Origin of the sequence: Leptospira weilii serovar Ranarum str. ICFT, assembly GCF_000332415.1 — a bacterium.
Lineage (GTDB): Bacteria > Spirochaetota > Leptospiria > Leptospirales > Leptospiraceae > Leptospira > Leptospira weilii_A.
Map to the genome: position 1 here is coordinate 275,001 of NZ_AOHC02000012.1, position 54,162 is coordinate 329,162.

The 54,162-nt window shown below is 42.6% G+C and carries 48 protein-coding genes and 1 pseudogene (1 of these 49 cut by a window edge); 21 read left to right on the forward strand and 28 right to left on the reverse strand.

The genetic code is table 11. The annotated features are described in order from the left end of the window. Both LEP1GSC060_RS02410 and LEP1GSC060_RS02415 read left to right on the forward strand, forming a co-directional pair. Positions 1-236: the final stretch of an LIC10486 family protein gene (locus LEP1GSC060_RS02410; RefSeq protein WP_002995229.1), read on the forward strand. It extends 835 nt beyond the left edge of the window; 236 of the gene's 1,071 nt are visible here — the last part of the coding sequence; its start codon lies off the left edge, out of view; the stop codon is at positions 234-236. A 238-nt stretch (positions 237-474) separates the two neighbouring features. Beyond that, positions 475-1,263, forward strand: coding sequence for a bile acid:sodium symporter family protein (locus tag LEP1GSC060_RS02415; RefSeq protein WP_230458292.1), 789 nt, complete (start codon positions 475-477; stop codon positions 1,261-1,263). Between the two features lie 274 nt (positions 1,264-1,537). Here LEP1GSC060_RS02415 and LEP1GSC060_RS02420 read toward each other — a convergent pair whose 3' ends face one another. The 9 genes from LEP1GSC060_RS02420 to LEP1GSC060_RS02460 form a co-directional block, all read right to left on the reverse strand. Next, the gene (locus LEP1GSC060_RS02420) at positions 1,538-1,891 is read right to left on the reverse strand and encodes a single-stranded DNA-binding protein (protein WP_002995292.1); all 354 of its coding nucleotides are present in this window, start codon (positions 1,889-1,891) and stop codon (positions 1,538-1,540) included. A gap of 217 nt (positions 1,892-2,108) precedes the next feature. Further along, on the reverse strand, positions 2,109-2,819 hold the full coding sequence (locus LEP1GSC060_RS02425; protein ID WP_036095158.1) for an SCO family protein: 711 nt from the start codon (positions 2,817-2,819) through the stop codon (positions 2,109-2,111). A 183-nt stretch (positions 2,820-3,002) separates the two neighbouring features. Continuing rightward, on the reverse strand, positions 3,003-3,557 hold the full coding sequence (locus LEP1GSC060_RS02430; RefSeq protein WP_036095223.1) for a toxin-antitoxin system YwqK family antitoxin: 555 nt from the start codon (positions 3,555-3,557) through the stop codon (positions 3,003-3,005). Then, positions 3,544-4,437: a YHYH protein gene (locus LEP1GSC060_RS02435; protein WP_002995147.1), complete on the reverse strand. Its 894-nt coding sequence runs from the start codon at positions 4,435-4,437 to the stop codon at positions 3,544-3,546. Before LEP1GSC060_RS02435 ends, LEP1GSC060_RS02430 begins: the two co-directional genes overlap by 14 nt. 229 nt (positions 4,438-4,666) lie before the next feature. Further along, the gene (locus LEP1GSC060_RS02440; protein WP_002995405.1) at positions 4,667-4,927 is read right to left on the reverse strand and encodes a hypothetical protein; all 261 of its coding nucleotides are present in this window, start codon (positions 4,925-4,927) and stop codon (positions 4,667-4,669) included. Further along, positions 4,917-5,462: an RNA polymerase sigma factor gene (locus LEP1GSC060_RS02445; protein WP_002995507.1), complete on the reverse strand. Its 546-nt coding sequence runs from the start codon at positions 5,460-5,462 to the stop codon at positions 4,917-4,919. The genes LEP1GSC060_RS02440 and LEP1GSC060_RS02445 overlap by 11 nt, the downstream gene beginning before the upstream one ends. Further along, positions 5,452-5,889 (reverse strand): Spy/CpxP family protein refolding chaperone, encoded by a 438-nt coding sequence (locus LEP1GSC060_RS02450; protein ID WP_002995038.1) that lies wholly within the window; start codon positions 5,887-5,889, stop codon positions 5,452-5,454. The genes LEP1GSC060_RS02445 and LEP1GSC060_RS02450 overlap by 11 nt, the downstream gene beginning before the upstream one ends. Before the next feature lie 59 nt (positions 5,890-5,948). After that, positions 5,949-6,632 carry a response regulator gene (locus LEP1GSC060_RS02455; protein ID WP_036095224.1) on the reverse strand — a complete coding sequence of 228 codons (684 nt, stop codon included), beginning with the start codon at positions 6,630-6,632 and terminating at the stop codon, positions 5,949-5,951. 402 nt (positions 6,633-7,034) lie between these two features. Then, positions 7,035-8,360: a phosphoinositide-specific phospholipase C-related protein gene (locus LEP1GSC060_RS02460; protein ID WP_002995367.1), complete on the reverse strand. Its 1,326-nt coding sequence runs from the start codon at positions 8,358-8,360 to the stop codon at positions 7,035-7,037. A gap of 445 nt (positions 8,361-8,805) precedes the next feature. Here LEP1GSC060_RS02460 and LEP1GSC060_RS02470 point away from each other — a divergent pair, with 445 nt between their 5' ends. After that, positions 8,806-9,894 carry a PAS domain-containing sensor histidine kinase gene (locus LEP1GSC060_RS02470; protein WP_002995258.1) on the forward strand — a complete coding sequence of 363 codons (1,089 nt, stop codon included), beginning with the start codon at positions 8,806-8,808 and terminating at the stop codon, positions 9,892-9,894. A 62-nt stretch (positions 9,895-9,956) separates the two neighbouring features. On the opposite strand, the gene LEP1GSC060_RS02475 is transcribed toward LEP1GSC060_RS02470, so the two are convergent. Then, positions 9,957-10,520 (reverse strand): tetratricopeptide repeat protein, encoded by a 564-nt coding sequence (locus LEP1GSC060_RS02475; protein WP_036095225.1) that lies wholly within the window; start codon positions 10,518-10,520, stop codon positions 9,957-9,959. A gap of 551 nt (positions 10,521-11,071) precedes the next feature. On the opposite strand from LEP1GSC060_RS02475, the gene LEP1GSC060_RS02480 reads away from it, so the two are divergent. Further along, positions 11,072-12,166 (forward strand): SH3 domain-containing protein, encoded by a 1,095-nt coding sequence (locus LEP1GSC060_RS02480; protein ID WP_002994823.1) that lies wholly within the window; start codon positions 11,072-11,074, stop codon positions 12,164-12,166. A gap of 500 nt (positions 12,167-12,666) precedes the next feature. On the opposite strand, the gene LEP1GSC060_RS02485 is transcribed toward LEP1GSC060_RS02480, so the two are convergent. From LEP1GSC060_RS02485 to LEP1GSC060_RS02505, 5 genes are all read right to left on the reverse strand, one after another. Then, complete coding sequence (locus tag LEP1GSC060_RS02485; protein ID WP_002995526.1) at positions 12,667-13,743, reverse strand: NAD-dependent epimerase/dehydratase family protein; 1,077 nt, start codon at positions 13,741-13,743, stop codon at positions 12,667-12,669. Between the two features lie 34 nt (positions 13,744-13,777). Next, positions 13,778-14,707, reverse strand: a complete 930-nt coding sequence (locus LEP1GSC060_RS02490) for an MBL fold metallo-hydrolase (RefSeq protein ID WP_002994869.1) — start codon at positions 14,705-14,707, stop codon at positions 13,778-13,780. A 129-nt stretch (positions 14,708-14,836) separates the two neighbouring features. After that, complete coding sequence (locus LEP1GSC060_RS02495) at positions 14,837-17,164, reverse strand: FAD-binding oxidoreductase (protein WP_002995022.1); 2,328 nt, start codon at positions 17,162-17,164, stop codon at positions 14,837-14,839. After that, positions 17,161-18,135, reverse strand: coding sequence for a class I SAM-dependent methyltransferase (locus LEP1GSC060_RS02500; protein WP_002994874.1), 975 nt, complete (start codon positions 18,133-18,135; stop codon positions 17,161-17,163). The genes LEP1GSC060_RS02495 and LEP1GSC060_RS02500 overlap by 4 nt, the downstream gene beginning before the upstream one ends. Before the next feature lie 229 nt (positions 18,136-18,364). Next, positions 18,365-19,237, reverse strand: coding sequence for a hypothetical protein (locus LEP1GSC060_RS02505; RefSeq protein ID WP_036095162.1), 873 nt, complete (start codon positions 19,235-19,237; stop codon positions 18,365-18,367). 212 nt (positions 19,238-19,449) lie between these two features. Here LEP1GSC060_RS02505 and LEP1GSC060_RS02515 point away from each other — a divergent pair, with 212 nt between their 5' ends. The 3 genes from LEP1GSC060_RS02515 (at position 19,450) to LEP1GSC060_RS02525 (ending at position 23,044) form a co-directional block, all read left to right on the forward strand. Continuing rightward, positions 19,450-19,920, forward strand: a complete 471-nt coding sequence (locus LEP1GSC060_RS02515) for a nuclear transport factor 2 family protein (RefSeq protein ID WP_002994920.1) — start codon at positions 19,450-19,452, stop codon at positions 19,918-19,920. A 236-nt stretch (positions 19,921-20,156) separates the two neighbouring features. Continuing rightward, positions 20,157-20,945 carry an alpha/beta fold hydrolase gene (locus tag LEP1GSC060_RS02520; RefSeq protein WP_002995491.1) on the forward strand — a complete coding sequence of 263 codons (789 nt, stop codon included), beginning with the start codon at positions 20,157-20,159 and terminating at the stop codon, positions 20,943-20,945. Positions 20,946-20,959: 14 nt separating this feature from the next. Beyond that, entirely contained in the window at positions 20,960-23,044 is a 2,085-nt protein-coding gene (locus tag LEP1GSC060_RS02525; protein WP_002995395.1) for an ATP-binding protein, read from the forward strand. Positions 23,045-23,052: 8 nt separating this feature from the next. Here LEP1GSC060_RS02525 and LEP1GSC060_RS02530 read toward each other — a convergent pair whose 3' ends face one another. After that, on the reverse strand, positions 23,053-24,162 hold the full coding sequence (locus tag LEP1GSC060_RS02530) for a catalase family protein (protein WP_002995163.1): 1,110 nt from the start codon (positions 24,160-24,162) through the stop codon (positions 23,053-23,055). 472 nt (positions 24,163-24,634) lie between these two features. On the opposite strand from LEP1GSC060_RS02530, the gene LEP1GSC060_RS02535 reads away from it, so the two are divergent. After that, positions 24,635-24,973, forward strand: a complete 339-nt coding sequence (locus LEP1GSC060_RS02535) for an STAS domain-containing protein (protein WP_002994866.1) — start codon at positions 24,635-24,637, stop codon at positions 24,971-24,973. 6 nt (positions 24,974-24,979) lie between these two features. Further along, positions 24,980-25,570 (forward strand): RdgB/HAM1 family non-canonical purine NTP pyrophosphatase, encoded by a 591-nt coding sequence (gene rdgB / locus LEP1GSC060_RS02540; RefSeq protein WP_002995307.1) that lies wholly within the window; start codon positions 24,980-24,982, stop codon positions 25,568-25,570. Positions 25,571-25,739: 169 nt separating this feature from the next. On the opposite strand, the gene LEP1GSC060_RS02545 is transcribed toward rdgB, so the two are convergent. Next, the gene (locus LEP1GSC060_RS02545; protein WP_002994858.1) at positions 25,740-26,129 is read right to left on the reverse strand and encodes an LA_3696 family protein; all 390 of its coding nucleotides are present in this window, start codon (positions 26,127-26,129) and stop codon (positions 25,740-25,742) included. A 451-nt stretch (positions 26,130-26,580) separates the two neighbouring features. Then, a complete protein-coding gene (locus LEP1GSC060_RS02550; protein WP_002995206.1) occupies positions 26,581-28,215 on the reverse strand; it encodes an ABC-F family ATPase in 1,635 nt (544 codons plus the stop codon). A 111-nt stretch (positions 28,216-28,326) separates the two neighbouring features. Here LEP1GSC060_RS02550 and LEP1GSC060_RS02555 point away from each other — a divergent pair, with 111 nt between their 5' ends. Continuing rightward, positions 28,327-30,348, forward strand: coding sequence for an OmpA family protein (locus LEP1GSC060_RS02555; protein ID WP_002995055.1), 2,022 nt, complete (start codon positions 28,327-28,329; stop codon positions 30,346-30,348). A gap of 38 nt (positions 30,349-30,386) precedes the next feature. Here LEP1GSC060_RS02555 and LEP1GSC060_RS20460 read toward each other — a convergent pair whose 3' ends face one another. From LEP1GSC060_RS20460 to LEP1GSC060_RS02565, 3 genes are all read right to left on the reverse strand, one after another. Then, a complete protein-coding gene (locus tag LEP1GSC060_RS20460; RefSeq protein WP_230458293.1) occupies positions 30,387-30,683 on the reverse strand; it encodes a hypothetical protein in 297 nt (98 codons plus the stop codon). 179 nt (positions 30,684-30,862) lie between these two features. After that, positions 30,863-31,039 (reverse strand): hypothetical protein, encoded by a 177-nt coding sequence (locus LEP1GSC060_RS20465; RefSeq protein WP_230458294.1) that lies wholly within the window; start codon positions 31,037-31,039, stop codon positions 30,863-30,865. Continuing rightward, positions 31,036-31,257, reverse strand: a complete 222-nt coding sequence (locus tag LEP1GSC060_RS02565; protein ID WP_002995255.1) for a hypothetical protein — start codon at positions 31,255-31,257, stop codon at positions 31,036-31,038. The genes LEP1GSC060_RS20465 and LEP1GSC060_RS02565 overlap by 4 nt, the downstream gene beginning before the upstream one ends. A gap of 256 nt (positions 31,258-31,513) precedes the next feature. Here LEP1GSC060_RS02565 and LEP1GSC060_RS02570 point away from each other — a divergent pair, with 256 nt between their 5' ends. Continuing rightward, positions 31,514-33,937 carry a transglycosylase domain-containing protein gene (locus LEP1GSC060_RS02570; RefSeq protein ID WP_002995183.1) on the forward strand — a complete coding sequence of 808 codons (2,424 nt, stop codon included), beginning with the start codon at positions 31,514-31,516 and terminating at the stop codon, positions 33,935-33,937. Here LEP1GSC060_RS02570 and LEP1GSC060_RS02575 read toward each other — a convergent pair. Beyond that, on the reverse strand, positions 33,915-35,462 hold the full coding sequence (locus tag LEP1GSC060_RS02575; protein ID WP_155119606.1) for an ABC transporter substrate-binding protein: 1,548 nt from the start codon (positions 35,460-35,462) through the stop codon (positions 33,915-33,917). The genes LEP1GSC060_RS02570 and LEP1GSC060_RS02575 overlap by 23 nt on opposite strands. Between LEP1GSC060_RS02575 and LEP1GSC060_RS02580 the strand changes: the two genes are divergently transcribed. The 3 genes from LEP1GSC060_RS02580 to LEP1GSC060_RS02595 all read left to right on the forward strand — a co-directional run bounded on the left by LEP1GSC060_RS02580 (position 35,462) and on the right by LEP1GSC060_RS02595 (position 39,912). Beyond that, a complete protein-coding gene (locus tag LEP1GSC060_RS02580) occupies positions 35,462-37,351 on the forward strand; it encodes an ABC transporter ATP-binding protein (RefSeq protein ID WP_002994883.1) in 1,890 nt (629 codons plus the stop codon). The two genes, LEP1GSC060_RS02575 and LEP1GSC060_RS02580, sit on opposite strands and share 1 nt — an antisense overlap. Before the next feature lie 23 nt (positions 37,352-37,374). Then, a complete protein-coding gene (gene lpxK, locus LEP1GSC060_RS02585) occupies positions 37,375-38,424 on the forward strand; it encodes a tetraacyldisaccharide 4'-kinase (protein ID WP_002995253.1) in 1,050 nt (349 codons plus the stop codon). A gap of 198 nt (positions 38,425-38,622) precedes the next feature. After that, on the forward strand, positions 38,623-39,912 hold the full coding sequence (locus tag LEP1GSC060_RS02595; protein WP_420805471.1) for an LA_0442/LA_0875 N-terminal domain-containing protein: 1,290 nt from the start codon (positions 38,623-38,625) through the stop codon (positions 39,910-39,912). Positions 39,913-40,034: 122 nt separating this feature from the next. Here LEP1GSC060_RS02595 and LEP1GSC060_RS02600 read toward each other — a convergent pair whose 3' ends face one another. Next, on the reverse strand, positions 40,035-41,747 hold the full coding sequence (locus tag LEP1GSC060_RS02600) for an acyl-CoA dehydrogenase family protein (RefSeq protein WP_002995304.1): 1,713 nt from the start codon (positions 41,745-41,747) through the stop codon (positions 40,035-40,037). A gap of 251 nt (positions 41,748-41,998) precedes the next feature. Between LEP1GSC060_RS02600 and LEP1GSC060_RS02605 the strand changes: the two genes are divergently transcribed. The 4 genes from LEP1GSC060_RS02605 (at position 41,999) to LEP1GSC060_RS02620 (ending at position 46,263) form a co-directional block, all read left to right on the forward strand. Continuing rightward, on the forward strand, positions 41,999-43,432 hold the full coding sequence (locus LEP1GSC060_RS02605; protein WP_002995000.1) for a porin: 1,434 nt from the start codon (positions 41,999-42,001) through the stop codon (positions 43,430-43,432). Positions 43,433-43,533: 101 nt separating this feature from the next. Continuing rightward, the gene (gene msrA / locus LEP1GSC060_RS02610; protein WP_002995080.1) at positions 43,534-44,064 is read left to right on the forward strand and encodes a peptide-methionine (S)-S-oxide reductase MsrA; all 531 of its coding nucleotides are present in this window, start codon (positions 43,534-43,536) and stop codon (positions 44,062-44,064) included. Between the two features lie 143 nt (positions 44,065-44,207). After that, the gene (locus tag LEP1GSC060_RS02615; protein ID WP_036095172.1) at positions 44,208-45,281 is read left to right on the forward strand and encodes an alpha/beta fold hydrolase; all 1,074 of its coding nucleotides are present in this window, start codon (positions 44,208-44,210) and stop codon (positions 45,279-45,281) included. 19 nt (positions 45,282-45,300) lie between these two features. Further along, positions 45,301-46,263: an alpha/beta fold hydrolase family protein gene (locus LEP1GSC060_RS02620; RefSeq protein ID WP_002994983.1), complete on the forward strand. Its 963-nt coding sequence runs from the start codon at positions 45,301-45,303 to the stop codon at positions 46,261-46,263. Here the strand turns inward: LEP1GSC060_RS02620 and LEP1GSC060_RS02625 are convergent. The 3 genes and pseudogenes from LEP1GSC060_RS02625 to LEP1GSC060_RS20235 form a co-directional block, all read right to left on the reverse strand. Beyond that, positions 46,229-46,840 carry a uracil-DNA glycosylase gene (locus LEP1GSC060_RS02625; RefSeq protein ID WP_002994889.1) on the reverse strand — a complete coding sequence of 204 codons (612 nt, stop codon included), beginning with the start codon at positions 46,838-46,840 and terminating at the stop codon, positions 46,229-46,231. The genes LEP1GSC060_RS02620 and LEP1GSC060_RS02625 overlap by 35 nt on opposite strands. A gap of 195 nt (positions 46,841-47,035) precedes the next feature. Further along, positions 47,036-47,794 carry an LIC10244 family PerRA/PerRB upregulated protein gene (locus LEP1GSC060_RS02630; protein WP_002994886.1) on the reverse strand — a complete coding sequence of 253 codons (759 nt, stop codon included), beginning with the start codon at positions 47,792-47,794 and terminating at the stop codon, positions 47,036-47,038. Between the two features lie 231 nt (positions 47,795-48,025). Then, positions 48,026-48,205: pseudogene (locus tag LEP1GSC060_RS20235) on the reverse strand (YqjF family protein); the annotation flags it as partial. A gap of 193 nt (positions 48,206-48,398) precedes the next feature. Between LEP1GSC060_RS20235 and ccrA the strand changes: the two are divergent. After that, positions 48,399-49,646: a crotonyl-CoA carboxylase/reductase gene (gene ccrA / locus LEP1GSC060_RS02640; protein ID WP_002995011.1), complete on the forward strand. Its 1,248-nt coding sequence runs from the start codon at positions 48,399-48,401 to the stop codon at positions 49,644-49,646. Between the two features lie 164 nt (positions 49,647-49,810). Here ccrA and LEP1GSC060_RS02645 read toward each other — a convergent pair whose 3' ends face one another. Both LEP1GSC060_RS02645 and LEP1GSC060_RS02650 read right to left on the reverse strand, forming a co-directional pair. Next, positions 49,811-50,437 carry a CBS domain-containing protein gene (locus LEP1GSC060_RS02645; protein ID WP_002995177.1) on the reverse strand — a complete coding sequence of 209 codons (627 nt, stop codon included), beginning with the start codon at positions 50,435-50,437 and terminating at the stop codon, positions 49,811-49,813. A 1-nt stretch (position 50,438) separates the two neighbouring features. Continuing rightward, a complete protein-coding gene (locus tag LEP1GSC060_RS02650) occupies positions 50,439-51,314 on the reverse strand; it encodes a J domain-containing protein (RefSeq protein WP_002995091.1) in 876 nt (291 codons plus the stop codon). Positions 51,315-51,457: 143 nt separating this feature from the next. Between LEP1GSC060_RS02650 and LEP1GSC060_RS02655 the strand changes: the two genes are divergently transcribed. Together LEP1GSC060_RS02655 and LEP1GSC060_RS02660 are read left to right on the forward strand one after the other, a co-directional pair. Continuing rightward, positions 51,458-53,398: a carbon starvation CstA family protein gene (locus LEP1GSC060_RS02655; protein WP_002995311.1), complete on the forward strand. Its 1,941-nt coding sequence runs from the start codon at positions 51,458-51,460 to the stop codon at positions 53,396-53,398. Beyond that, on the forward strand, positions 53,395-53,943 hold the full coding sequence (locus LEP1GSC060_RS02660) for an NUDIX hydrolase (RefSeq protein WP_002995479.1): 549 nt from the start codon (positions 53,395-53,397) through the stop codon (positions 53,941-53,943). Before LEP1GSC060_RS02655 ends, LEP1GSC060_RS02660 begins: the two co-directional genes overlap by 4 nt. Positions 53,944-54,162: the final 219 nt, after the last annotated feature.

A 54,162-nucleotide genomic window follows, 5' to 3' on the forward strand; every position in this document is an offset into this window, starting at 1 on the left:
AATTTATCGGAATCGCTACCGGAAAGGGAGAATATCATATCTTTGCAAAAGGACCTTCCGGCGTTCTTTTGCAAGCTTTCGAAGAACGTCCCGTTCGACTTGCAAAAGTTAAAAGTAAAACTCCAAGTTCGGTTCCCGCACCTAAATCGGACTCCGGAAGCGGTTCTCTGGGAATCATTATCGTTGCCGGTGTGGTGATCGTTGTCGGTTTGTTGGTTTTTCTGGTTATGAAATAGAAACGCGTCCCACCGAACGATCCTTAGATTATGCGGGAACACCTGCGTTTTCCGTGGAAACTGTAAACTCGGATCTTTTCCGTGTCACAAAGTAAAGACTACTGTTGCACTTGAGCCCGTTCTTAAAATCTAGGAACTCCTAGGCAGGTGTAAAATCCTGAAACCTAAAATAAAATCCATGTTAGAAGTCGCCCTAATCCTATTGGCCCTATCCTCGATGAGTTCTCTCGGATTGGAATTGGTACCGGCATCATCGAATTCAATCTCGAAAACCGCGTTTACCGGACTCGGAGTTTGCCTGCTCAATTTGACTTTTTTTCCGGGAATTGCATTTTTACTCTGTAGGATTTTCGAAATTTCTTCCGCGATCAGTCTCGGAATTTTTCTCTGCGCCTGCTCGGGTGGCGGAGCATCCGCAGGACTTTTTATACTCAAAGCAAGAGGTACACCCGCAACCGGCGCGGTTTTACTCGGTCTTTTGAATTTTACGAGTTTGTTTACCGCGCCTTTACTTCTAACGTTACATTCAGAAAATTCATTCGCGGAACTCGAACGAGCGTTTTCCACATTTCCCAAACTACTTGCAATCGGACTTTGTTTTTTCGGATTACCGCTGGGAACCGGACTTTGGCTCCGAAAAAAACACGAAAAATTCTCCTTAAGGATCCGTCCAAGTTTATTAAGAATCAGTAATATATCTCTGGGATTTTCGATCTTTTATCTCGGTCTTAAATATTGGAGAGAAATTTTAGAGTTCGGATTTCTCATTTGGATCGTACTTTTTCTTTTGATCGGAGTTTCTTTTACGATCGGACTTTATCTCTTCCGGGAAAAACCGGGCGATAGAAGAAGTATAGGCGTTGTGAGCGGAATTCGAAATCTTTCCCTTGCACTTTTACTCGCCCAGGAACAATCCGGAGACCCCAAGGTATTAATCACGATCTTACTTTACGGATTTGTTATGTATTTGATCGCGTTCCCGGCCTCTTTATTTTGGAGACGTTGGAAGAATATTTCGGTTTCATAAATCGACGAATCAAAAACAAACGATCTTCCGGTTACCGATCTCTATAAAATCGAGTACCGTTCATTTTTATTGCAAAATACCGTTTCAATGCAAAATAATATGTACTTTATTATATAGTTAACGGATATTCCACCTAAAGGACTCTCGAAGATACATTCTATTTATCGAATGTATCTTTCAAGATCCAGAAGAGAATTTTTCGGTGGAACTAAAGTAAACGCATTGTCGGCGTGGAACTAAAGCGAGCGCCTCTCGGCGCTCGCCCATAAAATTCTTAAGCCGCTTCTCTTTCCCTTCTCCCCGGTAAACCGTCGTACCGAACCGTCTGTCCGATCACTTTCAGTTTACTCCGATTACTTCCGTCCTGCGCCTTCCATCGATCCTGACGAAGTTCTCCGATCACGGTCGCCTTTTTTCCTTTCTTGAGATATTCGTGTGCGTTCACGGCTTGACGATCCCACAATTCGATCTCGACAAAGGAAACCTCACCCGGCTCCTCCGGCGTGGATTTATAGTCGTGATTAACCGCCAGAGTGAAAGTGGCGACACTCTTACCGCTGTTTAAGGTTTTGATTTCCGGATCGGCGGTGAGATTTCCGTCCAAAATGATATGCGCTAAGTTTTTCATTGTTTTATACTCCTGTTACGAGGAAAATTTTCTTCCTCACCGAAAGCGGTTCCCGATCGGAATCGAACGGAGCGTGATTTTGGATTTTTTTTAGTAGAATCGGGTTTTTTGGAAAATCGAAATTATTTTCCGTTTTAATGCGAGTTCATTCCCGCAAAGTTCGGATTTACAAAGTATGAAATCGAATACGAAACGACGATCGCAGGAAACAAATGGTTTAAGATCCGTTAGCCGAAAAGGAAAGATTTTTTCCGTCTTCTTTTCTCAAAGTGTTTAATTCGATCCTCAATCTTTCCAAATCTCCGGAACCTTTGGCTCGATACACTCCGCGTAAATAATATCTTTTATCGATAAGATACACATTTTCAGTATGAACAAAATCGTTTAGATCGTCCTTTCCTTGGATCACCTTTATATCCGCGCCGAATTGATTCCTGGCGATCGCGTAAATCGTCTTTTTGGAACCCGTGAGAAAGATCCAGTTGTTTCGAGTTATTTTATATTGATTTCTAAATCGATTCAGAATCTCGACCGTATCGATCTCCGGATTTACGGAAATCGATACGATCTGAAGATCGGTTTGATCCTCGATCTTAGGTAAGAAATTCATCATATTCCTGGTAATCATCGGACAAATTCCCTTACACTTCGCGTAAAAGAACGTGACTAACGTATATTTATCTCTCAGATCGCGGTTGTTAAATTCCCTATTCTCGTGAGAAAGAAGGGAAAAACCCGGAACTTTCCTAAGATCCTCCGGCAATTTCCCGTCCTCTTCCGGCCAATAAGGATCCATCGTTTCGCTTTTGAAATAAGGAAGGACCCCCGCCTTAGGAGAGGAAAAATACGTCAGTTCGGAATGGAATTTTTCCTTCGGCTCCTCGCAGGAAACCAATAACATTATAAAAATAAAATATATAAATTTCATAAATAACTTATCAATTGATCCGTATCGCACAAAAATATCGCTCGCTATGGACCTGAGAGATTGGTCCGGGGAGTTTACGAAAGAATACCCCGGAGAGGGGGTGAGCGGAGACCTTGGCTCCGCTCAGGGGGACTCTTCCCCCTCCTAAGATCTTTAACCGATTCACTCGACGTTTGAAACCTATCAATCCGCCGTTCGGATCGGTTCGCAAACTTTGCTTCCCGGCAAACCGAGAGAACTTCCGTCGTTGGCGATGACCGTATTCATATAAATTTGTCCGTTTCGATTCCATTTTTTCGAAACGAGCAACTTTCCGTTCTCGTCGAATTTTTCGTAGATAAAAGGTCTATTGTTATCGTGCCATTCCCAACGATCGTTTACGTATCTTCCGGAACGAAATTCGGCATACAATCGGTTGTTCCCGTTCGGAAACCAAGATCGGTGTATTCCCTCCTTCAAACCTTCCTTAAAATATCTTCTTTCCAAAAGCCGACCGCTTTTGTTTCTCGAAATCGTTTCACCGTCCTCCAAACCGTTCTTAAATTGAACCGTTTCAATTTCTTCCAGCGCGGGTATTTCCGTTTTGATAAATCCGGTGAAAAGTTTCCCTTGATAATAAATCCGACCCTGAACCATTCGCAGATTCGGATCGGTATGTTCGATCGTCTCTCGACAGCCGATTAAAAAAACGACCGTCAAGAGTACGAATAAACTCGGAAACGATTCAGTTCGAAACACTTCCCACAACGCCGTAAAAGAAGGAACCCATCAATGTATCGATTCCCGCCGTTGCGTCCGCCGCAAAGTGATAGTGATATGTCGGAGTCGAAAAATGAATCGTGGCCTTTGTATGACCGTGTAAAGCGTCCAAATCCGCGGGCGTAAAATCGTCGCCGGTCGCCGCCGTTCCGTTATCGCATTTTTTACCGTAAATCGCGTAACCGTCCAAAATCACACCGATCAGATTCGCGTCGTTATTACTCACCTTCGTAACCGCGGCGTGGTGATGGTAAACGCCCGTATTTTGAGGATGACCTCCGAAGTTATCGAACGTCTGAGCCTCAACCGCCAAAGTGTCGGGAGGATTTGCGGCATTGTTAAAAATCGCCAGCCCGTTCACCGTGATTCCGATGGCAACAAGACCTCCTTGAGTTCCTACGGTTCCGGAACCTTTCGAAGGAGTGGAAGGAATCGTATAAACCAACTTTTGGCTCGAAACCGAATTATTCCCGGCGGACATATTTCCGGCCGGTAGCGCTTCAAACAAGGGGGAAGTGGAACCGTAGTAATAACTTTTCGTATTTGGAATATTCTGAGATTTGAATACGTAACTGGAGCCGGATACGTAAGCGACGGAACATTTAAAGTTATCCTTGATCCAGGACGGAAGCGACGAATCCATACAAGTTGTCACGCCGGTTACACAACCGGAGGAAGCGTCCAAGGTCGCGGTGCCTTTGGATACCGTGACTCCGGTGTTAACCGCACTTCCGTTGCAATATCCGCCCCCGGCGAGCGCGGCCAAAGCCGCAACCGTAAGGTCGTCGTTGTTGGAATCCTTTTTACAAAGGACAAAGGAAAGAAATACCACAAATATTAGAATCGATCTTTGAATCATATTTTCTCCTAGAATTGTCTTCGAAATGTCCGAAGCCGGGACTTAAGGGCGCCTATTTTACACCACTTGAGTATAAGATAAAGAACTAAAATACCCGATTTTACAAATCGTTTAGAACAATTTTTTCTTTTCCCAGAACGAAGCCGCAAACCGTATCGATTTTTTTCATAAAGAGAAAAGCGAAAGCGTGGGAGAAAAATCGGGAACGTCTTGTATGCAGGAATCTATCCTACTTATCAAGGGCGTTTTCCAGTTCCTCAAAAACTCCGATACTCAAAAGGTCCGGATCCGAATCCGAATCCTGAAACCAAAAACCTGCGTAAACACAGAGCCCCAAAAACATAACGAAAAACGCACCTAACATACGTTTGTTTCTGATCTCTTTTTCGTCCCTTCGAATTACGTTCGAAGATATATTTCGAACCCAATCCCGATCTTTTTTTCTTTTCAGGATTTCCCCTTTCATCGGAGAAGTACGATCATTCCTCATAAAATTTTTCCTTAACTCCAACTCGTTTCATCATTTCCTTCCCTCTGGCCGCTCTCGACTTAACCGTTCCCCGTTTTACTCCCAACGTCTCGGCGATTTGTTTTTCCGAATATCCGGCAAGATAAAACTCGAGAACCTTTCGGTATTTATCGGGGATCTTGACTAAGAGCGAACGTAACGTTCCGATCATTTCCTGAGAGTTCCCTCTCGAATTTCCGTTCGAGTCGGAACGAGCCGCGAGGAAGTCGTCCTCTTTTTTGGAATTGACCAACTTCTCCGCGCGTTCCTCTTCTCTTCTCAGTTTATCGTTCATTCTCAGGGATTCGTTTCTGGCGATCACGTACAACCACGTGCTCAGTTTTGATTCCTTGCGAAACTGATCTTTTTTGAGGGCTTTGTACGCGCGAAAATAGGTTTCTTGAGCCACGTCGTCGATGGCATAAGAAAACCTCTCTGCGAGATTTTTTTCTATCGCAGAGAGGACGGTGTCCCGAGTGGAACTTACGATTTCCGTAAATTCGGATTCAGTCATCATGATGGCGGTGTTTCTGTTGAAACTCCGTGATTAAATCCACCAATTTGTTTCTTTGTTCCGGATTGAGAATCGCGTGAAACTCGATCGCTTTTTTCGTCATAAAAGTTCTCATCTCGGTCATCTTATTCATTTCCAGTTCGAACGCCTTATTGATTTTTTTCTCGTCCAAACTCGGTTGACGAAACTCGGCAAGCGCGTCCGTCGGAATTCTAGGTCCTTGTAACTTGAGCTCCTTTCTCTTAGACAATATCTCGTCTTTAATACGATAGAGTTCTTTCTTCTGAGAATCGTTCAGATCCAATTCCGAAGTAATTTTCTTAACGATGAACTCCGCTCTTTTTTCAGGAGACTTATGATATCTACATCCGCCTGCGAACAAGGCGACGGCTAAAAGAACCAGACCGGAAACTTTAAAAAATCCTTTCATTGGATTCCTCCCTCTTTCTAAAACTCTGACCGAGGGACTCAAACCGGGTTCCGTTTTTTTTAGTGTTCCGTTTGAACGGTAATGTCTTCTTTATCGATTTCGTATTTGAGCGCCAAACGATCCTTCAGAGAATAAAGGAGTTGTCCTCCGTTTTTAAAATAAAAAAATTCGGGATTCACTTTGATCAAAATACTTCTAAGAGCGGGAAGTTCCTTTAAAAAGAAGGAAATTTCCTGAACGAGTTTTTCCAAACTCTTACCGTAAGGACATCCTTTGAGTTCGATCCCGACTCCGACTCCTTTTTCCGTATGAGTAAGAGGCAGAATTTCGAACGGATATTCTCTCTTATCGATTAAAACATCCGGCCTGATACCCAATGCCTGACAGATTTTTTCGATCAACACCTGAGTATCGATCGGTTTTAAAAGATAAGCCGCTAACTTTTTGTTCTGAGCCGCTTGGATGATCGTATCTTTTTCGTTGCTTACGGTTAAGAGTATGATCGGAGTCGGTCGATTCATTTCCGGAATTCTTTCCAAAAGATCAAGGCCGCTGAGTTTCGGCATCCGATTGTCCGTTAAAATGAGATCATAACGCATTTTTCTCAATTTGATTTCTGCGGCGACTCCGTCCACGACGTGATCCACGTCGAAATTATATCTTTCTAAATGACGGATTAGAAGTTCCGCATTGCTTTCGTCGTCCTCGGCCAATAAGATAAAATAAGTCGGCGCCACTTTCATAAGATCTCCTCGAAATCCGAAGATCACATTTCTATCTTGTCGCGTTTTTCTGGCAATTTTTTTAGGATAGGCGGACGTCTTTTTTCCGAAAAACAAAAACGACCATTAGAGTTGTTGAAAAAATTCCATCGTTCAAGACTAACAAGCCGCTTCCATCCCCATTTCAATGAAGCAAAAACGGATGGGGAATTAATTTTTCAACAACTTGATTATATAGTTATGAGTAGTAGGACCAGAAAAAATATTTTATAATATTATGATGTAAAAAAATAAAACGGCATAAAATGAAATCTCGATCAAGTCACATTAACGATTCCTTATAAACAGAATGTAAAAAGTCCGGAACAGCCTAAGAAGATAAAAAAAGCGGACTCTCATCCGCCAAATTCTTATTGAAAAGATTTACTTTCGTTTATCGCCGTCGCCCGGAACCCAATTGCCTTTCTCCATTTGATCGGTCAGATTGATCCAAAGGCTTTCCGCACCGACGGATTTTTTAGCCTCCGAGAGTTTCTTATTTTCATAGGAAGAGCGAGGAGCGGAAAATTTAGAACGACCGCCTGTTTCGGAATTACATTGAGTCTTTCCATCAGCCCAAGAACCGCCGCCGGAAGTTACGGACCATGTTCCTGACTTTTCATCCTTACATGCAAATCGATACTTTTCAGCGCAGTTACGATTGTGCCATCGATCGTTGTTCCAAAGGACCGCACAACGTTCGTTGTTCCCCGAACTTGGTTGACGATTCTTCACGTCCCAAGACCAGATTGCTTGTTTTGCAAAATGCGAATCGTACTCATTGATTCCGAAAACGTTTACTTCACAGGCCAACATGGATTGAATCCCTTCGTCCGTAAATACGTCGTCCTTCCTTCCATTGAATGCGCTCAACATAGTTTTCGCAGTATTATAGAGATAAACCATCGTCTTGTCATAAGCGGATCGAGGATATTTACAATCGGGATAACCGGGAAAATCCTTTGGACGACTCGTCAGGAAAAAATTCAATTTAAAGTAACGACTCCAATACGGATCGCCTTCCCGACAACTGTCGCTGACAAGAAGAATTCTCCGACCTGCCATGACCATATCTCTCAACTTAGGCATCGAATTGTAATCGGTAATCTGAGTCGAACATGCACTCGAATACTGATACAACCACGGACCCAGATATTCATCCACAGTTTTAAAAGCCTCGCCATAATGTCCGTCTAAATTATCTTTTATACGAACCAGCAGAATTTCGTTACGATGTTCTAACGCGGTAATCCATGATAGAATTTCTATCAATCCTTTTGTAAGAGGACGATCGGACGGGTTACAACCTAAATGTTTCTTGTCTCCGCGACAAAGAAGAAGTTCTTTACGACCCGACTTTCCGACGGTCCAGTGGACTTCCAATTCAAGATAACGGGCGCCTAAACGCAGTTGGTCCGTAATGGAATATTTCTGATCCGGATTTACATAACCGGTAGAAGATCCATTGTATGCCTTACTGTTGTAAGAATTGTGAGTTCCGTAAAAAAGAGCTCGAGGCGCCTCCACGTTCATGTCCATTTGGGTTTTTCTTTGAATGGAAAGAACCTTATTCTCGAAAGATTTTTCGAAATCGTCTATCGGATCGATCACGTCGACCGGATTATTCACCACGACGCCGCGATGTGCATAAAGGCTTCCCACGGTTCCCAATAAAAAAGAACCGATAAAAATCGTTAAAATTTTCCTCATACTTTTCACCTCTTTTATGTTTTTACATTTCTCCAAAGGAGAAAATTTCACTAAGGGAAATACTAACGAGGAAAATCAAAAACCGCTTATATATAACTTACAAAGTTTTTTTAAAACGATAACGAGTGAATTTTCACGGAACTTGCGGCTTTTGCGATTCTTAAAAAATAAAACCGCTCCGATTCGGATCTTAAAAATACATTCAATTTATATAATACATTTCCTAAGGGATAAAAAAACAAACACGCGCCCGACTTATAACGATTCCAAGCTCGATCTTAAAATATATCCTTTGAGTATTCGTATCGACGCGGCACAAATCGATTTTATTTTCGCAAATGAATTTTTTATTTGAGGATCATCCTCATAAAATATTTCATTGAATATTTTATTATATTAGAAAAATTCAAAGAACCCTCGCTGGTCCGATACGGAATTTTAAAAGATGGAATTGATTCAGGAAACCTTAGAGAATATCGGAGATAAAATTCGTTTTGTGGAATTGATTCCGTGTCCGATATGGCTCTCGAAGATACAAGGAACGGAGTTGCAAACTCTTTATCTCAATCGAAGTTTTAGGGAAATCATCGGTTACAAAGTCGAGGAAATTCCCACCTTAGAAGATTGGTTTATGCAAGCCTATCCGGACGAATATTATAGAAACGAAATCAAATCGGATTGGCCGACAAAAATCGACGAAAAAAAAGGCGATCACATCTCCGTAATCAAAACAAAAATCAGAACCAAATCGAACGGAGAAAGATGGTTCCAATTGCAAAGATCGGAATTCGGAGAATTAAACGTGTTCGTGTTTCAGGACATACACGAACTGGAAGTATTGAACTTAGAATTAACTTGCAACAACTCCGCAAAGTCCCAATTGCTCTCCATTCTCGCACACGACTTAAGATCGCCTTTGATACAAATCGTTTCCCTGATCTCCTTGTTCAAAAACGAGGAAATTCCCGCCGCCGAACTTTATTATCATCTTTCAAAACTGAACGTTCAAACCCATCTTACGATTGATTTGATAGACAACACGTTGGATTGGGTGAAAACGAATTCCAAATGTATCATAGTGAATAAGATTTCCTTCAATCCGGCGCCGATCATGAAAGAATTAACGAGGTTCTACGATGACTATATCCGACTCAAATGCCTTCGAGTTTATGTGGATTTTGATGAGAATATTATGATATTCAGCGATATGAATATTTTCAAAGTGATCGTTAGGAACTTATTCGTAAATGCTCTGAAGTTCTCGAACCCCGGCGGAAACGTTTTCCTAAGAGGGAAAACGTTTTCGAATCGTCAGCACGTTTCCGTGACCGACGAAGGTATAGGAATGTTCGCCGAGGAATTGGAGAAAGTTTTTTCCAAAGAGTTCCACTCTTCCATCGGAACCCTCAACGAAAACGGCTCCGGACTCGGAATCAAACTTTGTAGAGACTTCGCTCGGTTGGTCGATGCGGAATTTCGTTTGAAAAGCGAAAAACACAAAGGAACTTGTGCGAGTTTGGTTTTTGAATTATAAGAACCTGTCCCCAAAAAAATCAACACAACGTTTCCTCCTATGGGACTCGCTGTAAATAAAATTCATCCCTTTTTTAATTCTTCGATTTTAGACTTAGCGTCCTTCTTGGGTTTTTCATATTCAGGAGGAGCGATATCGATAAACTTCTGATAACTATCAATCGCCTGTTTTTTATTTCCCATACGAGTATAAACGATTCCTAAATTGAAATACACTTCCGCAACGGATTTATCGATCCCGACCGTCTTAAGATAATTTTGAACGGCCTTTTCGTTGTTCTGTTGTTTTTGATAAGCTACGCCGAGATTGTAAAAAGCTCTCGCATAGTTCGGATCTCTTTCCGCAGCTTTGGCAAAATAAACGATCGCTTGATCCAATTTACCTTCGTTCAAGTAAGTTACACCGACGTTATTCACGTATTCCGGGGATTGCGGGTGTAGTTTAACTGCCTTTTCAAAAAAGGAACGAGCCTGAATCGGATCGCCTTTACCCAACAAGGCGACACCTTGTTGATTGAGTTCGAATGCTTTTGATTGTTCTTCCATCTTCGGTAAGGAGTCTCCAAAAGAATTTGTGGAAATTGCGAAAACGATCGCAAAAAAAATAATTAACGATTTTTGATTCATCATCGGTTTTAATCTTCCTATTTAACCAACAATTCGAGCGAACTTTGGTTTCCAATTCTATTTTCGAAAAAACGATTCATAAAATCAATTCTTTCAAAACTCATTCTCATTGAAATTTAAAAATAGAACCGGCCGTAATGGGGGACATAAACTTTCAAAGTTGTAAAGGATTTTTTCGATTTAAAAAGTTTAAACGTTAAAGAGAAGTTATAGCAAGAGCCGTTCCCAAAACCGACGGATTTTTACGCAGTTATCGTTAAGTTTAGAGCCTGTCCCAAAACTTAAAACAATCGCAGAGATTCGCGGCCATTCCGATAAAATCGGACGGTTTTGGGACAAGTTATAAACCCAAAAACACGATCCGTTTGGTAAAACTTCCGCTCAAAGTACGGATTGACGGACATTATCAAGTTTATAGTTTCATTTTATAATATTTCCTTAAAGTAAATTCATCTCAAAAATAGGAAACGTTATTTGGCTTTGGAGCGGGGAAAAACGATCGACAGAAAAAGTCGCGTCTTTTTTAATCCGATACGGGAAAAATAACGAACATGAAAAAAATTCCAATATTCTCTCGAATTAAAAACTCCGGAACGATCTGCCTTATTCTTCTCGGTTTCATTTCCGGTTTTCTTCAAGCCGAAGAAAAACAAAATATACGATACGTTCTTATTGGGGACGGAAAGTTGAACGTAAGAGAAAAACCGATCCACGGAAAAGTAATATTCCAACTGGAAAAAGGAGAAAGCGTTACGCTCAAAGAAGGCGCCGAAAACTCCGACTGGCCGGAGATAACCGCCAAATCGGGTTCCCAAGGATTTGTATCTTCCGAATTCTTGAGCAAAACGCGACCGGCGGATCTTGAAAACGCAAAACTTTTCGGTTCCATATCCTCCCATACGGAAGGGTCTTGGTTCCGTTCCTTAGCGATTCGAATTCAAAACCGATGGTTATCCGCAAACGATCACTCGACGGAAACCTATTTTCTGGAAAAGAAAATGATCCAAACACAGGAAAAAATCGCGGCGTATGAAGGAAACGATAAAGCCGGAGAATTCTCTCCCCAAAAAAAAGTAACCGGCGGTTGTCAGGAATTCGGAGTCGTCAATGGAAGTTTATTCGCATTCAAAAAAATTAATACTCTTCGGAATTCGATTTTTGCGATCTACGGCTCCAAAATCGGAGAGAAGGTTCGATCGGATCGTTACGTTCCTTCCGAGAAAATTTCCCGATTACTGGACGCTTCCGTAAATTCCGTTTTTAAGAAAGAACATCCTCGGCAACAGGAATTGAAATTTTTAAAACGAGAGGATTTATATACGATCCAATCTCCGGAAAAAAATTATCTTTTTATTCGATACGCGATCAGAGTCGAGCCGGAGGAAAAATCCTATTACGCGGCGATTTATGAATTTGATAACGGGGAATTGGGAGGAAATATATTCGAAAAATTTGATGTTCTTATGAACGAACAAGCGGTTTACGGCGGAAAATATCATTTTTTAGGCGCCTTTGATCTGGATGAAAACGGAGTTCCGATTCTTATTCTACATCACAACGGTTACGACGGATATATAAACGAATTCGTGAAAATCAAAAACGGTCGATTGGAATCCATGTTTTTGGCGGGCGGGGACGCTTGTTAAACCCGACGTGAGTTCCGTGTAACCGATGCCAAAACGATCGAAACGAGATCGGCAAATTGGTACGACGAAAGTATTTCGTTTTCCGAAGGGTTCTTCGATTTTGTGGATCCAAGCGAAAATTAACGTGAACTCGGTATAACCAATGCGAAAGCGATTATATGTTGCGATCCGCAGAACGACCCATAGGGAGTGAGATTGAGTTAAACCTCGAACGACCTATCGAACGACCCTTAGGAAGTGAGATTGAGTTCCGAACGACTTGGGTAACGAAAGTGGCACTGCTCCCGATGGGTCGCAGCACCAGGAAGCGAGATTGAGTTTAGGCAGCAACACTTTAGTTCAAGCGCGGTCCAGCCCCAAAACCCGAACGGCGCCGCGCTCTATGGATCGCAGCGCCGGGAATGGATTCACCCAAACTTTCTTAGGCCGAATTAAAACTTTGAGCCTGCCCCAAAAGCCGGAGAGCAATTCGCATTCAATTTTTTTAATTTATATTTTCCTTATGCGCCTTTTTTCAAAAGCGTTTTGGAGGAAAGGATCTGTTCGACATGGTCGACAAAAGTTTCGGATATCGGCCTGTAGTTCACATTCAAATCCTTCTTGCTATAAGAATGATCGAGTTCGAAAGAAATTCCAACGTTACGCGAAATATACGGCCAAGACAAACCGAAAAAAGGACCGATCAGATACGTTAAAAGTTTAGGAAGGGAACTTTTCGGAACGGGAAAACGATTTCCGTATTTCTCTCGAATGATTTTTGCCGCATCCAAAAATTTCAGAGTAACCGCCGAAACGATATGACGTCCTTTTGCGGAGGGAGTAAAACCCGCGAGTATATGAGCCTTTGCTACGTCTCTAACATCCACAAAACCGATCATCATATCCGGGACTCCGGGAGCGAACTTTCCGTTAATCATAGAAAGCATAAAGTTCATACTCGTTCCGTCCGCCCTCTCCGAAACGGAAGGTCCCATCACAAAGGAAGGATTGATCGTAATCAGATCCCATCGAACTTGGGCGTCCGCGATCTTCCACGCTTCTTTTTCCGCAAGAGTTTTGGAATAAGGATACGGCTGGTGTTTCAAACTGCTTGTAGTGTTCCAATGTTCTTCGGAAAAACGACAATTCGGTACGGAAAGAGCGTCCACGTTATCTCCCATAACCGCGGCAACACTCGAAGTCAAAACGATCCTTTTTACGGAAGGACTTGCGTTTGCCGCTTCCAAAACGTTCTTGGTTCCGAAAACCGCCGGTTCGACAAGCTCCTTTCCGGGATCTTTGATCCCGTCTATAAAAAACGGAGAAGCGGTATGAAGAATCAATTCCACTCCTCCCTTATCTTGAATCGCATTCAAAAAGGAATCCTTCTTTAAAAGATCCGCTTCGTAAAGTTCCAATTTTCCGGGATAACGTTCGGAAAGTTCGAGAAGATGAGATATCTTTTTAGAATCCGATTTGTTTCTCACGGTGGCTCGTACGGAGATGCCGTCTTCCAACAGATATTGAACGATCCAGGAAGCGATATAACCCGCGCCTCCCGTTACGAGAGCCGGTTTAGAACGGTCGATTTCCTTCATAATTTTCTCCAAAAAAAATTAAATCATTCAAGATTTATTGATTAGAATTTTCTGTTATACTTTGATGTCCCGGATGCACTTGAATTCCCGGAAATTGGGAAGCCAAATTTCTTAAAAAATCCAAAGACGCTCTGTTCTTTTCCCGGTCTTCCGAAAAATCCCCCGGAGTCACGTTATTCTCCCATCCCCAACGTGTATGACAGGAATCCCCTAAAACGAGTTGATATCCCGACGAACTTTGAATTAGAAACGCAAGACTTCCTTTGGTATGACCTTCCACGTGAAAGATCAAAAAAGATTGATCTCCGAAAAAATCAATTGGAGGAAAGGAAGAATCCTTTGTACTTTCGGGAAAATTCAACTCGGAAAGAGAGGGTTTCTCGCCTAACATACGATCGGTGCTTCCTTGAACGAAGGCATTGATGAATTTTTTATGCGTCGCTTCTTTGGGACCGACATACATGGGAACTTGCGGAAAGTCCGCGCTTCCGAGAATATGATCCAAATGAAGATGCGTCAAAAAAATACCTTCCACTTTTTTCGGATCTTGATGAAGCCACTCGTCCGTAGTGAGTCTAACTTTGAGGGCGGCCGTATTCATTGCGGAAGCAACCATCCAAGAGACCGGCCACTCTTTCGGATCTTTCCGGAAAACTTTCGAAATACCGGTATCAATCACGTATCTTCCGAACTTAGGATGATCGATCACATAAAAGTAAATCTGGATCGGTTCGTCTCCGGATTTTAAAGCGGACGCTTTCGGATCTTTTAAATTGATCAACCCGCCTCTATCGACGACCCAATCGGCGGCGATCATCTTTTGAAATAGGATCGGACCTTTCTTTTCAGGATTGATATCTTGCAGTTGAAACGGCCTACCGATTGTGATCGTGTTAGAAGGACGAGACGTTACCGCACAGGAGATAAAAAGAAATAGAGCGAAGAGTTTGAATGGATATTTCATGTTTCGCAGAATTCCAATTCAATGGAAATCATCAAGGTCTATTTGAATTCGGAATATAAAATATCTAAGACAAAAACTTATTTCTGAGATTTTTTTGGGAACTTTTTCCGTTCCCGATAAAATCAATAATCAAAAATCAAAAATATGATCCAATTTGAATCCGTTCGCCTCCGCCTTCATTAGAATTTCATGAAGCCTTGAAACGGGAGCAATCAAGGCGACTCGCTTCAGATTCGGTTCCGTCAGAATTTTCCATTCGTACAATACGGTCTCCGAATCCCGTATATTCGTTTCCAAGGGAACGATCAAGGTTAAAAGAATTTGTCGGTTTCCCGCGATCTCCACAAAAGAAATGTTTTTCTTAACGAGCTTCGGAACGGTTTGTGTAAAGGCTTCGTATCTTGGAATCGATTGGATCCTGCTCTTACCATTCTCCTTGACCCAGGCTTTTACTTCAAAAGTCTCCGGTTCGTAAACGGATTCGGTTCCCATACCGATCAATTTTCCGTAAGCGGCTTTGACAAGAAGCTCCGCCGAAAAGAACATTCTTCTTTCGAACCTCCGGATCAGGCTCGTATTCTCTCCGTCTTGAATCGTCCAAAATTCTTTGAACTTTGAATAAAACGGATATTCATACCAAGGACGCAATCTTACAAAATCGGTATAATCCCTTGCAATAAATTGCATATATCCTTCCACCTTCATCTCGGGGGAAAGTTCGCCGCTTCCTGCGACCCATTCCGTAAATCTTCCGATTGAATTCTCGTATAACGCCTTCAAGAACAATTCTCCGGAATAACTGATCCCGATTACGTTGATCATCAGATGATAACCCCAGTTGAATTCGTATGAATTCCAGGTTTTAACGATGACCCTTCCGTAAATTTTCCAGAATTGTGAGATACTTCCAAAATAAGGAAATTGGCTCGGTGGAGAATGTTTTAGAAAATTTGCATATTCATCCGAACTGAATACGATATACCATTCCGGTAAAGTCAAGAAAGTCTGGTCCTCGTTGCGTGTATAATCCTTGGACGCATCCAAAACGAATCTCAGATTGAGATCCTCCTTTTCATGAAAATAATACTTATCCCAGAGTTTGTTTCTAAATTTATACTGAGGATCCAGTTTTCTTTTTAATGCGAAGAATCGTTCCGCGTTCGGATACGCCTTGTGAAACTGGGAAACCGTCGCGTGAAGTTGATAAGGAAGATAATACGCGCCTCCCACGCTCGTCACAACATCGATCAATTCTCTCGTCCAGATTCCGACTTCCTTTTTTGCGCTTTCATACACGCGCTGTTTGTAATAGATGACAAAGGAAAAAACTTCCGTTCTTCCCCAAGCCAAGTAAGAACCGGAGTCCTGTTTCGCGTGACGTATCGAAATGTTCATCACGTTTACGTCGTGTTTTTGCAGAATATTTCGCATCAAAGGATAGAATTCGTCGAACTTTTCGACTGGAACAAAATATTCCTGTAAAACGTAAGTGCTGATCCTTCGATTAGGAGGTTCCAACTCTTGAACGTCGTAGCTGGCCTCGTAATTTCTCCAGACGATTCTATCTTTGCGATAATAAAGAGGATCTAAAATCGATTCCCTCAATTCTTTTCCATACGGAAGTTCCGTTAACCAGAAATAGATCAAATTCTCGAGCCAATAACTTTCTTTGACGGGGACAACTTTATCTTCGACCGTAACGGGTTCGTCCGTTTTTTCCCAAGTGACCGCGTTTACGTTTTCATACGCGGGCGGATAAATATCTCCGTTATGAAATTGCGCCTTTGTGTTATTTCGAATATTCTCAAAGAAGAATTTTTTATATTCCGTGATGGGAAGTTTTTTCACGAACCGTTTGACCTTCACGTTTTCGGTCAATGCAAGAGTGACTTCCGCTACGACTCCGATTCCTCCGTAACCGCCGACTGTAGCGTAGAATATTTCCTGATTTTCTTTAGGACTAGCGGCCACCACCTTTCCATCGCCTAACACCACTTTGATGGAGCGAACCGAAAGAATCATAGGGCCGTAACCGATGTATCTTCCGTGCGCGTTTACGCTCAAAGAACCGCCGATCGTAAAATTAGAATACGTTTGTTTGATCTGAACGGAAAGATCGAAAGGATCGATGAACTCTTGAAGTTTTCTCCAAGTGATTCCCGGTTCGACCGTGATGAGTTTTGTCTTAGGATCGAAAAAAAGAATCTTATTGAATTCTCTCGTATCGATGAATAACGCGTTTTCAGTCGCGATCTGTCCACCCATGGAAAATCTTCCGCCTCCGATGGAGATCGGACCTTCGTGGTTTTTCACCAAGTCCTGAATTTCGTTTAACGTGGCCGGAGTTACGACTTTGTTTACGGGAATCGGATTGATCTGAGTTACGTCGTTTACGATCGTAGGATTCGCAAAAACGTAACTAACGAAAACAAAAAGAAGAAGTATGAATTTTTTCATGCGGATTTTACGAACGCCATCAGCGTATTTTTAGTAGGATCGCCTTTCTGAAGAACATATTTTCCCAAAGGTTTTAAACCGAATCGACTCACCCTCTCTTCGATCTCGGCAACGGAAGTAAAGTTTCGAATTTGTGCGGAGGTTTCTTTCCAGGGAATTTCCAAACCTGCGTTATACACATCGTGAGCCAACGCGACGATGGAATTCATTTCTTTGGAATCGACGTTGTGATCCCTGAGAACCAATTTTCCTCCCGGTTTTAAAACTCGCGCAATCGATCCGATAAATGAGTCCAACCGTTTTGAAGGAGAATGGTGAAAGCCGATAAAGTTCGTCACAAGATCCAAACTTTCAGAAGCAATCGAACCTTCACCGATCGGATCGTAATCTCCCAAAGGAACAAATGTTCCGACCTTGGAAACTCGTCCTCTTTCCACCAAGTCTTCCGGACTGTATTTCGGTTCCAGATCATTGAGAACAAAAACGGCGCCTTCGAGCCGAATCTTCTTTTTCAGATTGCCCACATATCTTCCGGTGGTTCCTATTTCAAGATAACCGTTAAACCGACTTCCTTCGCCCAATAGATCCACGACTTCTTTTGAAATTTCTATCTTTTGTTTTTTGAGAGCCGGAAGCGCGTAGGTTATAATTCCGGCAAAAGGTTTTATCTGAGGAATTTCTTTTAAGATCGATTCGTAGATTTCCCGATCCGTTTGTCTGCTTTTAGAAAGTTCGAATATGAGTTTATGAAAATTTTCTTCGGGATAAAGATGATAAACGTTCTTAAGAAAGAGAAAAAATTCCTCTCTCAACTTCGGATCCAAATACACGTTTCTAAAATTCGAATTTTCATTCGGAGACAATAGATCGGGCTTTCCATTCTTATCTTTGGAAAGAAGGTCTAACGTAAATCCGCTCAAAAATAAATAGAAGAATGACTTTATAAATTGTTTCCGATTCAGATCTTTCATTGTGCGTCAGATTGAAAGATCCGAATCTTTCGGCAATTCATTTTCAGAAACGTTAAACGGAATATGTAAAATATGTAATATCCTTTTTTCTACTGTGAAGATTTCCGTTCGCAGTTTAATCTTATAACGAAACATCGACCCGCAACTTGACCGAAAAACGATTTTTCTAAATTAAAAATGACAACGTAGAAACGAACTCGTTCTCAAAACGTTTCTTAAAACTTTGTGTTTAACGGGAAATGATCCATTCTCCTTGAACTTTTGAGAGATGTAAAGGAACGGAGAATCCTTTCTTTTTACTTTCGATAGGACTTTTTCCGGATTTCGATGTGATCGTGACGACCTTCTTATCAGCGATCAAATGATACTGAAGTTCGCTCAAATCGAGCTTATCCAGTTTTCCGCCGATCGACTTTAGAATATTCTGAATTCCTTTTTTTAGATCTTTCATATCGTCTTCGGTAGAATAATATCTTGCGCGTGCGAATTCTTTCGTTCTGAATTCCGTCAATTCCAAAAGTTTTTTCTCGTCCTTCTTCTGAAAACCGTTGTATAAATCCGTGACGAGCTTTTGAATTTTTTCCTTATCTTCAGCGGTCAATTGAATCTCTTCCGCAATTTTCCAAAGCTCGGAAGGAGGAATTTCCGTCGGAGTAAAAGTAACTTCTTGTTCCAAAGGAAGAGCCGGTTTACCTTCTCCTTCTTCCCATTCAAAGCCCGCAATTTTTTGTCCTTCGTCCGGGAACTGTCCTTTCTGTCCCAGATAAAGAATCGCTTTTATCTTAGGAGCGAATTCATCTTCTTTTCTTTTGCGGATTCCTTTGACTTTGATTTTATTTACGCCGGGAAGAATCCAGACGTTCAGATCGATCTGTCCGCTTACGTCTTCCTTTCCCGATTCGGGAACGATCGTCATCCCGTTAAATTCTATGGAACCGATCACGCCCGATTTGGAATAGACCAAGGCATAATAACCGCCTTGTGTTTGCGAAAACAAAGGTCCGCTCAATGCGAAAAGGAAGATTAAAAACGCAAACATAACCTTGCACGATATCGAACGTTTTGAATGGAAAAAAGAAAGTGTATCGATTGAACGGTTCATTGAATTCTCCAGAGGAACCCAATCAACATTTTAGAAATAAATTGTCAACACATGGAAGAATCGGTCCGGAAATTCCGGTTCAAAAAGAGACGGGACTCGATCAATGTCGAAAAGAAATTTACAAAAAGGTCGTCTCGATTTCACTAACGGAATTCAAAAAACATTTTCGGATATTCGATACAAAATCGTTCGAAACAAATTAGGGAGACTCTATGAAATCCGCCGCCGAAATTACCAAGGAATTTTACGAAGCTTTTCAGAAAAAAGACGCCGCGAAGATGGGCGCGCTTTATTCCGATTCCGTAATTTTCAACGACCCCGTTTTTTCAGATCTCAACGCGACCGAGGCCAGAGGAATGTGGCAGATGTTGATCGCAAGAGGAAAAGACTTGGAATTAAAATTCGGAGAAATTCAGTCCGACGGAGATATCGGAAAAGTAACCTGGGAAGCGAATTATACTTTTTCAAAAACCGGTCGAAAGGTGCATAACGTGATTCGAGCGGAACTCCTTTGTAAAGACGGAAAGATCGTAAAACATACGGATCGATTCGGCTTTTATCGTTGGTCCAGACAGGCGCTCGGACTTCCCGGTTTATTGTTGGGCTATCTTCCTTTTCTCCAAAATAAGGTGAAAGCGGAAGCAAGAAGAAACCTAGATCTGCACCTTAAAAAACAGAAATAAACCAAAGTTTCTACCGATTAACACCGATATCCTCCATCATTGGAAAATCGGTGTTAGAAGTTGGTCTTCTCGCCTTAAAAGTTCCATCGTAAAAATTCAAAGCGTATTTAACGTTCTTGAATAAGATCGCGTGAATTTTAAAAAGGATTCGCTTAAAAAATTCAAAATTACAGTCCTATCTGATAGCTGAAAATTTTACGATCAGTTGAAAACATTCTTTAAGAAAAAAAAGATCCATGCAAAGAGCTCCTCGTCACAACTTAAAAATTATCGGTTCCGGAAATAACACCATCGTATTCAGTCACGGCTTTGGCTGTGATCAATCCACTTGGGATAAACTCGTTCCTCATTTAAAAGATCATTATAAACTTATACTGTTCGACACGATCGGTTCCGGAAAAACGGACCCTTCTTTTTTCAGTCGGGACCGTTATTCCAATCTTTATTCCTATGCGGAAGATCTGATTCTTCTTATGGATGAAATTCAAATTGAAAATACTTTTTATGTGGGACATTCCGTAAGCGGAATGATCGGATTGATCGCGTCGATCCGCAGACCCGAACTTTTTTCAAAACTTGCGTTTATCAGCGCTTCTCCGCGTTATCTAAACGATACAAACTACAAAGGGGGATTTGAACAAAACGACTTGGATCAACTTTTCGCGATGATGGAAAAGAATTTTTTTTCCTGGGCGGGAGGTTTTGCGCCAATGATCATGGGAAATTCGGATCGTCCCGAGTTGGCTGAAAGTTTTGCCGAATCGTTACGAGAAATACGGCCGGATATAGGACTTACGGTTTCAAGAACCATCTTTCAATCCGATCATAGAAAGGATTTGAATCAATGTAAACGACCGGTTCTTATCCTACAACCATCCTCGGATATCGCGGTTCCTATCGAAGTGGGAAAATATCTCAGTACCAATATTCCCCAGGCCGTTTTTAAATCGATTCCCGCAACGGGACATCTACCGCATTTCAGTTCTCCGGAATCGGTTATCGAAGAACTCAAATCATTTTTTTAAGTTTGTAAATTCTAATGAACGATATCTTCGATAATCATCTTCCCGATAAAATCAACGAATTTCACAGACGTTCGTTCGAACTCTTTTCAAAGGGCCTTTACCTGGCGAAAATGGACGAATTCTATTCCCTTTGCAAAACGGCAGTACATGCAGATTTTCTAATTCTCTTGGAAAGTACCGACTCTTTATCTCTCAGAATCGCTGAAGTCCTACCTAAAATCGATTTTTCCATAAGTCAAACGAATATACATCTGTTGTCGATCGCATATCCGGAAAACCGATCCGTTCCGCCGTTCGTTCTACGCCGAGAAGAAATCAGATTCTCCAACTTCGACGCTCTGGAAGAAGTGAATTTCGAACAAATGATCGTGTTTCCGATTTCAAACGCGGAAGGCAACGGCAAGTGTATTCTTTTATTTTTATATTCAAAATCTATGGAACATATATCCGATTTTTTAAGAACCGTAACGGAATTATCTCCTAGAATTTGCGAAGTTTTTTCGATTAAAAACAAGGAAATCCAACTCAACTCGATCCATTCCCAATTGGATTCCATTTTAAAAACGATTCCTCAATCGATTATTTTTATGGACTCCGGCACCGGTAAAACCTGGATCAACGAAAGCGCCGCGGAACTTCTTACACTTCCGAAAGGGGGAGAAGTTTCCTCCTGGAAAATTTCCGCTTCGATGACCGCATTGATGCAATCCGCAGTCAATCAAAAGGAAATTTTTCGGGAAGTGAATCGAAACCTATCCGATCCGAATTCGAAAAAATTTTCGACTCGATGGATGTTTGCCGATCCGGATAAAAAAGTGTTCGAAGTAACCTGCGTTCTTTTGCCCGGTAAAATCGCTCCGGGAAGATTATGGTTTTTCGAGGAAATCACTTCTTTTTATTCACAACAGGAAACATTAGCTTTATTGAATCAAGCTTTGAAGGAAAAAAGCGAAATCGCACAACGGGAAAATCTCGCAAAAACCGTTTTCGTTTCGAACATCAGTCACGAAATTCGAACTCCCATGACCGGGATATTGGGAATCACCGAACTGCTATTACATACTCCGTTAAACCCGGATCAAAGGGATTCTTTGGAACTGATTCAAAGAAGCGGGGCCAATCTTCTAAAGATCGTAAATCATCTTCTCGATTTTTCCAAAGCGGATACGGGAAAAATCGAATTGGAATCCATTCCGTTTAACATGGAAAAATTATTAAAGGATCTCGTTTCCCTTTTACGCGCGGAAATACTTAAGAATGAAAACGAATTGAAAGTCCTCATTCCTCCGAATTTTCCGAAACTACTCAAAGGAGATCCGGTCAGAATCGGCCAAATTTTTACGAACTTGGTCTCAAACGCGACGAAGTTCACAAAAGAAGGGACCGTCGAAATCGGATTTGATATATTAGAAAAAACGAATACGGAATTAAAATTCAGAACCTGGGTTTTCGATACGGGAATCGGAATTCCTTCCTCCATGTTGAACTCCGTATTCGAACCTTTCGTACAATCCGATAAATCCATCACAAGACATTTCGGCGGCACCGGACTGGGATTATCGATCACACAAAAGTTAGTCGAGTTGATGGGAGGTAAAATTAATGTGGAAAGCCAAGCCGGAATCGGTACTCGGTTTTGGTTTGAAATCGGACTTGAAATTCCCAACTCGAACGGAGAAAAGGAAACTTCCGGTTCTAAAATCGAGGAAACATCCGACGGATCGGATCTTTCGCGTTTGAAAGTTCTGATCGTGGAAGACAACCCGATCAATCAAAAACTTCTGGGTAGGATTTTAAAAAAGAAAAAGATCGAACCTTCTTTGGTGGAAGACGGATTGGAAGCCATCGAGAGAGTGAGAAAATACCACTACGATCTCATCTTTATGGATATCAATATGCCCGGAATCGACGGACTTTCCGCAACGGAAATCATTCGCAAATTTCCGAAGGGAAAGTCGATTCGAATCGTCGGTTTAACCGCAAACGCCGCTCCCGAAATCCAAAAGATCGCCGTTCAAAGAGGGATGGATAACCTACTTACAAAGCCGTATAACGTTTCTCAAATCGAGGTAATCCTAAGTTCATTCGAAAACCGATGATCGTCGTATCATTCGGTCGGTTCGAATTGTTTCACTCCGTTTTGCTCGTGTCTGTATTTTGCGATCGCTTCGTATGCAACTTTTCTAATGCGATTGATTCCTCCGAGAGGACGATGTTCGGACAAAGAATGCCAAGGATTTAAGGAAAGATTTTCACAAAAACGATCCTGTTCCGGCGTGGCAAACTCTTGGATAGGAATTTCTATCTTAGCGACTGCAACAAACGGGGAATCCTTTTCATTCCAATGAACGGCCGGATCTTCGATCGGCATAGAAATCGGATCTCCTTGTTTTTGAATCATAAATTCGAAACAAGCGGATTTTTCCTTGAGATGTGAAATCATCGTTCGGCGCAGATAATCGTCCGCGGGGTTTTCAGGAACCTCGAGATTTTTCGTTTCGCAAGGTCTTGCGGAATACTTTACCGCATTGGAATCTTTTCCCAAACGATAGGGAGTCGTACTCCAGTAACGAATTTCCAAAACATCCGGAATCTTTTTTCTTCGGATGGAAACGGATTCTTGCAAAGCGGTCAACTTCCAATTCCAAGGCATTCCTCCGAAAAAGTAGGACATCGGTCGTTTTGCGAACGCCGCTTTAAACAAAGCGAGATATTCGTCCGGCGCTCCCGCCGGAAGGACGGGATGATTGATCAGTAAAAAATCTTGAGTTCGTTTTTCATCCGCCGCCAACTTAGGGCCGTCCACTCCCAAAAGTTTGATCCCCATTCCTCGAATGTCCCCTTCCCGATCCGATTTTTTCGTAATAGAACCGTTTGAAAACCGAATCCAAGCCGGATACGTTTTAGAAGAATTGAATATTCCGGATTTGAATTCTTCGGGAATCGAAGAAGATACGGTGAAACTCGCTTTGACACAACCGTGCGCAAACGGATGTGCGTCCCGTTTTGCCTCGTTTCCCGGAGGATATTTTTCTTTGAGAGAAGAAACCAAAAGTGCAAGTGTGTCTTCGGTAGTTTTTTCCTCTCCGGGAAAAGTAAACTCCGCTCCCGGTTTTATATCCTTGGGTATTTGAACCTTAGGCCCCTGTCCCATCCGATAAAACAAAAAGAGTAAAAGTAAAATTCCTAACGCGATATATCCGATCTTTTTTCCCATGATTCCACTCCAACCGATCCAAGGATCGGATCATTGATTTCAAAAAATTCTTCTCTTTTATTTTTGCGGAACAAGAATTCAAGCGCTTTTATCTCGCCAAAAATGCGAAAGCAATTGAAGTTAGACCGACAAATTGGAATGACAAAAAAATTTCGATATTGGAATCAATCCTTCAATTTGTTGATCGGAGCAGAAATTAAGAACTAAAGTCTCGTTACGCGAGATAGGTCCATCCCTTGGATGGATTCGCCCAAACTTTCCACCGCCAAATATATGTTAACGGATGGGTTCCCCAAAAAGCTCGACTTATCAGATTTAAAACCGGATAAAACGAGAAGGAATCCTTACCAAAAACGAAAATTCTTCCTTGCGGCGGGCTAAATCCCCAAAAAACACGCTAAAAATCCGATACAGATTCCGTTTTTTTGTTGAAAAACCAAATTCAAACAGCCACAGAAGTAACGGAAAGCCCATGGAAATAACAGTACAAGACGATATTCATATCATAAAAATTGCAGGATCCATTCTTCAATCCGACAGCGAAGAATTGGATCGAAACCTAAGCGAACACAATTTCGATCCAAGCCCGAAGATCATCGTCGATCTGACGGAAGTGAACCATATCTGCTCTACCGCGCTAGGCATCATCGTTTCTTACAAAAAGAAATTTAAGAGCGCGGAAGGTGATATCATCATCGTAGTCAACGACGAGGACCTTTTGCAGCTTTTCGAAATCACGATGTTGGACAAGGTCTTTAAAATAGTTCCCAACATTGAAGACGCATTCGACGAATTTAAGCTGAATCGCTGATCTCCTTTGAAGCGACTCGCTCTCGCCACTAATAACCCTCATAAAGTAAAAGAAGTCGGCTCCATCCTCTTGGAGCTGGGAGTTCGGATTTTTACACCCAAGGATTTGAACGTCTCTTTTGACGCGGCGGAAACCGGTTCCACATTCTCTGAAAACGCTTTCATTAAAGCGAAAGAATTGTTTCGTTTAACGAACCTTCCGTCCATCGCGGACGATTCCGGAATTTGTATCTCTGCGCTCGGTGGAGAACCGGGAGTTTACTCCGCGAGATTCGGGGGCCTCGGGCTGAATGACGAGGAACGCGCGCTTCTTCTTTTAGAAAAACTGAAAGGAAACCCCGATCGTAACGCGTATTATTCCTGTGTAATCGCCTACGTGGACGAAACCACGGAACAAAGTTTCGAAGGCAGATGTGACGGGATCATTTCGGAAGAATATGACAGAATTGGAATATACGGTTTCGGTTATGATCCCGTTTTTATTTTTCCGCCGTTTCAAAAAACTTTTTCACAAGTCCCCGAAGCGGAAAAAAATTCGGTTTCTCATAGAAAAAAAGCCCTCGAAGGGCTTTTGAAATTCTTAAAAACGAAATCGTAAAAAACCTCTTTAAAAACTTGTCCAAAACTTTTTCCGTTTTATATCGAAACGTTTTCGGAAAAGGAAACTATTTTTTTGGGATAAAATCAACATTCCGGAAAAAGAAATTGAATCGGAGTTTTCCTTTTGCAGCTTGCAAAACCGAAAGGAAAACATCGATTTTGTAATATTAGAATTTTACGATGATCGAAAATACTCCAATCGATCCGATCGCCACGCCTAAAATCCATTTCGTTTGTAAGGATATGGCCTTGTGAATTTCCGAAATTTCGGATTTGATATCCGCCCGATGATCGGCAAAATCCGCTTTTAAATCGGAAAATTCCGCTCTTACCTTTAAAAATTCGGATCGAAACTCCGATCTTAATTCAGACATTTCCAAACGAAGTTTACTACTTTCCTCCGAAAGGCGACGTTCAAAACGATCGGTCACGACTTCAATCGTGCTGGAATGACTTTGTCCAAAGGAACGGTTTAAAAAATCCACAAACTCCACGGTGCCTTCCGGACCCAAGAGTTCACCCAATCTTCTGGGAACCTTTTGAATTAATGCTGACATGATCATAAACTACCCCCTCAAAAAAAAATGGGCAAGCGAAAAAATTTGCCCTCACCGAAACGGTTCCGAAGGGCGCCCGGAAAGGTTCAAAAATTTGAAATTTATTTTAGAATTTTAAAACAAAGTGGAAAACCGGATGGTTTGGTTTTGATTCGAGAAACTTGATCTCAATTTTGTCGAGAACAAGGACTGTGGATCCTTTATCATAACCAACCCCACAAGTACTTGAATCTGAAGATCTATCTGTCGGAAATACGAAATCCACTGTAAAAGATTCGCCCCACCCGCATTTGGGTGGATAAACTAAAGTGAATTGCTTTCTGTCGAATGATCCGTAGAAAATGAAGCGCCTATTTCAATCAATCATTCTCAGAAGTAAGTGAATCCTAATTTCTAACCGCTAAAATCTAACCACTCGAAGCCAACTTGTGAGGGCTCCATGAGTCGCTCGTCACGATTCCGCTAAAACCGGTCCACCGGATAAACGTTTGTAAAATTCCGCGCCTTCTCTTTCCAAGAAATCCTCGTAGGTCCCTTTGAAATCTCGAATTCCTTCCGTGGAAACTTCGATCACTCGAGTCGCCAAAGAAGATACGAACTCGCGGTCGTGAGAAACGAATATTACGGTTCCTTCAAATATGGAAAGGGCATAGTTCAAGGCTTCAATCGTCTCCAAATCCAAGTGGTTCGTAGGTTCGTCAAGAGCCAACAAATTGTCTCCGGAGATAATCATTCTTCCGATGATGATCCTGGATTTTTCTCCTCCGGAAAGAACGCTCGTCGGTTTTTTAGCCATGTCCCCGCTGAACAACATTCTTCCTAAAATCGCGCGGATCTCTTCCATTTCGGTTCCGGGATCCGCGTATCGATAAAGCCACTCCACAATCGTATCAGCGTCTTCTAATATACCTTCCCGGTGATCCTGAGGAAAGATGGAAGATGTGACCGAATCTCCCATCGCAACCTTTCCGTTATCCGGTTCGATCTGTTTCATCAGAGTTTTCAAGAGAGTCGTTTTTCCGACTCCGTTGGTTCCGATAATCGCAATTTTTTCGCCCTTGGTGATGTTGATCGTAAAATCCTTAAAGATCGGTCTATCATAGGACTTCGAAATATTGTCCGCAAGAATCACGTCCTTACCCAAAGTTTTCTTCATCTTAAAACGGATATAAGGAGAAACCCTGGAAGAAGGTTTAACGTCGTCGAGTTTGATCTTTTCGATTTGTTTCTGTCTGGAAGTCGCCTGTTTGGACTTACTCGCGTTGGCGCTGAATCGGTTTACGAAATCTTGAAGTTCGGCGATCTTTTCCTTCTTACGTTTGTTCTCGTCGAGCAATCTCTCGCGGGCCATCGTGGAAGCTTCCATATAATCGTCGTAATTGCCGGGATAAATCGTAAGAGATTGATAATCCAGATCCGCGATATGAGTCGCGATCGAATTGATAAAGTGACGGTCGTGAGAGATCACGATTACAACGCCGCGGTAGTTGGTTAAAAATTCTTCCAACCAATGAATCGTCTTGATATCCAAGTGGTTGGTTGGTTCGTCCAAAAGTAGGACGTCCGGTTTTTGAAATAAAACTTGAGCCAAAAGAACGCGGAGTTTAAAACCTCCGGTTAAAAATGCAAGAGTCTGAGTATGACTCGTTGTGGGAATTCCTAAACCTTCGAGTAACTCTCCTGCGGTACTTTCAGCCTCGTAGCCTCCGAGTTCTCCGTACTTTTCTTCCAGTTCGGAAACTCTCATTCCGTCTTCGTCGGACATTTCCGGTTTAGAGTAGATCGCGTCTCTTTCCTTGGAAACTTCCCAGAGTTCCTTGTTTCCCATGATAACCGTATTGATTACGGTTTCGTTTTCGTACTCATAGTGATCTTGTTTTAGATATCCGACTTTAATTCCCGCGTCGATCGAAACGGCCCCGTTGGCGGCTTGTTCCAATCCCGCAAGAATTTTCATGAACGTGGATTTACCGGAACCGTTCGCTCCGATCAATCCGTACCTGCAATTTTCCTTAAACTTAACCGTAACGTTCTCAAAAAGAATTTTTTTACCAAAGTTTAGAGTCAATCCGGAAGTGCTGATCATGTGAGAATACCTACTGGGGGGAGAATCATGACCATGATTTTCAAGATAGGGTTTTTTGCCAAGAAAAAGTAGAATTAAGGACTTTTGAAATTCTACCGAAGTTAAAAACGTATGCACACCGTACTGCAAGCGCTACTCGCCTTGATCTTGGGTTTTCCGTTTTTCATCGACCTTCAGGCCGAGGATAAGAACTCATCCCTTAAGAAACTCGGTGAAGCCGCTTCTTGGATTCCGATTCGAAAAGAGGGACCCGCTCAGTTCGCATCACAGTTGCGGGAGAAACCGAAAAACACAGCTGCAAACCTTTCCGGTAACGAAACATTCCGTCTAGAAATAGGTTATAAATTATTGACCGGAAAAATCCTTCAGTTTGGAAAATTACTCGGCACGGAAAACGCATACGTTCCGATCGAGTCCAATGAAATTACGTCTGAACTTTCCAGGTTGAACGATAAGACCGTGAGAATTCTCTGCGACATGAAGAGTTCCAACTGTAACCCGATTCGTTACGAAATTTATCCGTTTCTCGATTCGAAAGAGATCAAACCCTGGACGATTAAAAAAATTCCCGATTACGTAAATCATAATATATTTGCGTTCAATCCCAACGCTTCTCCGGACGGAAAATATCTTTTCTGGACCGCTTATATCAAACGAGGTAAATCCGGAACTCAAAAGATCTGGTATTCCAAACTCGACGAAAGGGGATTTTGGGAAGACGGAAAAGAAATGAACGCGCCTTTGAACAACGAAATGCCTTCGGCGGTTATCTCGGCGCTTCCCGGAGGAAACGAACTCTTCGTCTTCGGCACGTTTGGCGAAAAAGAACTTTTGGACGAACTCGGAAAAGACTTTGAATCCAAGAGCGAATCCGCAGCGCGTTCCTCCAAGAACTCCAACGAATACAGAAAAAAAATCGAAGAACTGCGAAACGAATACGACGAGAAAACGAAACGGATCACAAGAAGAGTTCCTCTTTATAAAAGTTTTAAGGAAAAGGATTCCTGGTCCAAGCCGAGTATATTAAATTTTCCTGATTTTTATAATCTCTATAGAAAGAAGAACAATTCGAGCCAGGAAATTTTCGGCGGCTCCACTCTTTCCTCTTCGGGAAGAATTTTGATCTATTCTTCTCAACACAAAGACTCGAAAGGGAAGTTGGATCTTTACGCGAGCAAAATGTCAAACGACGGAACGTTTCCTCTGGGAACGAACTTGGGCGAAGTCATCAATTCGGATCACGAAGAAATGGCTCCGTTTTTGGCGAGCGACGATAGAACTCTTTATTTTTCCAGCGACGGACACAAAGGTCTTTCGGTTTATATGACGAAAAGAATCGGCGACGGTTGGGATCAATGGACCAAACCGTCGGAAGTTTCCGAAAATCTGAAGGGCGTGAATTTCTTTTCGATTCCCGCGAACAGCGACTGGGCTTATATCAGTAGGGAAGGTCAGTTGTTTATGGCATATCTTCCGAAAGATATGCGTCCCGAAAAGGTCGTCGTCGTAAACGGTAAAGTGGTCGATACCGAAGGCAATCCTCTTTCCGCCGATATACATTACGAATCCCTAAAGTCTCACGAAAAAATCGGAAGTTCTAAAAGCGATCCTTCCACCGGAAACTTTTCGATCGTTCTTCCTTTCGGGGATAATTACGGTTTTTATGCGCAGAAAAAAGGTTATCTTCCTGTATCACGAAATTTGAATCTAAATTCCAAAAAGAAATTCTCCGAAAAAGTGGAAGTCGTTTTACAACTTCCTCCGATCAACGAACGGGGAACGATTCAAATCAATAATTTATTTTTCGAATCCAAGAGTTTTCGGATCGCACCGGAGTCCGCGCCGGAACTCGATCGTCTCGCCGAAATCGTTAAGGAAAATCCGGAAATTGAAATTCGGATCGAAGGCCACACGGACAACGTTGGTAAGAAAAAGGACAATCTGCTCCTTTCGGAAAAACGCGCTGCTGCAGTCGCGGAATATCTTTCCAAAAAACATTCGATCCCGATGGAAAGAATTCAGACCCGAGGTTTCGGCGATAGCGTTCCTTTAAACAAGAACGATTCCGAAGACGGACGTAGAAAAAATCGAAGAGTCAACTTTACGATTTTAAAGAAGAAACCTTCGGAGTAGTCCCGTCCGTGAATACAATCACTATCATGAATGAGTTTTTAGAAACCGTTATGATTCTTATCAATTACTCCCAATACCTGAGACAGAAACGGATCTTCTTCGAGATGATTTTTGAGTTCAAAATGGTCTTTGACTTCGCGGTCACGCGACATTTCGAAACGTTGAAAAGCGTCGAAAATATACGCCGGCACTAAACTAAATGCTTTTAAAATGACGGGCGTCAATGGTGTCTGACTTCTAGAAAGAATTTCAGTAAGTATTTTATAGCCGAAAAAATGCGAAAGAGGACTTTTATAAAAAAGACTTTGACTTTTATTTTGAGAATCCACTTCCAATTCCGGCTCCGATCCCGATTTAGATAAAATGTCAGACTTAAGAAAAAAGAAATATTCTAAAGATATAATTTTAGAATATTTAATATTCTCGGTCAAAAAATAAATCGATCGATAAATAAACACAGTGTGCCAATATTTTTTAAAGGCATGGCCTAACTTTCTTTCGGTGTCTCTTAGATTTATATATAACTCGAAATCAGGAACCAAATCTTTGTTTCCTTTGAACCAGGCGCTATTAATTCAAAATTTATCCTAGCCCTTTCTTTTGCCAAAAGATCCAAATCGTTTTTCAGTGATCCAGCTGTTTCCTTAATGAACTTATTTATTCTTTCTCTAGCTGAATGATATTCTTTCAATCCGAATTCCTGCGTAGACTTTCGATTAAGTCTTTTGGCGATAAACCATGACGATTAAATTCAGCCATAAAATCATTTGCTTTATCGATTGCATTTAAGATAACGTAAGGATCATAGACTTCGGAATGATTTAACTCCAAATCATTGACTCCATTAATTCCTTCCAAAATTGCTTTTTCAATCTCTTCGTCGGTTTGTTTTAAATCTTTGGCACGCATAAGTGGCGATAACCTTCCTCTATTATGGATCAAAATTAAAAATGAGAAAAGTATTTATGTGATTATTTTCAAAGATAAAATAGAAGTATCTAAATTTCAAGAAAAATTAAGGTTTCTTAAAATCCTTCAAATTGTCTAAATTTATCGTTTTGTATTATTTTAACGTGAATTCCGTTTTGAAAGTTTTCTAATACTTTACAAAGATTCGGTCGTTTCTACTGTCTTTCTCTGAGATCCGACAAGGTAAAAGAAAACGATGACACCCGGTAACGAAAAAGTATTTTCCATTTTCAATTCACTCAAAAAAAGTTTCGTAAAGATCTTTCTCTTTTTAAAAGCGCATTGGACGCAAATCTTCCGTTATGCGGTCATTGCCGCGATCGCAATCGCATCGTTTTTGATCGGCGGCTCTTACGTAGTTTGGTTGACCAAAAAAGACGAAGTCGTTTCCAATCTGGATAAGTTCAAAAACGAAGTCACAAATTATTACGAAATCAGTCAGATCCGTCCGATTCGAATTCTGGATCGAAACGGAAAGTTGATCGGAGAATTTTCCAGAAGAAAATTCAAACCGATTCGTACGGACAATCTCGCGGAACACGGAAATATCGTCTGGGCGCTTCTCTCTTCCGAAGACAGGGAATTTTACAATCATCACGGGATCAATTACACCGCGCTTCTAAGAGCGATCTTCATCAATCTCACCACCTTCCAAAAACAAGGCGGTTCCACAATCACACAACAGCTCGCAAAACTCACTCTCGATCTCGGCGCGAGAAATATCTTCAACAAAATTACGGAATTCTACTGTACCTTTTATCTCGAAAGTCAATTCGATAAGAACACGATTCTTTCCATGTATCTCAATCGTATTTTCTTGGGAGAAGGAAACACGGGCGTCGAAGAAGCGAGCCGTTACTACTTCAACAAACCCGCAGCGGAACTCACTCCGGAAGAAGCCGCGATGCTCGTTGGAATCATCCCCGCGCCTTCCAATTACAATCCGGTTCGAAGTTTGAAAACCGCTCTCAAAAGACAAAAGTTGGTTCTGACTCCGATGTCCGAAAACCAACGTCTACATCCGAATCCTTCCGGCATTGAAAAGAATTTTGCAAAGAAAATAGAATCCAATCTCAAAACATTCAAAAACTTTTATAAAGTCGAAATCACAAAAGACGGAGATAAGGAATTTTACGCTTCGGAAATAGCTCGTTACGGTTTTGATAAGGATTTTACCGTCAACCTGGCGCCGGATTTTAATTACGGAATTCGTCAGCACATTTTGGATACGTTCTCCGAAATCGACATTGAAACCCGAGGTATGAACGTTTATACGACTCTGGACTACGACAAACAAGACGCAGCCGAAAAATCCTTAAGAGAAGGAATCGAATCCGTTCGTAAAAAGTTAAACGAAGTCAAATCCGTTTATATGAAAAAAGGCGCTTCGGAAGAGGCAAGAATTCAACAATCCATCGTCGATAACATGAACGGTTCTTTGATTTCCATCAATCCGGGAAACGGTTATATCGAGGCGATGGTTGGTAGTTACAAAATTTCTAATATATTCAGACTCAACCGCGCCGTTTCCGCGCTCAGACAACCGGGCTCCACGATCAAAGCGCTCATTTATGCGATCGCCTTTGAAAACAGGATCATCACTCCTTCTTCCAAAGTTATGGACGAGGAAATTAATATCCGAGGTTATTCTCCTAAGAATTGGTACAAAGGTTACAAAGGTGAAATCACCGCAAGAATCGCGTTCGCACAATCGATCAACACGATCTCCGTAAAATTGTTAAACGAATTCGGTGTAAGCGACTTCTTGGAAAAAATTTCGATGATCTTGGAAATCGATAAGGCCACTCTCGAAAGAAGATTCCAACCGAATCTTTCTTTAGCGTTAGGCTCCGGAGAATTATCTCCGATGGAACTCGCCTTAATCTACGCGACCATCGCAAACGGAGGCAAAAAAGTAACTCCGGTTCAAATTTTAAGAATTACGGATTTTGAAGGAAGTGAAATGTTTTCGACTCCGTTAAAAGATCCGAACGAAGCGATTCAAATTTTAGATCCGGTTGCGTGTGCGGAAACGATCAATCTTTTGGAAGCGGTGTTAAGCGAACAAGGTACGATGAAACTTAAAACTAAGGAAGAAGATTCTTTTCCAATGGGCGGCAAAACGGGAACGGTTCAGTCTCCGAAAGAAGCTCGTAAAAAATGGGGAACTCGCAAGGGAGTAAGAGACGCTTGGTTCGCCGGTGTGAACCCCGATTTGGTCACGACGGTTTGGATCGGGAACGACGTCGGCGCTCCGTTCGAAGGTTCGGGTTCCGGAATCAGCGGAAACATTTGGTTTCGTTACGTGAACTACATCGCAAGAAACATCGGATTTTCCGAAACGCTCGTCAAACCGTTTAACGGCGATTTTGTGCAAGTGGACGTCTGCGGAGAGACCGGTTTACTGCTTCATTCTTCGGTTCCGTGTTCGTATCCGTTGTACGGTCAATATTATTATATCGGAGAACAACCTCCGCCGCCGGCCGGTGTTACAACCGCAACTCCCGAAAGTCCCGCGCAAGAACCGGGAACAACAACGGGACTTCCTCAGGCGGAAGAAAACGACGGAGATTCCGTGGAGCTCGAACTTCCGGAAATTACAGATAATCCTCCAAACTAGAATAACGTTTCGCTTTTTCGGATATTAGAAAAGCCTCATATGGAGACCAAAGATAAATCCAGGGGTTTTCTCTGACAAGAATTTGCAGAGCCTCGGTCGTTTCCGAATTCAAGGAATCGGAACTTCTCGCTTTTGCGATTATATTTTCGAGTTCCCGATTTTCGTAATGAGCCCGGTTACCTCCGTTGCCCTTATCTTTTCCCGAAAACAAAGGATCGATAAAGTTCCAAGCTCCGGGCAAATCGGCGTACCAAAAAAGCAACGTTAGATCCCCTTTCCCTTCCGCGTTTTCTTTGTAAAGAGTCGCTTTTTCCATCGGATGAATTTTCACTTTCAATCCGAGTTCTTTTAAAAATCCCGCCAACGCCAATCCGTTCGCGTTGTTTTCCTCGTCGCCTCGCATTCTGAAATCGATTTCTCTTTCGAGAATTTTCGGATAACAAATCGACTTTTTCAGATACTCTTTCGCTTTCTCTTGAGAATGAGTTTGTATCGAATCGATTTCCTGATTTCCCGCGAGGATTTCTTGTATCTTCGTTTGCGAAATACTTCCGAGCGGAACCGGGCCGAACGTGGGCTCCGCGTTATCTTCCAATAATTTTTGTATCACGAGATTCGGATTGACCGCCGTATTTAAGGCTTTTCTAAAGTTCAAATCGAAACAAGGCTCCTCGGCCCGGATCGCCACGTATTGAACGCCTCTTCCCTTTCTAAAGCGAAGATTTTCCTTTTTGATATGCGGATTTTTGAGTAGAAAATTCGGAAGACGCATCAAGTCCATTCTCCCTTTGGAAAACAAAAAAACCCCCGTGGAGCCGGACGCTAAAATCCTCAGTCGAATTTTTTTAGGAAGATCTTCGACCGCGTGCGGATTTTTTTCGAGAAGAATATAATTGTTCTTTTTCCATTCTTTGAGAAGGTATTTTCCCGCTTTCGGGACCGCAAGAATATCATTTTTTTCTAATGTTTCAAACGATTCCGCTTCCAACTTCTCTCCGTTTTTACAACATACGATTCCCGCTGGCGGCAAAGAAAGAGCGTCCACGGCTTGTCTGAGTCCTCCGAAAATTTTCAGTTCTATTTTTTTTGTACCGAGAACGTTGATTTCTCGGATGAACGAGTATTGATTTTTTCTCGGACCGGGAGTGTTTACGAGTCTTTGCAAAGATTCGCGAACTTGTTGCGCTTTTAATTCTTCCCCGTTGGACAAAAGATGCGTTCTAAGTTTGAGTTTGAGAGAACGAACCTTTCCGCCGCCGGACAATTGAAACGATTCCACAAGTTGATAGGCCGGTTTACCGTCCGGAGTTTTTTGAAATAAGAAAGGATACAAAAATTTTCCGAGAGTACGCGAAGATAAGTCCGTGGAAAACAACGGATCCAAACTGATCGGGTCCGAGGGTATGGAAAGAATCAATTCTTCCGGATCCTCTTCTTGAGAACTACAACCGGAAAAAAGAAGGGACAAAACAAGGATTCCTGCGAAAAAGGTTAGAGAAGTATTCAAAAGATTAAACCTGTTCAATGAACATCTATAAACGACTCCTAAAGTATTCTTTCAAGTACAAATACAGATTAACTTCGGGGATCGTACTTTCCTTTCTCGTTTCGGTTTTAAACGGAGCCTCTCTTACTTCTTTGATTCCGATCTTCGATTCTCTCGGCACCGGAGAAAAAACGAATTTCGAAATTTCTCTGACCAAAAAAGACAAGTCGCTTCTGCAACGTTCGGAAGAAAACGATTCTTTTTCCAACGTTGAATCCATCGAACTCCGACTCGCGGTGTGGAAGGTGCAGCTCAACTCCTCCTTAAAAAAGATGAGCCACGACCAACTCGTTTTACTTTTTTGTTTTATCGTTTTTCCGGTTTATCTTTTAAAACTGATCTTCCTCGCTGCGGCGGTTTATTGTATCAACTCCGCGGGTTATCTCGCGATTCGCGATTTAAGAGCGGAGTTGTACGCAAAGGCTCAGACTCTTCCTCTCAATCATTTCGTGCGGGAAAAAACCGGAATCCTCATGAGTAGAATCATCAACGACGTGGAAGTTCTAGGCAAACTGATCAGCTCGGATTTAAAAGATGCGATCACGGATTTTTTCTATATCGTCACACATTTACTTCTTCTCCTTTACTTGAGTTGGAAGATGTTCCTCGCGGTTTTTATCATCGTTCCGATCGTGATGGGTCCGGTCTCCGCCTTCGCCGATAAGATCCGCAGAGCCACACGCAATCAACAGGAACGCCTTTCTTCGTTAAACGGACATCTTCAGGAAGTGATTTCCGGAATTCGCGTAATCCGAGCCTTTTCCATGGAGAAAACGGAAGCGAAACGTTTCTGGGAATTCAACCAGGATCTTTCCGATAAAACGTTCAAGGGTCATTTCTATCATCAGGTCGGTCCTTCTCTCACGGAATTATTCAGTTCGATTGTTGCGGTGATTTTCCTGAGTTTCGGCGCGTATCTGATGGAGGACGGAACGTTCTCTCGCGGTATGTTCATGGCTTTCTTTTTAACGCTGATTTTTTTAATGCGACCTTTCAAACAGATGAGTATGCTTTCCAATTCGATTCAGAGCGCGATTTCGGCGGGCGATCGTGTGTTCGAGTTATTGGATCAGGAGACGGATATTCAAAATTCTGCAAGTCCTAGGTTCTTAAAAAGAATGGAAAAAGGATTGTCGTTTAACAACGTAACTTACACTTATCCGGGCGCTAAAAATCCCGCGATTCAGGAAATCAACTTCGAGATTCGGAAAGGAGAAACAATCGCGTTGGTGGGCGCGTCGGGCGCGGGGAAATCCACGTTAGTCGATCTTGTACCGAGATTGATCGATCCTCAGGAAGGAAACGTTCTAATCGACGACATCGATATCCGGGAACTGGATCTGAGTAATCTCCGAAAAAGAATCGGAATCGTGTCTCAACAGGTTTTTTTATTCAACGGAACGATCCGTGAAAATATCTGTTACGGAAATCAGAACGTAACCGACGAACAACTTTATACGGCTTGCGAACAGGCGTTCGCGATGGAATTCATCCTTTCCTTCGAAGAAGGTTTTGATACGATCGTGGGAGAACGCGGAGTGATGCTTTCCGGCGGCCAAAGACAAAGAATCGCGATCGCCCGAGCGTTACTGCTGAATCCGGAAATTTTGATCTTGGACGAGGCGACTTCGGCGCTTGACACCGAATCGGAAAGATTGGTTCAACAGGCGCTCGAATCCCTTTACAAAAACAGAACCGTAATCATCATCGCTCACAGACTTTCCACCGTACAAATCGCAAACAAAATCTTTGCGATGGAGGACGGAAGAATCGCGGAATCCGGAACTCATGCGGAACTGATCCAACTAGACGGTAAATACAAAAAACTCTACGACATCCAGTTCGCCGAATCCCCCGAAAGCGCATAACTTAAGGAAATTCTAATTTTCTCATGAAGTCTTTCACCCTTATTTCACTTATACACGTCGTTCTGTTTCCGATTCTATATGCGTTTTCCTTTATCTATCGCGCTCTTTTTCTGCTCGATCAAAAACTTACCAAAAAGAAAAAACTTCCCGGAGCCTTTGTAATCAGCGTCGGAAATATCTCCATGGGCGGCACCGGAAAAACTCCGTTTTCGATTTATCTTGCAAAACTGATTCATAAAAAATTTCCGGAAAGAAAAATCGTTCTTTTGTCCAGAGGATACGGCGCGGCCGGATCCAAAGGCGGATATAGAGTCGTACAACAATCCACTCCGAGGGAAGCGGGAGACGAACCTCTTCTTTTAAAAAAACATCTTCCGTTTGCGGAAGTTTGGATCGGAAGAGACAGACATTCCTCTTATCTACGTTTTAAGGAGGAATTGAAAATGAAAGAAAATCCGATCGTGATTTTGGACGACGGATTTCAACACCACGTTTTGGAAAGGGACGTCGATATCGTTTTATTGGATTCGAGCAGGATTCATAGGGAACGTTTTTTAATTCCCGCAGGCAATCTGAGAGAACCGATCCCTTCTCTTACAAGAGCCGATTGGATCGTGTTTTCGAAATACGAACCTTCCGCGGAAAGGATCGTACAGAATATTCGAAGGGAATTCTCCAAAGAAATTCTTCGTTTTTCTTCGGAACCGGATAAACTCCTATCTCCGAACTTACAATCGGATTCTCCGAAAGTATTTTATGGAAAAAGAATATATGCGTTCACCGGAATCGGAAATCCGGAAGTTTTCTTTTCGATGATTCGGAAATTTCAACCGCTCGAATTGGAAACGAGAACCTTCCGTGATCATCATTCTTATACGATGGAAGACGAGAACGCCCTGGATAAGATTTCCAAAGACTACGACTATCTCGTATGTACCGAAAAAGATCTCGTCAAAATTTCAAAACCTGCGGAGAATTTAAGAATCCTTCTGTTAGAAAGTAAACTTGATAAGGAAGAAAAACTCGTTTCTTTTCTCAAAGAAAAACTACGGCTTAGTGATGCGAAGGGGTAGTCTTCGTCGCAGACGAAGACCGAGCGGGAATCCGCGAGCCCGAAGCAGCACGACCGTCCGCTTGCGGACGGGAAGCCCCGGCCCGAAACTTTACGGATTCTTTTTTATCGTATTTCATTTTTAAAATTCCAATTCGAATTGCAGGATTCAAACGATATGTTATCATTTCCCGTTATCGTATTTTCGATAAACAAACTTATGAAAAAAATTATTTCATATTCGATACTCGTTTTTCTTCTTACGTCCGCTTCTCTTGGAAGCGAAACCCTTCTTTTAAAATCCGGAAAAAAAGTGGAAGGACGTATCGTCGACCAGGATAAGGAAACCGTTACCTTTAAACTCGCGGACGGAACCACAAAGGTTTTTCAAAAATCGAACATTCGAAAAATATCTTTTTCTAAAATCGCCGAAAATCCTCCTAAAAAAGAGGAGACTCAAAAAAACAAAGAGATCGAAAAAAAGAAATCCGCGGAACTCGCTCTAAATCAAAAATCCAAGTTGGAAAAAGAAAAAAAAAGGGAACGGGAACTGATCGATTCGAAAAGACATTTTCTCGAAGTTTCTTTCGGGATCGGAAACGGAACCGAACAATCCGAGCTCCGGCCTTTTTTTCAAACCATTCAATACGCGGGTTTGGCTTTCAGCAGTTCGGGTCAGGCGGAAATTCTCACCAATCCGTACAAAACGCCTAACAACGGTTCTACGACTCGGATCCGATACGCGTGGAATCGTTTTACCTTTGAGTTACGCGGGACACAGGCAAAACATAATTTCGACGTGAACGGGTTCCAAACCCTCGCTTTCGGAACGGACGGTTCCGGGTCCGGTGAAAGAGCGGTTAACGCGATTTTTGGAGAAGCCAGCTCCAAATTTCAAAAAGTTTCGTCCCGTATCGGCTTTACTCCTTATCCACATCCGGTTTTGGATTTGCAAATTTTGGGCGGTATAGAAAGAATCTGGACAAAAACGGATCAAGAGGTCGACAGTTTAGGTCCAAAGACGGCGAGCGGAATCAATCCGAATCGCATTAGTTTTCGCGAATATTCCAGTCATCATAAAGGATATAGTTTCGGGGTCGGATTCGAGTGGAAGTTTTTGAAACGATTTACGTTCCAAGGACAAATTCTTCATTTGAATTTGACGAGCCCCTCCTCCTTTAAAAATTACGAATATAGAATCGATAGCTCGAACGCCGCTCTTCGCCTCAATCAATTCGGATTGGACTATTGGTGGAAATCGAAGGGAACCGAAATCAATCTCAAACTTTCCGCCAACGTAAAAGGAAACTGGAGCGTATTTGTGGAAACGAGTCATATGACCTTAAAAAACACTCTCCAATCCGGTTATATCACGGAAGACGACGGAGGAAACCAGGATCAACTCGGGTTGAAAATTTTCGGACCGAGAATTCTGATTCCGATGTTGCACGAATCCAAAACGATTCTTACGTACGTTCAGTTCGGCGTGAATCACCGTTTCGATTTCTGAGTTTTTCCGTATCTTCATATCCTATCGTAATTTTAGAATATTCTTTTTTACTCATATGTTTCTTTTATATTTTTCGAAAGTCACAAACGGATTCGCCCGAACTTTCAACCATAAAATTCACGTTAGTCGCGAGCGCCGTTCACTTCTTTTAATTTTGCGAGATTCCCTTCCAAAACGGAAAGAGTATCGATATGATAATCCTTTGTATGTTTAAGTCGAATTTGTTTTCTATCTTCCGGAAGCCTTTTACAAGAAAGTTCGAACAAAACTCCCGCTAAAAGTCTGGAGCAGGTGAAAACGATCTCTTCCGCATACGTATCCTTATCCTCTTTTTTTGAAAGATGTTTATAGAGGGCGACCAACTCCTGAAATCCGTGGAACAATTTATGAACCAAGGAAGAATCCAACCGATTTACGAGTTCGGTCAGATATTCTCCGAACGTATGAGTCATCCCGGAAACGATTCCTCCGATACACGCGTTGATTTGAATTTGCGAAGTCCCGTCGTAGATCGTGGTGATCCTCGCGTCGCGATAAATTCTCGCGATATCATAGTCTTCGGTATAACCCGAACCTCCGTGTATCTGAAGCGCGTCGCTGACCGCTTTCAAACACGATTCGGAACAATAAAACTTGCTGATCGGAGTCAGAACGTTTGCGATTTTTTCCCAATAACGAACGACCGTGTCGTTCTTCGCTTCTTTTTCGGAGGCGCCTTGTTCTTCAAGTCGAAGCGCTCTCCAATAATAACGATCCATTACGCGAGATCCTTCCAACGTCAGACAACGCATCGCGTAGGTTTCCCTTTCGATTCGATCCATGATTTTTTTCACGGCGGGGATTTCGATCAAAGGTCTTCCGAATTGAATTCTTTCGTTTGCGTATTTTAGAGCTTCATAATATGCCGCGGTTGCAAGTCCCGTGGATTGTTGTGCGATTCCCATCCTCGCTCCGTTCAACATTCCCATCGTATACTTTACGAGTCCGTAACCTTCTTCTCCGATCAAAAGTCCGGGAGAGTTTTCAAAAACCACTTCGCAAGTCGGAGAACAATGAAGACCGAGTTTGCGTTCGATTCCCGCAATTTGAACGTCCGCGCTTTGTACGAGAAAAAAAGAAAGTCCCCTCGCTCCGGATCCGACTTCTCCCGAACGAGCCAGCGTAAGTAATACCGCCGGGATATCGCCGAACCCGCAACCGTGTGTGATAAAACGTTTACTTCCGTTTAACACCCAGCGTCCATCCTTGTCTTTTACGGCTTTGGTTCTGAGATTGGAAAGATCGGAACCGTGATCGGGTTCGGTAAGCCCCATCGCACAGACGAATTTTCCCGCGGCAAAACGGGGAAGCCATTCGTCCTTCATTTCCTGAGTCGCGTGTCGTTCCAAAATTTCGGCGAGATTTACACATCCGATCGCAATGGCGAGTGACGCGTCCACTCTGTAAAAAATTTCGGAAATAAAGGATTTCACGGTCCAAGGTACTCCGAGTCCGCCGTACTGTCTCGAAAATCCGTAAGCCTGAACTCCCGCATCGACGACTTTGGATACCAGTTCGAGCATCTTCGGCGGAAACTCGACTTTTCCGTCCTTGAACTCCAGACCTTGCCGGTCCAACTCCGCCACGTGAGGAGAAAGAATATTTCCGGCGAGATCCCCCACGGTTTCCAACACGGTTTTATAATATTCTTTTGCTTCCGACGGATTTGTCGGTCCTCCGTTCGAGGCGTCGGAGAATTCGTTTTCGTAATCGAGTATGATTTCCGTCCAGGGTAGAATGTGTTCGAAATGATCCTGGATATCTTGATTGTCCGAAAAGTAATTGTTTTGAATCATAATGTCTCCCCTTGAATCCGCCACTGTAAAGGATTGGAAAGACTGAGAAAAGGAAAATTGCGGGTAAAATTATCTTTTGCGATGAGTTTTCCTAAGTTTGAGTATTTGTAATCAAAAATCCGAGCTTCGGGTAAACCCGTAAAGTTTCGCGACTCGGTTCTTAATTCTTTCTTAATTCCAAAACGAGAATTCTAATTTTAATTTACGGGTTTGGCTATTGCATTCTAAAAACGATTTTATAAACTTCTATCATGATTCAAAAACTGAATTTTCAAAAATTAGAATGTTCTCAAAAACAAACTCGAACCGAGTGCGGTTTGAGATCCGTACAAAAAAGCTCGTCCAGCGGAATGAAATTACGAAAGTACGTTCTTCGAATTCTTTCGATTTTATATTTTTCCAATTTTGTTTTTTCCAATTCGGTTTATGCTCAAGAAAAAAAAGAAGTCAAGACAACCGTTCCGCAAACAAAGGAAAACGGTTCTGAAAAAAATTTAGATCCTTCCCAAAAATCTTCGACAAACATTCAAACCCGACCGGAGCCGAAAGTTTTCAATGAAACGGAATCGAAAAACGATTCGGAGGAATTTCAATCCAAGGAAGACCTTGAAAAAAAAGAACAACCCCGGGACGACTCCTCTTCGAAAGGAACTCAGGAAGAAAACAAACATCTTCCCAAGTTCGGTTTTTTTATAGATTCTTATTACGCACACAATCCGTACCGCCCCCACTCAAGGGACAATCGCTATCTCACTCAACCGGCGCGTTGGGACGAAGCTAATATCAATCTCGCTTACATTGACGGCAAGGTTGAAACGGATCAATACCGAGGCAGAGTCGCTTTCCAATTTGGAAACTCTGTAAACGCGAATTACAAATACGAAGTCAGCTCGGAAAAAAATTCCAACGAACTTTCCGTACGAAACATTCAAGAAGCTTACGCCGGAGTCAAACTCGCAAAAAATCTCTGGCTCGACGGCGGAATTTATTTCGGAAACATCGGACTCGAAAGTTGGATCTCTCAGAACAACTGGAATTATTCGAGGGCCCTCTCTCTGGATTACGTGCCTTATTATTCGAGCGGTTTCAGACTCTCCTATCAATATTCGGAAAAACTGTCCTTTCAGCTTCATCTGATGAACGGTTGGTCCAATATCACCGAAACGAACCGCGATAAAGCGATCGGAACTCAAATCGATTACAAAATCACGGATAAGTTCAAAATTACCCACAACACATTCGTGGGAAACGAGGCTCCCGATAACCGGCCGCGTCAAACAAGATATTATAATAATTTAATACTTCAATATCATATCACAAAACACTTTATTGTGGCCGGATCGGGCGACGTCGGAATTCAAAGAGTTCCCGATCCCGGAGTTCAAGCCTATAGGCAATGGTATCACGGAACGTTTTGGATCACTTGGAGACCGATCGAGAAATTCAGAACTTCCTTACGTTTGGAAAGAATGTATGATTCGCAGCAAACGATCGTACAAACAGATACGAAAAACGGATTTTTAACTTCGGGTGCGACCACAACCTTCGATTACATTCCGAACGAAAACGCGATGATTCGATTGGAAGGAAGATATTTTCGTTCTTACGACGCTGTTTTTGATCGAGATCGATCGAAATCGAAAGAGGAAAAGTTTATCGTTTTTGCGATTTCGCTTAAAATCTAAACTTTGAATTCGAATTTCAGCCATACGAAAAACAAATTGTAAATCGAAACGATTCGTAAACTACTTGCAACCTTTTTGATTTTCGGCTCGAATCGTTCCCTATGGAACAAGCAACATTAGGCGGCGGTTGTTTTTGGTGTCTTGAGGCTGTGTATCAGACGGTGGAAGGTGTAGAATCCGTCGTATCCGGATATGCGGCCGGACGAACGAAAAATCCGGATTATCGTTCCGTATGTTCCGGCACCACAGGACACGCGGAAGTAGTGCAGATCATTTTCGATCCGAAGATCATCGGTTATCCCGAGATCCTGGAAGTTTTCTGGATCTCTCACGACCCCACTACGTTAAACCGACAAGAAAACGACGTGGGGACCCAGTATCGATCCGTCATTCTCTATCATTCTCCCGAACAAAAAAAACAAGCGGAAGAAGCCGTACAAAAAGCCGGAGAACAATTTTCGGACCCGATCGTGACTCAAGTGGAAGCGCTGAAAGAATTTTATCCCGCGGAAAATTATCATCAAAATTATTTCAGAACCAATCCGGAACAGTCTTACTGTCATTATGTGATCAAACCGAAAATCGACAAATATATCAAAACGGGTTTCAGAGTTAAAAAAATAAATTCTTAACTTTACATCATTTTCATAAGAAATCGTTCAAAGGATCGTTTCTTGCGGCTCCGAACTTTTTAACAAAAGAAAATCGGGGTTTTAGAGCGCGGCGGAAGATTCTACTTGATACTCTTCGAATCGGATGATAGTATAATTCTCTAATGAACGCCGATATCCGAAAAACCTTTTTGATTTTTTTACTGGGAATGTTTTTTTCCCGGTGTACCACGAGCATACAACTTCAAGGAGAAATTCATCGTCCTAAAACGGCGGACGGTTGGGATCTGACGCTCGAACATTTTCCGCCCGCATCCAATTCTCCTTCCAAAAAATATCCCGTCCTATTATGCCACGGTTTACTCGCCAATCGAACCTATCTGAAGATCAACGAAAAAAGTTCCATTGTCGGTAGACTTCAAAAAGAAGGTTACGACGTTTGGTTGTTGGATTTGAGAGGAAGAAGGGATGCGGGTTACCCTTCCTTGTTTTTCGGAGATAAAACGTTTTCTTACGGCATGGACGACTACATCCAATACGACGCGGATGCCGCCATCAAACACGTGTTAAACGCTACCGGAAAGGACAAGGTCAATTGGATCGGGCATAGTATGGGTGGAATGATTATCTATGCGAGAATCGGAAGCCTCGGCGAAAACAGGATCGCAAACTTTGTGGCGATCGGTTCGGCCGCGATTCTGGATGCTCCGAGTTCCGCTCTGAAAGGTTGGGCTTCTCTTTCTTGGTTGACGAATCTTTGGCCGGTCGTTCCCGCCGAAACCTGGATCGGCATTCAAGGAGCCACCGGAATCCCGTTTCTTCCTCAAAAATCCTTCGAAGAACTTTTTTGGCATAAACCGAATATCGATTCTTCGATCCTTTCCGGCGTTAAAACGACTTCGATCAATCCCGGAACGAAAAAGGAAATCCTACAGTTTCAGGATTTTGCGGAAAGCGGAGAGATCCGAAGTTTAGATCGTAAGATTTCCTATTCGAACGGACTCAAAAATATCAAAATTCCGACTTTGTTGGTCGCGGGCAGAAGAGACAAAATCGGAACGACCTACTCCCTTCGTTACGCCTACGATACGATTTCCTCCGAAGACAAAACTCTTTTTATCGTATCCAGAGCGAACCATCATTCCGATGACTACGGCCACGCCGATTTGATCGTCGGAAAGAATGCGGACAAGGACATATTCATTCCTATCGCGACTTGGTTGGATAAAAGAAACTAATTTTATTTCGGATTTAAAAATGAAACTTACAAAAACAAAATCGGCCGCGGTCCTTATCTTTTTGACCGTTTTTTTAAACTGTACGCGTTATGTGGTCATTACCGGACAAAAATTCGCGTCACAAACCGCAAACCTAGGACCGAACGTGTTTTTGACCACGTTTTCCTATGAAAATTCTTCCCATCCTCCGATTCTTCTCGTGGATCCGGTTTTTATAAACAAAAAGGCGTTGTACCTCGGAGATAAATCGGGGCTGATCGGAGTGTTAAACGGAAACGGTTTTTCGGTTTGGTTGTTACACTTCGAAGATTACAAATCCGTAAATCTCAAAGATGTAGGGGAAAATCTGATTCCGGAAGTCATCGCAAGAATTCAAAAAGTCACCGGTCAAAAAGAATACGTTCTGGGCGGGGTTTCTTTGGGAGGACAGGCGTTATTACATTCTTTCAAAGCCAAAAAGATTCCGGACATATCCAAAGCGTTTTTTCTCGGAACGGGAATGGACTATAAATACAACGATAGTTTTTTAGAACAGATGAAAGCCGAAAAAAAATTCGGAACCGATTTGAGCGTTTCCTGCAAAAATAAGGACAGTTTCTGCAAACGTTTTATCTCCTTAGACGAAGACGATCCTACGACTCTATTCATATATCAAAATATTCTTAACTACTTGCCGGCTTTGGAAGAAAATCCGAAAACCTGGGAACCGTTCGAGTCCACAAACTTTCCTTCTCTTTTTATCGGAGGAAGAATCGACAACGTATCGCCGACCGAAAGTATTCATCCGGTTTATAAAAGAAAAAAAGGGAGAAAAGAATATTGGGAAGCCGGAAGAGACAACGGAATGTCCATCGACTACGATCACTTAGGACTTTTCGCCCACGAAGACGCGCCTTCCGACATCTATCAAAAAATCGCCGATTGGCTGAAAGAAAAAGGACCCGAAACTACGAAGGTTTCTTCCAGCCCAACAAATCCATAACCTTTTTGATGTCCTCCCAAACTTCTCGTTTGAGAGGGCTGTTCTCCCCGCCGTTACGAATCACAAAACTAGGGTGATACGTAGGCATCACTGGAATTCCGAAAAAGGTTCCCCAGGTTCCTCTGAGTTTGGTAATTCCTTCTTTCGTATTTAAGATAAATCTTGTGGAAGGATTTCCGAGAGTTACGATCGCTTTCGGTTGAATGATCTCGAGTTGTCTCAAAAGATACGGGGCGCAGGCTCTGGTTTCCTCCTCTTCGGGAGGTCTGTCCTTTTCGAATTTCATATCCACCGTCGGTCTACACTTTACGATGTTCGCGATGTAAACCGATTCCCTGGGAACTCCCATTCCTTTTTCTATAATTCTCGTAAGAAGTTCACCGGCTTTGCCCACAAAAGGACGGCCGGTAAGATCCTCTTGTCTACCGGGTCCCTCCCCGATAAAAACGACTTCCGTATCCGGGTTGCCTTCTCCAAAAACCGTTTGAGTGCGGGTCGTATGGAGTTTGCAGAGTTTACACGCGGAAACCTCGGATTGAACGAGGCTCAGTCTTCTCAGTTTTTCTTCTTTGCTCATGAAAATACGTTCCATCCAAACTGAAAAAGAGTTTCGCCGAAGTCAATGGAAATGATCGCTCTTACGGAAAATGTGACGCCTTTATTTCCGAAACCACATTCGCAAAACCGTATTATGTTTGGGGAAATTATAAATTCGTATTTCAGAATATTCTAAATTATATTTGGTTCCGGCCGGATACAACCTACTAACGGTTCAGAAATTTCGGTTCATTTCTTTTTTAGAGGCAAATATCCCGAGAATTTTCAACTGAGCCTCTTTTACTTTTTCGGAACTATCGTAAGAATCGTTCGATTTCATCAGCTCTTTCATCAACCATCGAGACGATTCTCGATCCAGAAAATCAAGCACTTGAATCACAAGTTTTTCCCGCACACTCTTTAACGCTTCCGCCAAATCCGGAAGGCTTACCTGTCTCAATAAATCCTTCAGTTCGTTATACGATAACGAATGAAACGCCCTGTTCAAGAGAATATCGGAATCGATCTGAGGTTCGGAATTGCAAAACTCGGAGTAAAAATCGTTGAGAAGAATCGTATCGATCTCTTTTCTTTTTTGATTCACGAAATTCCAAAAGTCCTTTTGGTAAGATTCTCCGAAATAAGACGCGACCTTTTCCAAAAAGACGGAGATGGGAAGTTCTCTCTGAATCGTTTCGATTCCTTCGAGTATGATGATTCTATCTAAAAGTTCTTTTCCTTCGTAGTTTCCGGAAACGATATATCCTTTCAAAATATTGCCGACGTTTTCGGAGTCCATCCCGATTCCCATCAGATCGAATCCCTTTCTTAGAAAAAACGGATGTTCTTCGGAATCAAAGGAATCGATAAAAAAATATTTTCCAAATACGTAACACTTTTCACTCAGCTCCAGCATCGTTCCTAAAACTTGTAAACTTTGTTCCCGATCCTTATCCGTGTAAAAAAAACGATTTGGATGTATTTGTACCAGCATGTTTTAGTTTCTCCGAATTTTATTATTTGATTTTTTCCAATCTCGTCGTCTCTTTAATGTTTTAAAGACGGCCGTTTGGAAGTGATGAATTCTTTCTGAATAAAGTTGCATTCATAAGACGCGGATTTTCTTTTTTTTAAAACCTTTTTCTTTAAATATCTATATTAAAAATACAAAAACCTTTCTTCGTTATTTTTCAAGTTTATCCTATAAGTAGTCCTGGATCGTATTTTAGAAACGGGGAACCAAGGGAAAAAAAGCGACTTTGAGAGATTCGACAAAATGAACCGGAGGCTCCGAGTTCGAATTTGTGAGAGGCATATTATGATTTTTTAAAATAGTATTATGATAAATCGTACACTCCGCTTTTTGCAGAGGCAAGGGCAGATGATGCACTTCTCCTCGATAAATAAGAAATCCAAGGAAGCGGCGGCAGATAAACCGATCGAACGCCCTTCATTCGAAACGGCGCCAATCCTACATAAGTTTTACCTTGTTTTAGGACGCTACAACGCCCTTAACATCTAATTCCTAGCGACTCGAAGTGCGGGAACTCCCCTAAAATTGGTGTAGATGAAATACCAAAGTTCAGAAATCTGTGCACATGAGCCAAATTGAATCCGTTCCAATCGGAACCCTCCCCCCCTTGGGGCAGGTTCCCAAAAAAATGTATGCACAGGTCGTTAGAGCCAATCGTTTCGGCGATCCGATCACAGCCATTCAGGAAGAACTCATCGATGTTCCAGAACTCGCACCGGACGAAGTCCTCGTTGCGGTAATGGCAGCCGGTGTAAATTATAACAACGTTTGGGCCGCTCTCGGATTTCCCGTAGATGTGATCGGCGCCAGAAACAAAAAAGGAGAACCCGAACCGTTTCATATCGGCGGTTCCGACGCATCCGGCATCGTTTATAAAGTCGGCGCCGATGTTAAGAACGTAAAAGTCGGAGACGAAGTCGTTCTTCACTGCGGAATCTGGGATCGAAACGATCCTTGGATTAAAGCCGGAAAGGATCCGATGTTCGCGCCTTCTCAGTTGATCTGGGGATACGAAACCAACTGGGGTTCCTTTGCACAATTCTGCAAGGTTCAAGACCATCAGTGTCTTCCAAAACCGAAACATCTCACTTGGGAAGAAGCCGCAGCCTACATGCTCGTAGGAGCCACCGCGTATAGAATGCTTCATCACTGGACTCCGAACAACGTCCAAAAAGACGACGTGGTTTTGATCTGGGGAGGAGCGGGCGGACTCGGAGCGATGGCGATTCAGATCGTAAAAGCCGCAGGTGGAATTCCGATCGCAGTCGTTTCCGAAGACGACAAAATCGATTTCTGTATGAAGTTAGGCGCCGCGGGTGTTATCAATCGTAAGAAATTCTCCCATTGGGGAGCGTTGACCTCCGAAATCAACAAGATGGAAAAGTTCGTAGAATGGACCAAATCCGCTCGCGAGTTCGGAAAGGCAATCTGGGACATCGCCGGAAAAGGAAAAAATCCAAAAATCGTTTTCGAACATCCGGGTGAAACCACCATTCCTACTTCCATGTTCGTCTGTGAAACGGGAGGTATGGTTGTGATCTGCGCGGGAACTACCGGTTTCAACGCAACCGTTGACTTACGTTATCTCTGGATGAGACAAAAACGTCTTCAAGGTTCTCACTTTGCAAACGACGACAACTCAAAAGGTCTGAACGATTTAGTGATCGAAAAAAAAGTAGATCCTTGTCTTTCTAAAACCTTCGTTTGGAACGAAACCGCCACCGCACACCAGTTGATGAAGGAAAACAAACATCCGGCCGGAAACATGTCGATTTTGGTCGGCGCCGACAAACCGGGGTTGGGAAAGAAATAATTTCCGATCTCGATCGATTTCATAGAGCCGCCGGAACGGTTGATTCTACGCGGCTCAGAAGTCGAGACAAAACCGAACGTTGCTTCCTATCGGTTGTAGCGTCAGGTTTTGTAGAGTAGAAAGGGTTAGGAGGAATCGGACTTGAAAGAAAAATCTTACTTCCTCTAGGCGAAAAATTCTCTTTCGCTCACTCTTAAGATCGCACGCAAAACGTCGCTTCTCGTAATGATACCGATCACTTGAAACTGATCGTTCACAACGGGAAGACATCCGATTCTTTCCTCGAAAAAAACTTTTGAAATTTCTCCGATCCCCGCAAAAATCCGAACCGAAAGAACTTTCGTTTTCATGATCTGCCCGATCGTTTGTTCGGCCATCGTAATGTGTTCCAATTTCCAACGCATCCAATCCCGATCGGACAGAATGCCGCATAACGTGTTTTTTTCGTCGACCACCGGAACGTGGCGAAAACGTTTCCGAACGAAAATTTCTTCGGCTCTCGCGATCGGATCCTGATCCGAAAATTCCACCACGGGAGAAGTCATCAAATCTTTTGCCGTAAGCGAGGAAAGCGGTTCTCCCGAACCGGATCGGATCTTTCCGGCGATTTTGTATTCGGCGCCGATTTCTTTTCCCGCGTTTTTTGGGCGATTTTTTCTTTCGAGATCTTGTTCCGATTCTATCTTTTTAACGAAAGGAGAAGGCGGGATCGAATGTAAAGGATGAACGATCTCGGCTTGAGCCGGAGGAATGTAGGGTTCGGAAACTCCTCTCATTACCCAAAAGAACAAACTAACCCATCCTCAGGATCAAAAAATTATAAGAAGCGATGATTCTCTGGGTCATTTCAAGTCCGTCCTTGTTGACGTCCGGATGATATTTCTTGATCAATTCCTTGAATCGTTTTTTCAATTCTTCTAATGTACAAGGCGCGTCGAATCCGAGAACGTCCAAATGTCTCTGCGTTTCCGGATCCATCTCTTGAAATACGGAAACGGGTTTTTTCTTTTTCGGTTTTTTGCGGAACGTTCCGAACAAATCGTAATACGCCCTGTCCCTGTATTCTCTCGTGATCTCGCGGAGATGAAAAACCTTCGTATTGAGAATGGAAAAGATATGTTTTTTAAAAAAGACGTCGGCCCCGTAATCGTTTTGAATCGATTTTAATTCGATAAAATCGGCGATTCCGTTTTCCACGATTCTTTCGAAATTGAATCTATCGTCGAAGTAAGAATCAAAAGCGTCGTCGAAATCCAAGGTCGCGGACGACAAAAGTAAAAGCAGCTCCTTATCCAGCTCGTGTCTTTGTAAACGAGACTGAATCGTTTGTTTTAAGCTGATTTGAAGCTCCGCGAGATAATTATCGTCGAAGTATATTCCGTTTTTTGCAAATTCATTCTCGATTCCTTCTATCCTTAGAATTTTGGAAAGAAGACGGATGAGAGAATCTGCATGTGTTTCGTTAAAACCCGCGGCGGCTCTGGAGGAAAAATGAACTTCGCTTCTCAGATCGTAAAAAATTCTATAGTAATCTTCTTTGCGGATATCCAAAGCGGAGATAATCTTTTCCACCGGAATGTACCATTCACAATTCGTACATCCGGATTGAATCTCAAAAATAATATCCTCCAAGGAGGAACGGATCTGATCAAAACTTCGAGTCTGCATACTCTTCTTCCAAATTTTCCACCCTTACAAATCCGTTCATCAATTCTTTTTCCAATTAGACTTCGAGAATCGGAAACGGAAATCTTCCCGAACGTTGAAAAAAGGTTTGCTCGTAAGGTTTCCTAAACTCATCCATCCTTATTATGCTTCCTTTGATCTCCGTTCTTATTTGTTTTCTGGTTTATTTTCTCGGATATAAATTCTACTCGGGTTATATTTCCAAATCCATCTTCGATTTAAAGGACAATCCGAAAGATACGCCGGCGCACAAACTCAACGACGGAGTGGATTACCTTCCCACAAAACCCATCGTTTTATTCGGCCATCATTATGCGTCCATTGCCGGACTTGCTCCCGTACTCGGACCTGCGGTAGCCGTCATCTGGGGTTGGCTTCCCGCCATGATTTGGGTCGTATTCGGAAGTATTTTCGTGGGTTGTGTACACGACTTCGGCGCACTCGTAGTTTCGGTTCGTAATCAGGGAAAAAGTATCGGTCAAGTCGCGGAAGATCTTTTAGGTCACCGAGCGAGAAGTTTGTTTCACGCGATCATCTTTTTCCTGGTCGCGTTAGCGATGGGAGTTTTCGTTCTCGTACTTGCGGAAATGTTTTCCGCCGATCCTAAGGCGAGTTTACTTTCCACTTCGACGGCAAATACGACAGTCGATACTTCCGCACAAGAAAGGAAAACTCTTTCGGAAACAACTTCAACAAATGTCGACCGAACGCAAAAACGAAATTCAACGGTTGCAAATTCCAAAACCGCAAACAAAAAGGATCACGATCATCCCGGAGAAATCAGAACCGAGGAAAAACCTTTCATTAAACTCAGAAGCCATTTTCCGGAAGCGGTGATTCCATCCGCGGCGATCATGATTTTTGCGGTGATCATGGGATATCTACATTACAAAAAAGGAATGAACTTAACTCCCCTAACGGTGATTAGCGTGTTCGGAACCTTATTCTTCATGGTATTGGGAATGCAGGATTCGATTCTCACCGAAACGGGACTCAACCGCGTGGAAACTTCTCCTTCGACGGGAACTTGGAAATACATCCTTTTATTCTACGCGTTTTTAGCTTCGGTAACTCCGATCTGGTTATTGTTACAAAGCAGGGACTATATCAATTCCTTCTTATTGTATTTAGGAATCATTTTGATTTATATCGGATTTTTTGCTGGAGGAATTTTGCAAAACTTTTCTTCTTTCAACGCGGAAGCGATCCGGACCGAATCCATCGGTTTCGATATGATTCCGTTCGTATTCATCACGATCGCTTGCGGAGCGGTTTCCGGATTTCACGCGTTAGTCAGCTCGGGAACCACCGCCAAACAATTGGACAAGGAAACGGACGCAAGACCGATCGGTTACGGAGGAATGATCGGAGAATCCTTACTCGGTTTATCGGCGGTCATCGCTTGTACGATCGGGTTCGCTTCTTCGGAAGAATGGACCGGCTTTTATCGTTCTTGGTCGGGTATCCAAGGTTTAGCTCCGCAAGTAGGAGCCTACATTTACGGAACGGGAAGATTTCTGGCTCAGATCGGAATCCCCGAAACCTTCGGACAAGGTTTTATCGCGCTCATCGTAATCAGCTTCGCATTGACCTCGTTGGATTCCGCGACGAGACTTCTGCGGTATAATATCGAAGAGATCGCGGAGTCGACTCGGATATCCTGGATTCAAACGTTAGTCGGCAATCGATACGTTTCCAGTCTGATCGCCTGCGCCGCAATCGGGATTTTTGCGTTTATGGAAATCGAACAAGACGGAAAGAAAAAACCCGCAGGTCTCGCCCTCTGGAAACTTTTCGGAACCACAAATCAACTTTTAGCGGGACTGGCGCTTTTGGTCGTAACCGTTTTTCTTTTGAAATCTAAGAAAAACGTCAAAGTCTCTTTTATCCCGATGTTGTTCGTATTATCCGTAACTCTCTGGGCGATGATTCGAAATTTTTTGGACTTTTTAACCGGGCCTTCTCCGAACCTCCTTCTCGCGGCGGTGGGAGGAACGTTGATCGTTTTGACTCTTTGGCTTTTGGCGGAGGCGGTTTTAACCTGGAATCGCATTAGAAAAGTATGAAATACTGTAGTTCATGCGGATCGTCGGTCGCTTATAAAATACCGGAAGGAGACAATCGGTCCAGGCACGTCTGCGACAACTGCGGAACGATCCACTATCAAAATCCGAAAGTTGTAGTCGGAAGTATTCCGATTTGGGAGAATCGGATTCTTCTTTGCAAACGAGCGATCGAACCCAGAAAAGGATTTTGGACCTTACCCGCGGGATTTTTAGAAAACAGGGAAACCGTGGAAGAAGGCGCCGTTCGGGAAACTCGGGAAGAAGCGAACGCGGAGATCAACATCGTGGGACTTCAGAGCGTCTACAGCATTCCTCATATCAGTCAGATTTATATGTTCTTCTTGGCGGACTTGGTGGACGGAAAATTCTCCGTAAGTTCGGAGTCCGAGGAAGTGAAGCTCTTTTCATTAAACGAAATTCCTTGGGAAGAATTAGCCTTTGCTTCCGTTCACTTCGCTCTAAAGGAATACGAGAATTCTCCCGTTAAGAACTCGCTTTCCATAGGAAGTACCAGAAACCGCAAGAACCTTCCGAAAGAATCCTAAAAAAACGGATCGTTTCGTTCTTAAAAAAAATATAGGAAAAAAAACGTACCCAATTAGAATGTACTCATGCGGAACGGAATTCGTTTTATTACAACGTCGTTTTTCTTTTTTAATTTTTCCATCTACCCAAGCGCTTTTTTAAAAACCAACACCGACGCGTTTTCGCCCAATTGGGACGGAAGATACGACGTACTTGAGTTTAAGATTTCCAATCGGTGT

Excerpts from the sequence above, each read along its gene's own strand:
- LEP1GSC060_RS02420 (WP_002995292.1), bottom strand. The coding sequence starts at position 1,891 with ATGAAAAACTTAGCGCATATCATTTTGGACGGAAATCTCACCGCCGAT.
- LEP1GSC060_RS02425 (WP_036095158.1), bottom strand. The coding sequence starts at position 2,819 with ATGAAATTTATATATTTTATTTTTATAATGTTATTGGTTTCCTGCGAG.
- LEP1GSC060_RS02435 (WP_002995147.1), bottom strand. The coding sequence starts at position 4,437 with ATGATTCAAAGATCGATTCTAATATTTGTGGTATTTCTTTCCTTTGTC.
- LEP1GSC060_RS02440 (WP_002995405.1), bottom strand. The coding sequence starts at position 4,927 with ATGAGGAATGATCGTACTTCTCCGATGAAAGGGGAAATCCTGAAAAGA.
- LEP1GSC060_RS02445 (WP_002995507.1), bottom strand. The coding sequence starts at position 5,462 with ATGATGACTGAATCCGAATTTACGGAAATCGTAAGTTCCACTCGGGAC.
- LEP1GSC060_RS02450 (WP_002995038.1), bottom strand. The coding sequence starts at position 5,889 with ATGAAAGGATTTTTTAAAGTTTCCGGTCTGGTTCTTTTAGCCGTCGCC.
- LEP1GSC060_RS02455 (WP_036095224.1), bottom strand. The coding sequence starts at position 6,632 with ATGAAAGTGGCGCCGACTTATTTTATCTTATTGGCCGAGGACGACGAA.
- LEP1GSC060_RS02460 (WP_002995367.1), bottom strand. The coding sequence starts at position 8,360 with ATGAGGAAAATTTTAACGATTTTTATCGGTTCTTTTTTATTGGGAACC.
- LEP1GSC060_RS02470 (WP_002995258.1), top strand. The coding sequence starts at position 8,806 with ATGGAATTGATTCAGGAAACCTTAGAGAATATCGGAGATAAAATTCGT.
- LEP1GSC060_RS02475 (WP_036095225.1), bottom strand. The coding sequence starts at position 10,520 with ATGAATCAAAAATCGTTAATTATTTTTTTTGCGATCGTTTTCGCAATT.
- LEP1GSC060_RS02480 (WP_002994823.1), top strand. The coding sequence starts at position 11,072 with ATGAAAAAAATTCCAATATTCTCTCGAATTAAAAACTCCGGAACGATC.
- LEP1GSC060_RS02485 (WP_002995526.1), bottom strand. The coding sequence starts at position 13,743 with ATGAAGGAAATCGACCGTTCTAAACCGGCTCTCGTAACGGGAGGCGCG.
- LEP1GSC060_RS02490 (WP_002994869.1), bottom strand. The coding sequence starts at position 14,707 with ATGAAATATCCATTCAAACTCTTCGCTCTATTTCTTTTTATCTCCTGT.
- LEP1GSC060_RS02495 (WP_002995022.1), bottom strand. The coding sequence starts at position 17,164 with ATGAAAAAATTCATACTTCTTCTTTTTGTTTTCGTTAGTTACGTTTTT.
- LEP1GSC060_RS02500 (WP_002994874.1), bottom strand. The coding sequence starts at position 18,135 with ATGAAAGATCTGAATCGGAAACAATTTATAAAGTCATTCTTCTATTTA.
- LEP1GSC060_RS02505 (WP_036095162.1), bottom strand. The coding sequence starts at position 19,237 with ATGAACCGTTCAATCGATACACTTTCTTTTTTCCATTCAAAACGTTCG.
- LEP1GSC060_RS02515 (WP_002994920.1), top strand. The coding sequence starts at position 19,450 with ATGAAATCCGCCGCCGAAATTACCAAGGAATTTTACGAAGCTTTTCAG.
- LEP1GSC060_RS02520 (WP_002995491.1), top strand. The coding sequence starts at position 20,157 with ATGCAAAGAGCTCCTCGTCACAACTTAAAAATTATCGGTTCCGGAAAT.
- LEP1GSC060_RS02525 (WP_002995395.1), top strand. The coding sequence starts at position 20,960 with ATGAACGATATCTTCGATAATCATCTTCCCGATAAAATCAACGAATTT.
- LEP1GSC060_RS02530 (WP_002995163.1), bottom strand. The coding sequence starts at position 24,162 with ATGGGAAAAAAGATCGGATATATCGCGTTAGGAATTTTACTTTTACTC.
- LEP1GSC060_RS02535 (WP_002994866.1), top strand. The coding sequence starts at position 24,635 with ATGGAAATAACAGTACAAGACGATATTCATATCATAAAAATTGCAGGA.
- LEP1GSC060_RS02545 (WP_002994858.1), bottom strand. The coding sequence starts at position 26,129 with ATGTCAGCATTAATTCAAAAGGTTCCCAGAAGATTGGGTGAACTCTTG.
- LEP1GSC060_RS02550 (WP_002995206.1), bottom strand. The coding sequence starts at position 28,215 with ATGATCAGCACTTCCGGATTGACTCTAAACTTTGGTAAAAAAATTCTT.
- LEP1GSC060_RS02555 (WP_002995055.1), top strand. The coding sequence starts at position 28,327 with ATGCACACCGTACTGCAAGCGCTACTCGCCTTGATCTTGGGTTTTCCG.
- LEP1GSC060_RS02565 (WP_002995255.1), bottom strand. The coding sequence starts at position 31,257 with ATGCGTGCCAAAGATTTAAAACAAACCGACGAAGAGATTGAAAAAGCA.
- LEP1GSC060_RS02570 (WP_002995183.1), top strand. The coding sequence starts at position 31,514 with ATGACACCCGGTAACGAAAAAGTATTTTCCATTTTCAATTCACTCAAA.
- LEP1GSC060_RS02580 (WP_002994883.1), top strand. The coding sequence starts at position 35,462 with ATGAACATCTATAAACGACTCCTAAAGTATTCTTTCAAGTACAAATAC.
- lpxK (WP_002995253.1), top strand. The coding sequence starts at position 37,375 with ATGAAGTCTTTCACCCTTATTTCACTTATACACGTCGTTCTGTTTCCG.
- LEP1GSC060_RS02595 (WP_420805471.1), top strand. The coding sequence starts at position 38,623 with ATGAAAAAAATTATTTCATATTCGATACTCGTTTTTCTTCTTACGTCC.
- LEP1GSC060_RS02600 (WP_002995304.1), bottom strand. The coding sequence starts at position 41,747 with ATGATTCAAAACAATTACTTTTCGGACAATCAAGATATCCAGGATCAT.
- LEP1GSC060_RS02605 (WP_002995000.1), top strand. The coding sequence starts at position 41,999 with ATGATTCAAAAACTGAATTTTCAAAAATTAGAATGTTCTCAAAAACAA.
- msrA (WP_002995080.1), top strand. The coding sequence starts at position 43,534 with ATGGAACAAGCAACATTAGGCGGCGGTTGTTTTTGGTGTCTTGAGGCT.
- LEP1GSC060_RS02615 (WP_036095172.1), top strand. The coding sequence starts at position 44,208 with ATGAACGCCGATATCCGAAAAACCTTTTTGATTTTTTTACTGGGAATG.
- LEP1GSC060_RS02620 (WP_002994983.1), top strand. The coding sequence starts at position 45,301 with ATGAAACTTACAAAAACAAAATCGGCCGCGGTCCTTATCTTTTTGACC.
- LEP1GSC060_RS02625 (WP_002994889.1), bottom strand. The coding sequence starts at position 46,840 with ATGAGCAAAGAAGAAAAACTGAGAAGACTGAGCCTCGTTCAATCCGAG.
- LEP1GSC060_RS02630 (WP_002994886.1), bottom strand. The coding sequence starts at position 47,794 with ATGCTGGTACAAATACATCCAAATCGTTTTTTTTACACGGATAAGGAT.
- ccrA (WP_002995011.1), top strand. The coding sequence starts at position 48,399 with ATGAGCCAAATTGAATCCGTTCCAATCGGAACCCTCCCCCCCTTGGGG.
- LEP1GSC060_RS02650 (WP_002995091.1), bottom strand. The coding sequence starts at position 51,314 with ATGCAGACTCGAAGTTTTGATCAGATCCGTTCCTCCTTGGAGGATATT.
- LEP1GSC060_RS02655 (WP_002995311.1), top strand. The coding sequence starts at position 51,458 with ATGCTTCCTTTGATCTCCGTTCTTATTTGTTTTCTGGTTTATTTTCTC.
- LEP1GSC060_RS02660 (WP_002995479.1), top strand. The coding sequence starts at position 53,395 with ATGAAATACTGTAGTTCATGCGGATCGTCGGTCGCTTATAAAATACCG.